Below are 57,671 nucleotides of genomic sequence, written 5' to 3' on the forward strand. Positions count from 1 at the left end.
GGCGAACAAAACAAACTCGGTACGTAATGACATGGTATCTCTCGCATCCCAGGGCATAAGCGACTCCATTAACGGGTTCTTATGCCTTAGTTGTAAGTGTCTACCATGTCCCCGAACAAGTGTTCACTATGTCCCCGGACTGTACACCCTCAAGGGAGAGGGGGTCGTCCGTGCTGGTATTATTTTGTGGGGATCCCTCTCCTTTCAGGGAGAGGGGATGTTTTCACTGCCATCCATACCGACGGCTATAGAACCCTTTCACCATCTGCGTCAGCACCATATAACCCACAAGGATCGCCACCAGCCATGGGAAGTAGCTCAGCGGCAGTGCCTGCAGCTGCAGGTAGCTCGCCAGCGGCGAGAACGGCAGCGCGATCCCAAGCGCCATCACAATCCCCGTCATCACAATCAGCGGCCATGCGGCACGGCTCTGGATGAACGGAATGCGGCGGGTGCGGATCATATGCACAATCAGCGTCTGCGACAGCAGCCCCACCACAAACCAGCCAGACTGGAACAGCGTCTGGTGTTCCGGGGTGTTAGCGTGGAAAACAAACCACATCAGGCAGAAGGTCAGAATGTCAAAGATGGAGCTGATCGGGCCAAAGAACAGCATAAAGCGCCCCAGATCGGCCGGGTTCCAGCGCTGTGGCTTCTGGATCTGTTCATCGTCCACGTTATCAAACGGGATCGCCACCTGAGACACATCGTACATCAGGTTCTGGATCAGCAGATGCAGCGGCAACATCGGCAGGAAGGGCAAAAATGCACTCGCCACCAGCACGCTGAAGACGTTACCGAAATTGGAGCTGGCGGTCATTTTGATGTACTTGAGCATATTCGCAAAAGTACGACGCCCTTCGATAACCCCTTCCTCCAGCACCATCAGGCTCTTTTCCAGCAGAATGATGTCCGCCGCTTCGCGGGCAATATCCACCGCACCATCAACAGAGATGCCAATATCCGCTGCTCGCAGGGCAGGCGCATCGTTGATGCCATCACCCATAAAGCCCACCACGTGGCCTTCACGACGTAGCAGGGTGACAATACGTTCTTTGTGCATTGGCGTCAGGCGGGCAAACAGCGTGGTGTGCTTCGCCAGTTTTGCCAGTTCGTCGTCGGACAGGTGCTCAATATCGCTCCCCACCACCACGTCACCCGCGTCCAGTCCCACTTCGTGGCACACTTTCGCCGCTACCAGTTCGCTGTCCCCGGTGAGGATTTTCACGGTAATCCCGCTCGCTTTCAGCGCTTTTAGCGCGGGTGCGGTGGTCTCTTTCGGCGGATCGAGGAAGGCGATGTAACCCTCGAGGATCAGATCGGATTCGTCGATACGCTGATAATCCCCCTCGCGGGCAGGCAGGAATTTACTCGCCACCGCCACCACGCGCAGCCCCTGACGGTTCAGGTTGTCAGTGACGCGCTTGATGCGGCGCAGCATGGTGTCGTCCAGCGGCACGATGTCACCGTTATAGCGCACCTGCGTTGACACATTCAGGATCTCCTGCAGCGCGCCTTTGCAGATCAGCTGATGGACATCCGCCTGCTCGCTCACCACCACCGACATACGGCGGCGCTCGAAGTCGAACGGGATCTCATCCACCTTCTGCCAGCGGCCGGAGAGCATGCGGGCAGACTCTTCATCCACCCCTTCCAGTACGGCGACGTCGAGCAGGTTTTTCAACCCGGTCTGGTAGTGGCTGTTGAGCCACGCGCTGTGCAGGACACGCTCGCTGGTTTTGCCGGAGATATCGGTGTGGTTCTCCAGCACGATTTTGTCCTGCGTCAGGGTGCCGGTTTTATCGGTGCAGAGAATGTCCATCGCGCCAAAGTTTTGAATGGCGTCGAGGTGTTTAACGATCACTTTCTGTTTAGAGAGCTTCACCGCCCCACGCGCCAGCGTAGAGGTCACAATCATCGGCAGCATTTCCGGCGTTAAGCCAACAGCCACGGAGAGTGCAAACAGCGCCGCTTCCCACCAGTCACCTTTGGTGTAGCCGTTGATCAGCAGTACGATCGGCGTCATCACCATCATAAAGCGAATCAGCAGCATGCTGACGCGACCAATCCCTTTCTGGAAGGCATTAGGTTCACTCTCCTGCTCGCTGACGCGTCCGGCAAGCTGACCAAACCAGGTGTTGCCCCCGGTAGCGGTAACTATCGCCTGCGCCGTACCGCTCACTACCGTGGTACCCATAAAGCACAGGGTGTCACATTCCAGCGGGTTCATCTGCTGTGGGTCGCGGGTTCGCGCCACCTTTTCAACGGGCAGAGATTCCCCGGTCAGGGAGGCCTGGGCAACGAACAGATCGCGTGCCTGAATGATGCGTAAATCCGCCGGGATCATATCCCCAGCGGCAAGCTTCACCAGATCGCCCGGCACCAGCTGGTCGATAGGCAGTTCCACCCAGGCGTTTTCGCCGAGATCATTAATCACGCGCGAGACGGTCGCGGTGTTGCTGACCATCGCTTTCAGGGCATCCGCTGCTTTGGTGGAACGGGCTTCCTGAATAAAGTTCAGCAACGTGGAGATCCCCACCATCAGGGCAATCACACCTGCGGCAAACAGATCTTCCGTGGCATAAGAGATGATGCCGAGCACGGTCAGCAGCAGGTTGAAGGGGTTGCGGTAGCAGAGCCACAGATGCACCCACCACGGAGACGGTTTTTGCGCCGGGATCTGGTTATCGCCATGCACGGCACGGATTTTTTCCACTTCGACCGCATTCAGCCCTTCCGGGTGTCCGCCAAAGGCGCGCCAGACTTCGTTTTCATCCATTGCTGCCACATTCAGGCAGCGCTCGGTCAGAGAAGCGGGGATCGCCGCGCCTGCCATGTTTTTGGCATTGGGCAGCGGGTCGCGCTGAACCAGGCGATGTGGCAGGTGGCGGCTTAACAGGGCCTGTAGTTGCCGGGTAATATTTTTCAACATAGTCATTCCTCCGCATCCGCAAACGCGGACGCAGCATTTCCTTCAGGCGTGGCAAGGCCGTACCTGGCAGGCACTTAATTTTTTAAGCAGGAACGCTGATGACGTTGCTGCCTCACACCGGTGAGACAGCAAAAGGCTGGCTTACCGGAAAGAACGTCTTCTCCCGTTCAGGAGAGGTGTGGGATCGGGATCCATGAAGCCTCCGGTAAGTAAAAAACAGGGTGTCGCCGCGCAGTATAAGGATTTAGGCGTACCCTTTGTGATGGTTCGGGCGGTATTATACTCCCCTGCAAATAAACCGAACGTAAACCAGACTTTGCCCATAGCGAAATCGTGCTCAGTCATTAGGCTCAATTAACCACTTTGTCGTTGTTACAGGGAATACAGCATGCAGAACCGCCTTACGATTAAAGACATCGCGCGTTTAAGCGGCGTGGGGAAATCCACCGTGTCGCGCGTGCTGAACAACGAAAGTGGCGTCAGCGAGCGTACGCGTGAGCGTGTTGAAGCGGTGATGAATCAGCACGGTTTTTCCCCTTCCCGCTCAGCGCGTGCCATGCGTGGACAGAGTGACAAGGTGGTGGCCATCATTGTTTCGCGTCTGGATTCGCTGTCGGAAAACCTCGCCGTACAGACCATGCTGCCCGCCTTCTATGAACAAGGCTACGATCCGATCATGATGGAGAGCCAGTTCTCTCCCCAACTGGTTGAAGAGCATCTGGGTATGCTTCAGCGACGCAACATTGACGGCGTGGTGCTGTTTGGTTTTACCGGCATTAAAGAGGAGATGCTGAAACCCTGGCAGCCTTCGCTGGTGCTGCTGGCGCGCGATGCCCACGGTTTTGCCTCCGTTTGCTATGACGACGAAGGCGCGATTATCACCCTGATGCAGCGACTGTTCGATAAAGGTCATCGCCACATTAGTTTCCTCGGCGTGCCGCACGCGGACGTCACTACCGGCAAACGTCGTCATGAGGCCTATCTGGCATTTTGCAAAAAGCACAACCTCTCTGCCGTGGCCTCCCTGCCTGGGCTGGGGATGAAACAGGGCTACGAGCAGGTCGCCAGCGTCCTGACACCACAGACCACCGCACTGGTATGTGCCACGGATACCCTGGCGCTGGGTGCGAGCAAATATTTGCAGGAACAGCGCATCGATGATCTGCAGGTCGCGAGTGTGGGCAGCACACCGCTGATGAAGTTCCTGCACCCGGAGATCATTACCGTCGATCCGGGCTATGCTGAGTCCGGCAGACAGGCCGCCACACAGTTGATCGAGCAAATCAACGGGCGAACTGAACCACGGCAGATCGTTATTCCCGTCCACCTCTCTTAACCCTCGTTAATCGGTTTATTGTGATCTTCGCCTGATTTCGGGAACGTTCCCATTTTCGCCGTCACGCTGAAGGAGTAGGCTTGCGCTCAGGTCATTACCCCCCTCAACATCTGTCATGAGGTTTCATGATGAGTAAAGTCAAACAAGCAGATATCGATCAGCTGATCGTCCTGGTCGGCGGGCGCGAAAATATCGCGACAGTCAGCCATTGTATTACCCGCCTGCGCTTCGTGCTGAACGATCCGGCCAAGGCTAACCCGAAAGCCATTGAGGAACTCTCCATGGTTAAAGGCTGCTTCACTAACGCCGGGCAATTCCAGGTCGTTATCGGTACCGAAGTGGGCGATTACTATCAGGCTCTGCTGGCGACTACCGGGCACTCTTCTGCCGATAAAGAGCAGGCAAAGAAAGCCGCGCGCCAGAACATGAAGTGGCATGAGCAGCTGATTTCCCACTTCGCGGAAATCTTCTTCCCACTGCTGCCAGCACTGATCAGCGGGGGCTTAATTTTAGGCTTCCGTAACGTCATCGGTGATGTGCCGATGAGCGACGGTAAAACCCTGGCGCAGATGTACCCGGCGCTGAAAACCGTTTATGACTTCCTGTGGCTGATTGGCGAAGCGATCTTCTTCTACCTGCCAGTCGGGATCTGCTGGTCCGCCGTGCGCAAAATGGGCGGTACGCCAATTTTGGGTATCGTACTGGGCGTCACACTGGTCTCTCCACAGTTAATGAACGCTTACTTACTTGGTCAGCAGTTGCCGGAGGTGTGGAACTTTGGTCTGTTTACCATCGCTAAAGTGGGCTATCAGGCGCAGGTCATTCCGGCGTTGCTGGCAGGTCTGGCGCTGGGCTTCATTGAGACTCGCTTAAAACGCATCGTCCCGGATTACCTATATCTGGTGGTGGTTCCGGTTTGCTCACTGATTATTGCCGTATTCCTGGCGCATGCCTTTATCGGTCCGTTTGGCCGCATGATCGGCGACGGCGTGGCCTTCGCGGTGCGTCACCTGATGACCGGTAGCTTCGCGCCGATTGGTGCTGCGCTGTTCGGTTTCCTGTACGCCCCGCTGGTGATCACCGGTGTACATCAGACCACGCTGGCCATTGATATGCAGATGATTCAGAGCCTCGGCGGCACGCCGGTCTGGCCGATTATCGCCCTGTCTAACATTGCGCAGGCGTCTGCGGTAACCGGCATCATCATCGTCAGCCGTAAACATAACGAGCGTGAAATCTCTGTTCCGGCTGCCATCTCCGCCTACCTCGGCGTCACCGAACCGGCGATGTACGGTATTAACCTGAAATACCGCTTCCCGATGCTCTGCGCGATGATCGGTTCCGGTCTGGCTGGGCTGGTGTGCGGTCTGAACGGCGTAATGGCGAACGGCATCGGTGTTGGCGGTCTGCCGGGCATTCTCTCCATCCAGCCCGCTTTCTGGCAGGTGTTTGCCCTGGCGATGGCCATCGCGATTATCGTCCCAATGGCGCTCACCACCGTGGTTTACCAGCGTAAGTTCCGTCAGGGCTCGCTGCAGATTGTTTAACTTTATCTTTCGGGGCGCAGTTGCGCCCCTTCGCATTTGCAGGAACGCATTATGAATACCCTTCCTCACTGGTGGCAGAACGGCGTCATCTATCAGATCTATCCAAAGAGTTTCCAGGACACCACTGGCAGCGGCACCGGTGATTTACGCGGCGTGACGCAGCGTCTGGACTACCTGAAAACCCTCGGTATCGACGCCATCTGGCTGACGCCGTTTTATATCTCCCCGCAGGTGGATAACGGCTACGACGTGGCGAATTACGCCGCCATCGATCCCGCCTACGGCACGCTGGATGATTTTGACGAACTGGTCGCCAGGGCGCATGAGCGCGGCATTCGCATCGTGCTGGATATGGTGTTTAACCATACGTCAACGCAGCATGCCTGGTTCCGCGAATCACTGAATAAAGAGAGCCCGTACCGCCAGTTTTATATCTGGCGCGACGGCACGCCGGAGCAGCTTCCCAACAACTGGCGCTCCAAGTTTGGCGGCAATGCCTGGCGCTGGCATGCCGAAAGCGAGCAGTATTACCTGCACCTCTTTGCCCCGGAGCAGGCGGATCTCAACTGGGAAAACCCTGAAGTGCGCGCCGAACTGAAAAAGGTGTGCGAGTTCTGGGCCGATCGCGGCGTGGACGGCTTACGTCTCGACGTGATTAACCTGATCTCAAAAGATCAGGATTTCCCGAATGACGAGACGGGTGATGGCCGCCGTTTCTACACAGATGGGCCGCGCATTCACGAATATCTGCGGGAGATGAGCCGCGACGTCTTTACGCCGCGCAATCTGATGACGGTGGGCGAGATGTCCTCGACCTCGCTGGAAAACTGCCAGCAGTACGCCTCTCTTGATGGCAGTGAATTGTCGATGACCTTTAACTTCCACCATCTGAAAGTGGATTATCCCGGCGGCGAAAAGTGGACGAAGGCGAAACCGGACTTCGTGGCACTCAAAACGCTCTTCCGTCACTGGCAGCAGGGCATGCACAACAAAGCCTGGAACGCGCTGTTCTGGTGTAACCACGACCAGCCGCGCATTGTGTCGCGCTTTGGTGACGAAGGGGAATACCGCGTTCAGGCTGCGAAGATGCTCGGCATGGTGCTGCACGGCATGCAGGGTACACCGTATATCTATCAGGGTGAAGAGCTGGGCATGACCAACCCGCACTTCAGCCGCATCACTGATTACCGTGACGTGGAAAGTCTGAATATGTTCGCCGAACTGCGGGCGGACGGGCGCGATCCGCAAGCGTTACTGGCGATTCTGGCGAGTAAATCACGCGATAACGGTCGCACGCCAATGCAGTGGGATGCTTCGCATAATGCGGGCTTTACCGAAGGTGAGCCGTGGATTGGTGTGTGCGACAACTACGAGACAGTTAACGCTCGTGCCGCGCTGGATGACCCGGATTCGGTGTTTTACACCTATCAGTCGTTGATTAGCCTGCGTAAAACCCTGCCGGTGCTGACGTGGGGTGATTATGAGGATCTGCTGCCTGAACACCCTTCTCTTTGGTGCTACCGTCGTCAGTGGCAGGGACAGACGCTGATTGTGGTGGCGAACCTCAGCGGCGAGAGCCAGACATGGGACGATGATATCCTGCACGGAGAATGGCAAAGGGTGATGAGCAATTACGCACAGCCGCTAACCACAATGCTTCGTCCCTTCGAAGCCGTCTGGTGGCTACAGAAATAAAAACGCGATGAGACGGCATTAAGGCCGTCTCTTTTTATTACCAGGTTTAACGATACGTTAAATGTACGACGATAACTTTTACAATCAATCGCGACCAAAATAAAAATAGCCTGCCAATTAAATAACCCCGGCAGGATATTATGAAAAACATCATTATTAAAGCAACATGTATTAGCGTATTATTCATCAGCGGTCAGGCGTGGTGTGGAAATACCTCTGTCGACCTTCGCTTTGGGCATAACACACGCTCCGATGTAAATGATTCACGTATTAAAGTCATGCATCAAGCCGATAACGGTTTTTATTTTTCCGTTGAAGCCGCGCAAAATCACAACGATACATTTTTTGGCGATACAGACCGATATAATCCTGATGACAAAGGATTAACAGAAGCTGCACAGGAAATTGAAACGCGCTGGCGTTTTGACCTGGGCAACGGCTATGCTGTCGCCCCCGGAATGGTGACGGTGTTTACTGCCAGCAATACGCATTACCGTCCCTTTATCCAGGGCTGGAAATCCTTTGATAATGGACTCAACCTGTCAGCACGTTATCGCTATAACACCGTCAACGACGCCCACAGCGACAAACAGTTAGATGGCAGTGGCTACACCCGTCGTGAATCACATCAGTTTGATCTGTGGTTTGCGTACAACATCGGCAAATTTGGTATGTCCTATAATCCGCGCTTCCGCTGGCAGGATAATGTGGATCAGGGCACTGGGGATGACACCTACTGGGAGCATACCCTTGCCTTCAACTACAAACTCGATGATGGTTGGACGCCCTACGTCGAACTGGTATCACTGGATAAAACCTACATCAATGATGACGGCAACCATGAAAATGACTACGCCGTTCGACTGGGCATTGTGAAAAAGCTATAACTCCCCTGACACCGTATCGTGCTGCAGCAGCCTGCAGCCGATACGGTCAACGGCGCTAAGTAGCTCCAGCTGGCCTTCTCGCTGGTAAAGCGAAATAGCATTCATATCAATCTCTAAAGGCCAGCACAGCGTGGACAGTGTCGCCAGCATGGAATGCCGGCGGGTAATGGCGACGACTTTAAGCCCCTTACGCAGCGCGTTGCGCGCCATTTCGATCAATGACTGCGTCTCACCCGATTTGCTGATCAGGACCAGCGTGCCTTTTGACACGCGCGTAAGCTGATGCATGTCGTTCAAAATCAGATGCGGAAGGCTCGCAAGCGAAAGAAAGCGGGACAGGTAATTGAGGCTGGTCAGCGATGCCCCGCGAGCATAGAGATAAATATGGCTGGAATGAATAAGTAAAGCCGACACATTCTCAACAATCCCTTCTCCCTCCTCGCATAAGACAGGCTGTAACGGTGCTGCCGTACAGTGATCGCGTAAAAAGCGATACCGCAGCTCGGTATAACTTTGATACCCCATTTTTTTACAGACACGATTAACAGAGGTTGTCGTGGTATAGGTATCGCGAGCGATCTCTTTAGCCGATATATTAGAAATATTTTGTGCGTGATATTGAATGTATTCAAATATCAAACGTTCGCTTCCCTGAAAAGAATTCATACCATCCATCCTTTAACAAAACACGGTAATACTATCAGTTTCCTCCCGCACATGCTGGAAGGCGCTTCACATATTATCTTTATGAGTATCATGGTACGTAATAAGTATTAGCAAACATTAATGGCTATTTTTGTTTCTCATTATACTGCCGCTATTTTCATAGCCAGGAATGATTACCATGACGAAACAAAAAATTGTTGCAGTCACTGCCTGTCCGACGGGAATTGCCCATACCTTTATGGCAGCAAATAAAATTACCGCGTGGGCGAAACAACACGACCTTGATGTGAAGGTCGAGACCCAGGGAAGTGATGGGGTTAAAAACCGACTCACTCCGCAGGATATCGCCAGCGCCAGTGCCGTAATCCTGGCAACCGATGTCCCCATCCAGGATGCGGAGCGTTTCGAAAACATTCCCCACCTCCAGACCCGTACTCAGGAACTGATTAAACATACTGACCGCTATTTGCGTCAGGCGCTGGCAATGGATAAAGCCACGACCCAAATCGCGTGTGACGCTGAAACCCAGCGCTCGGCATATCAAATTTTTATCGGTCATATTATGGCGGCCATCAGTTACATGTTGCCGGTTGTCGTTATGGGTGGGCTCATGATGGCGACTGCCAAGATTACCGGTCAGTTTATCGGCATCGAAAACTCGCCATTTAGCATGCTGGATAAACTTGGCTTTTTGACCATCAAGTTTATGTATCCGGTCTTCGCCATGTATCTGGCCTTCTCTATTGCGGGAAAACCGGCTCTGATACCGGGACTGATCGGCGGGATTATGTCGGACGAGGTATATAAACGTTTCTTTGATATCGAAAACTTTATGCCTTCGGGGTTTTTCGGCGCTATCGCTATCGGTTTTTTTGTGGGCTATCTCGTGCGCTGGCTCAATGACACCATTCACGTCAGGCAACAACTCACGACGATTAAAACCATGCTAATCGTTCCGCTCATCACCGGCATAACGCTGGTAATGGTGATGGAATACCTGATAAACCCTGTATTTGGTTCACTTAACCAGCTCATGGTGACCTTTTTTACCTCCGCAGGTGATACCGGGCGAGGGTTCTATTCGGCGATGATCGCTGCGGGTACGGCATTTGACCTGGGTGGGCCTATCAATAAAGCTGCGGGCTCGGTCGCGCTCGGACTTAACGGTGTAAGCGAAACGTTCGATTTAACCGCGCGTGAACTGGCAATTGTCATCCCGTCCATCGGCGTCGGCTTCGCCGCCTTGCTTAACGGTCGCTTTGGCCTTCCCGCCGTTTTTAGCAGTGAAGAGAAAACCGTCGGCAGTACCTCATTACTACTGGGCGTTATCGGTATCTCAGAGGGTGCCATTCCTTTCATTCTGAAAAACCCGCGCCTGATCCCTGTTTTTATGGTTGGCGCAGTCTCTGGCGCGTTACTGGCGATTGCCCTGGGCGTGAAGCAAACCCTTCCTCTGCCGGCGATATGGGGATGGCCGCTGGCGACTAACGTTACGGGCTATCTGTTAAGCGTGGTCGTGGGATCACTGATCTGCGCACTGGGCGTTCTCTATCTCAGCCCAAAGCATACGGACTAAGGACAGCGCCATGAGCCAAATCCATGTTATTGCCCATACACACTGGGATCAGGAGTGGTACTTCACCCATCAGGACAGCACCGTGCTGGCGGCCTATAACTTCGCAGAGGTCATTGCCACACTTGAGCAGGATCCGGCCTACAGCTGTTATCACCTTGATGGGCAAATGGCCGTCGTCGATGACTTCCTGGCGATAAACCCTGACTACGCGCCTCGCCTGCAAAAGCTGGTGCAAGAAAAACGATTGTTTGTCGGGCCATGGTATACCCAAACGGATACCTACAATGTTCACACCGAATCGATGATCCGCAACCTAAAGTACGGTATATCCACTGCACGGGCACTGGGGCACGCCATGCAGGTGGGCTATCTGCCGGATACCTTTGGTCACAATGCCCAAATGCCTGCCCTGCTGCGCGGCTGCAATATCGATAACATCGTTTTCTGGCGCGGCGTAAACCACGATGAACAGGCCGAAAAAAGCCAATTTCTCTGGCGCGCGCCTTCGGGTGCCACCGTTATTGCCTGCGCGATGACAATGGGGTATGGCGCGGCGAAAAACATGCGCCCAGAAATCGCCTGTTTAAAAGATAAAATCTATCCCATCGTCAATCTGATACGCGAACGGGCAGGTATTGCAGACCTGCTGCTGCCCTGCGGCGGTGATCAGGTGAATATTGATCCCACCCTCCCACACACCCTGCAGCAAGCGAGTGCGCATTCGCCCACTCGTGACCACTACCGGATCAGCTCCTTAGAGCAATATGTCGAAAGCCTGCGTCCCCTGAGCAGTGAGCTGGAAATCTGGGAAGGCGAGCTGAAATCACCACGCTATACCCGTATTCACAAAACCATTGGTTCGGTGCGCTACGACATCAAAAAGAAGAATTATGAGATTGAGCAGTTCCTTCTTCGCCAGCTCGAGCCGACCATTGCCCTTGCCAGACACCTCGGTATTGCCGTTAATCTTCCGCTGCTGGACAGCATCTGGAAAATGCTGCTGCGCTGCCACGCCCATGACTCCATAGGAGGCTGTAATAGCGATGCCACCAACCGGGACATTCTCCATCGCCTGGAGCAAACGGAGCAACGCTGCCATAGCCTGTGGAACCTGGTGGTAAAAGCGCTGGCGACGTCCTGCTGTGAGGAGAACGATCTCCTGATCGTTAACCCTCTGCCCACCGCCATGACCCGGGTCGTGAAGACCACACTCTATAGCCGCTCTGAAAATATCGCCCTTTCACATCAGGGCAAGTCATTATCGTTTGATGTTCTGGAGCGTGAAGTGCTTCCCGGTGGAAGCGTTATTTCACTCACCTCGGAAGGCGAAAACGAAACAGACCAGCCCCCGTACTATCGCTGGCAAATTGCCGTCGAGGTCCCGCAGTTGCCTCCTGTTGGCTATCTTTCGCTCAACGTTCAGGAAGGTACGCATTCTGACAAGCAGAACCCTGGCGAGGCAGAGCCGTCGATTGAAAACATGGCGTATCGACTCGTCCTGGACGCCGGAACGCTGGTACTTGAAGATAAACGCCATAACAGACGGATCACCGACCTTTTTTGCTTTGAAGACTGCGCAGATGCCGGGGACAGTTATGATTTCTCGCCTCTCGCGGGGGATAAACCGATTCGGTGTTCGAATTTCACATTAATTGATTGCATAAAAACGTCACTCATTGAACGGCTGTTCCTTGAGGCGGTTTTGCATCTACCGCCAGATTTAGCGTCACGCACGCAAGCCTCAGCTCAGGCACTTCCCATTCAAATGGTGTGTGAACTGCGTAAGGGCGACCCCAATCTGTATGTCGACATATCACTTGAAAACAACATTCGCGATCACCGTTTACGCTTACTGATTAACAGCGATATCGCCACTCAGCACTCTATCGCTTCCCAGCCTTTTTCACTCATCCATCGTCCGGTCGGACATGATGCAGAGCACTGGCAGGCGCGTTTCCGGGAGCTGCCGATTGATATTGAAACCAGCGAGGGCATCATCAGCATTGCGGAACCGGGAAAAGCGTTAGTGATAAACAGCCGGGGAATGAAAGAGTTTCAGGTTTGTGGCGGTCAGTTGGCCAGCATCGCGCTTACGCTGTTCAAATCGACGGGCGTTCTCGGGCGTAGCGATCTGGCATGGCGACCGGGCCGGGCTTCGGGTATTAACAATACGGTCGTCGATACGCCGGAGGCACAGTTACTTAAGTCGCTGCACTTTTCCTTTACGCTGGCGCTGGCCGACAACGCTTCGCATACCACCTTACGCCAGCTGGAAAACCTCGCGCTCGGGCAGCCTTTTACCTACCAACGGCAGACATTACACACTCTTGATAACCGCCTCGATCGTTTTGCCCTGAACTTCAACGCTCGTTCTCTTCCGGCGACTTTCTCATTGCTGGATCTACCGGCGCCTTTAATGCTGTCCGCGCTACCGCCTGCACGCGTCTTGAGTGGAACGGTTGTTCGTATCTTTAACGCCGGAACACAGCCTGTGCCCCTTCCTGCCAGCCTGATGACGCTGACTCAGATTAATTATCTGGAAGAACAGGTTTCACCTGTAACGCACATACAACCCTGCAGCACTTGCGATTTTCTCATAGAGATCTGATATGAACTTACCTGCTTTGACGCACCCCGACCTGGTGTTTATCAACCCCATAGCCCGTACGCCGGAATCGCTTATTCGACTAATGTCTGAAGCGCTCTACAGACGTCACGTTGTTGACGATGAGGCAGCCTTTATCCAGAGCGTGTTACACCGTGAGAGTGAAGGTCCAACCGCATTAGGTGAAGAGCTGGCCGTTCCGCACGGAAAATCCTCCGCCGTTCGGCAGGCAGCATTTTGCATAGCGCTTTTTGATGAGCCGGTGCAGTGGCCCGGCCTTGATGGCGATGAAGAGGTGAGGATTGTGTTCCTGTTGGCCATTCCTGAAGCAGAAGCGGGAACCACCCATATGCAACTGTTGACGGCACTCACCTCCTCCCTGACGGAAGAAACTCTCCGCGCAGACCTTCTTGCGGCTCGCACATCTGAAAAAGTGATCTCCGCATTGTGCGTCACTGAAGCATCCCCGGAAACGGGCAGCACACCAGCCAACAGACTGTTGATTCCGCTGCTGCTGGGCATTATCGCCGCCACTGCGTTTATCAATGCCGGATTGAGCTGGGCAAATTAAGGTTAACAGTAACAGGGCATTCGGTGCGGTTTGCGCTGAATGCCTGTTTTTGTTGAATAATTAATCAAATTTTTCATGCCTGTATTTACAATCGCTGAAGCGCCCGTCGTTTGTACTCTCGTCTTTTTACTTTGTTCTGAATCAAATAAAACGCAAACATGTTTGATGCAAATCACTATATGTAGAACTTAAAATGCACGCCGACCCCACATATTGTATTTATCGTCTACTATTCCAACAACACAACGGCGGCTCAGCTCTCCGGAATTGTGGATAACAAATGTCGGGAACGAGGGAAGTCACTCACCTGGCTGACAATACAGCCTCTGAATACTTCTCCACCTCTGTGGATAACCTGTTTTTAAAATGGAGTGATCATGACACCGCATGTGATGAAACGTGATGGCTGTAAAGTGCCGTTTAAATCAGAGCGCATTCAGGAAGCCATTCTGCGTGCAGCTAAAGCAGCGGGAGTCGATGACGCAGATTACTGCGCCACCGTAGCAGAAGTCGTTAGCAGCCAGATGAATGAACGCAGCCAGGTCGATATCAACGAGATCCAGACCGCGGTTGAGAACCAGCTGATGGCGGGCCCCTACAAGCAGTTAGCCCGTGCCTACATTGAATACCGTCACGATCGTGACGTTGAGCGTGAAAAGCGCGGCCGTCTGAACCAGGAGATCCGTGGCCTGGTCGAGCAGACCAACTCTGCCCTGCTCAATGAAAACGCCAATAAAGACAGCAAAGTGATCCCGACCCAGCGCGACCTGCTGGCCGGTATCGTTGCCAAACATTATGCCCGCCAGCACTTGCTGCCGCGCGATGTGGTATCGGCGCATGAGCGCGGTGAGATCCACTATCACGATCTCGACTACTCGCCATTCTTCCCGATGTTCAACTGCATGCTGATCGACCTGAAAGGCATGCTGACCCACGGTTTTAAAATGGGTAACGCTGAGATTGAACCGCCTAAATCCATCTCCACGGCCACGGCGGTCACGGCACAGATTATCGCTCAGGTCGCCAGCCATATTTACGGCGGCACCACCATTAACCGTATTGATGAAGTGCTGGCCCCGTTCGTGACAGCAAGCTTCAACAAACATCGTAAAACAGCCGAAGAGTGGCAGATCCCGGACGCGGACGGCTACGCACACTCGCGTACCGAGAAAGAGTGCTATGACGCGTTCCAGTCACTGGAGTATGAGGTGAACACCCTGCATACCGCCAACGGCCAGACACCGTTTGTCACCTTCGGTTTTGGTCTGGGCACCAGCTGGGAATCGCGTCTGATTCAGCAGTCCATTCTGCGTAACCGCATCTCCGGCCTCGGAAAGAACCGCAAAACGGCGGTGTTCCCGAAACTGGTGTTTGCGATCCGAGACGGTCTGAACCACAAGTTTGGCGATCCGAACTACGACATCAAACAGCTGGCGCTGGAGTGCGCGAGCAAACGCATGTATCCGGACATCCTGAACTACGATCAGGTCGTTAAAGTGACCGGTTCGTTCAAAACGCCAATGGGCTGCCGCAGCTTCCTCGGCGTGTATGAAGATGAAAACGGCGAGCAGATCCACGACGGGCGTAACAACCTGGGCGTCATCAGCCTGAACCTGCCGCGCATCGCGCTGGAAGCCAAAGGCAATGAGGCCGAATTCTGGAAATTGCTGGACGAGCGCCTGCAGCTGGCACGCAAAGCGTTGATGACCCGTATTGCGCGTCTGGAAGGGATCAAAGCCCGCGTGGCGCCAATCCTCTACATGGAAGGGGCCTGCGGCGTGCGTCTGAAAGCAGACGATGACGTGTCTGAGATCTTCAAAAATGGTCGCGCGTCGATTTCGCTGGGCTATATCGGCATTCACGAGACCATCAACGCATTGGCTGGCGACACGCATATGTATGACAGTGAAGCCCTGCGTGAGAAAGGTATCGCCATCGTTCAGCGCCTGCGCGACGCCGTTGATAAGTGGAAAGAGGAAACCGGTTATGGCTTCAGCCTGTACAGTACGCCGAGCGAGAACCTCTGCGACCGCTTCTGCCGTCTGGACACCGCCGAGTTCGGGATTGTGGAAGGGGTAACCGACAAAGGGTACTACACCAACAGCTTCCACCTCGACGTGGAGAAGAAGGTGAACCCGTACGACAAGATTGATTTCGAAGCGGCGTATCCGCCAATCGCCAGCGGCGGTTTCATCTGCTACGGCGAATACCCAAACATCCAGCACAACCTGAAAGCGCTGGAAGACGTGTGGGATTACAGCTACCAGCACGTGCCGTATTACGGGACCAATACGCCTATCGACGAGTGCTACGAGTGTGGTTTCACGGGTGAGTTTGAGTGCACCAGCAAAGGCTTCACCTGCCCGAAATGCGGCAACCACGATGCTGCTCGTGTCTCTGTGACCCGCCGCGTGTGCGGATACCTCGGTAGCCCGGATGCACGTCCGTTTAACGCAGGTAAGCAGGAAGAGGTGAAGCGCCGCGTTAAACATCTGGGGAATGGGCAGATCGGGTAAGTTCTTCGCAGGGTTCTCTCCCTCTCCCTATGGGAGAGGGCCTAAGGTTAACGCTATGAATTATCATCAATATTATCCCGTCGACATCGTCAACGGTCCCGGCACCCGCTGCACCCTGTTCGTTTCAGGCTGTGTTCATGAGTGCCCAGGCTGTTACAACAAAAGCACATGGCGCGTGAATTCTGGTATGCCTTTCACCACAGAGATGGAAGACAGGATCATTAACGATCTGAACGACACTCGCATCAACCGCCAGGGGATTTCACTCTCCGGTGGCGACCCGCTCCACCCGCAAAACGTGCCGGAAATCCTGAAGCTGGTGAAGCGCATTCGCCGCGAATGTGCGGGAAAAGATATCTGGGTCTGGACAGGCTATAAGCTGGATGAGCTGAATACCGCTCAGAGGGAAATAGTGGATCTGATTAACGTGCTGGTCGACGGCAAATTCGTGCAGGATTTAAAAGACCCGGCGCTGATCTGGCGCGGCAGCAGCAATCAGGTTGTGCATCATCTGCGGTGATCGTTAGAGCCGTTTGTTTGCATCATGATAAACGGCTGCTTTCTCTCTCTTACCGATAGCGATAACAAATACCGTTACAACGTTTTCCTGAACCTGATAGACCAAACGATAACCCTGGGATCTGAGTTTTATTTTGTAGCAATCCGGTAGACCATGCAGGCGGGCCGATTCGACCCTTGGGTTCACCAATACGTCCGCTAGTTTCTTCTTAAACTGGTCTTTTACAGTCTCCCCCAGCTTGCTCCATTCTTTTAACGCCCTCGGATCAAATGCCAGTTCATAAGTCATCCAGACTAACCTTAATTCCCTTTTGCGGATTAGCCAGCCGCTCCCGGACTGCCTGTATCAGTTCATCTTCATTGTCGCTAATGGTGACCGTTTTCACCGGCATACGTCCCGTCTCCGCGACGTACTGAAACAGTAATCGCACGGCTTCCGTTGGGGTGATATTGAGTTTTTCCAGCACGGCATAAGCCTCGTTTTTGAGTTTGTCATCCAGACGGACGTTCAGCGTGGCCATTATGCCTCCAGTAAAATCGAATATGTAATGCAGTTTAGCATTACATTCGCATTACATCGAATTCTGGATAACGCCTCTCAAAACCGGCTCAAACTCTCCATAGCCACTGCCTTAAACTCGGCAAAATCCCCGCAGCCACAGAGCCGTGACATCGCGCGTTCACGCAAGAAGGTCACGAAAATATCGTAGATCGCCATTGCTTCTTCATATTCGCTTTTGCTGATGGCGAGCAGGAAAATCACGTGCGCGGTTTCGTCGCCCCACGGGATGCCGTGCGGAGCCAGCACGGTATAGACCACCGTTTTTTGCGCCAGCAGGCCGAGAGAGTGCGGCAGCGCAATTCCCTCACCGAGCATTGTGCTGACGATGGCTTCACGCTCGACGACCGAATCCAGGAATTCCGCGCCAACAAAACCCTCGCTTTCAAGCTGTTCGCACAGCTCACGGAACAGCGTTTGCTGATCGATGGGCGTGTTAATAATGCGGAAATGGGCCGCGTCGAAATATTTATCCAGCATCCACGGGCGGGTACGGTCCACCAGCACCAGCTTGCCGATCTGTTCTAACTGATAATCGGTCGGGAATGGGGCGATCATCACCACCGGTTTGGACTTTTCACTGACGCGGGCGGTGGAGATCACAAAATCTTCGCTGATGGATTCCGCCAGTTCGTACTCTCGCAGAGTGAGCGTGCGCGTCACCTCAATCTGCGGGTATTTACGCTGGAGCACCGCCTCAATCATACGCACCATCGCATTCCCGGCGTCGCACACCAGCAGCACCCGCGGCTGTCGCTGGTAGCCAATGTTGTAGTGGCGTTCCAGCCCAACGCCAATATGTAATACCAGAAAACCAATCTCGTTTTCGCTGATCACATACGGTGTGTATTTGCCCCAGCTCGATACCGCCGCGAGGGTCATATCCCACGCCATCGGGTAGTGCTGCTTGATGTTTTCCAGCAGCGGATTGGGGATCATGATTTGGTACCGCACCCGGGTGATCATGGTTTTAATGTGTGTGAGCAGATCCGCGTGCAGTTGCTCGTCACTGAGCAGATTGTAGTTATAGTGAGTGTTGATATAACGCAGGATGTAATTAACCAGCGCTTCGTCGTCGTCAGCGTTGATCGCGCTGGGTGCAATCTCCTGGATCTGCCGCGCGGCGATGTGTACGCAAAGCCAGCTCTCTTCCGACGGCGAAAGCGTTTTGCCCGCCAGGTGCTGAATGGACACTGCGATATCTTTCGCGGCTTCACGCACGTTCTCTTCCACATCTTCAGCATGGAATTCCGGCAGTGGATAGCCTTCGCTGATACGACGTACCGATACCGCACAGTAGAGGCGCAGGAACAGCTCGCCTTCGTCGGTCAGGCGAATATGGTGGCGTGTTAGCGCATCATGCAGTACAGGCACCATCTGTTCTGCCACACCCGCATTGAGCGCCACGTCGGTCACCAGCGGGTTCAGACTGTCCTGCTGTGCCAGCTCCCAGAGCAAGTCCGTCAGGCAGGCACGGGTCGACATCTCACTGCCAAACAGCTTCATACCATGGCGCGGTCGGGTTTCCAGCGTCAGATTATAACGGTGGAACCACTCACGCACTTCCGCCATGTCGCTTTGCAGCGTGGCGCGGCTGACGAACCACTCGTCAGCCAGATCCTCAAGTTTGAGAGAAAATGCCGAGGTAAGAAAACGCACCACCAGATAATGCACGCGCTCCGGCCCGGTTCGGGGAATACGCAGCGCGCGCGGGTGGGAGGCCTGCAATTGCTCATAACGCTCGGCGTCATCAATTTTAAGCTGATAACCATTCCCCCGGCTCAGAATAAACTGCGCGCCGTGGCTCGCCAGCAGCGCGTTCAGGGCAGTGATATCAGCACGGACGGTTCGCGTGGAAACCGACAGCCGCTGCGCCAGTTCATCCTGCGGCAGCGTCTCGTTTTGCAACAGATCGAAAAGTTGCGCTAAACGTTGATTCGGAAATCGCACGTCGTTGTCCTCTTACGGCTTAGGGTGAAATGACCATCTGGGATGGGCTACCGACCGGCGTATAGTCTGGCTCAAAGCTGAGCTTGCCGTCCTGCGCCACGCGGAAACGGGTAATGTTGTCGCTGCGTTGATTCATGACGTACAGCCAGCGCCCCTGTTTATCGAGCGTCAGGGTGCGCGGGTAGTCGCCACGCGTCCAGACATCATCCTGATGCGTCAGCGTGCCTTCCGCTGTTACGGTAAAGTGCCCGATGCTGTTATGCAAACGGTTAGCCACATACAGTTGCTTACCATCCGCACTTAACACCAGACCAGCAGCAAAACTGGTGCCTTTGTAACCTTTCGGCAGGGCGGAGAGCGTTTTGCCCTCTTTAAGGGTGCCGTTTGCATCAAGAGTATAGTGAGTCAGCGTAGACGCCTCTTCGTTAATCAACCACAGGGCATCGCCTTTTGGCGTAAAGACAAAGTGGCGCGGCCCTGCCCCTTTCGAGGAGGCGTTGATAAACGGTGGATCGTTCGGCGTCAGCTTTCCCGTTTGATCGTCAAAGCGATACTGATAGATGCGATCCAGCCCCAGATCGGTTGAAAATACGTATTTTCCGCTCGGATCGGCGGCGATCATGTGTGCATGAGGGCCGTTATGATCGCTGATAGCGAAACTGCCCTCCGCAGCGGCTTCCGGCTTCGCCGCACCCGGTTCACCCTGATCCTGATGTCTGTCCGTGGCATCACCCAGGCTGCCATCGGCTTTGACCGGCAGAACGGCAATCGATCCGCTGACGTAGTTTGCCACCAGCAGATGGCGACCGTTCGGCGTCAGCGAAAGGTAAACCGGCCCTGTGCCACCGGAAGCCACCTGATTGAGCTCACTCAGCTCACCGTTGTCATTCACCCGCAGCGCCTGCACCACGCCCTGCTCCACTTCACTCGCCAGATAGAGCGTTTTGCCATCATGTGAGACGGTAAGCTGTGCAGCATTCGGCAACGTGCTGACCAGCGTTTTCTTCGCCAGCGCGCCGCTTTGCGGATCGACGGTAAAACGGTACAGCCCTTCACCGTTAGGGTTATAGGTTCCCACCCAGGCGTAATGAGTCTGGGCAACGGCGGAAGTAGCAAGCAGAGAGAGTGAAGCGACAAGCAGATTACGGGTGTGCATGGTGGCTCCTGTTCATTATCCCCTCTCCCCACAGGGAGAGGGTTAGGGTGAGGGACTACTTAACTAACTTTTTCGTCATCGCAAGCAACGTACGCACATCTTCCGGGCGCGTGTCGCCGCTGGCTTTGTCGATAATCGAGCTGTAGATATGCGGGATGATTTTGCTCACGCCCGCGTCCAGGGCGATCTGCAGGATCTCTTCGTAATTTTCCAGATCGATACCGCCGGTTGGCTCCAGCCAGAAGTCGTGGCGGGCACAGGCTTCTGCCACCGCTTTGTATTCGTCACGACACTTCAGGCCACCCATTGGGAAATATTTAATGGAGCTACCGCCAAAATCTTTCAGCAGAGCAATTGCCGTTTCCACCGGAACGATACCGTCCGGTGCCGCGCTGCTCAGCGGACCGGTAGAGATTTTCACCATGCCTACGGTTCCGGTTGGAGAAACCAGACCGTTGACCACGGAGTCGTTTTGTCCCAGCAGCGCGCGGCTGGTTGCGACGCCAGTAAAGACCTGGTTCACGTGCTGCGGCTGCACCTGGCGGGAGATTTCACTCACCATCGCCGACTGATTCGGATCGCCCGCCCCCAGGCCAACGGACAGCGCGTTATCAATAAGCTGAGCGTATTCACGCATATCAGCAACGGCGCTTGCCACATCCGGGTAATTTTTGGAGAGCACGCCCACCAGCACATGACCTTCTGCCGCTTCATAAATGGCGCTGGCATTGGCTTTAGAGCCCGCCAGTACGTTCAGGCAAACGCGGTCACGGTAAAAGTTGGGGGTCAGTTTCATGCGTTTTTCTCCTGTCCTAATACTTCACTAATGCGGCGGTAAACAATGTTCAGCTGGTCAGCATTCACGCTGCGCACGTCCGCTTCGATAATCCCTTCGTTGGCCTTGTAGCCACGGAAGTAAATAGCGTACTCACCCTGTTTCAGGGCATTCACCAGCTCGCCGGTGCCGATGCCGGTAATGGCTTCGTCGAACTTAATCTCAGTGCGCGCGATATCACGACCAGCACTGTCCCAGACCACGCGTGCCGTCACGCCATTCAGGGTATTGAGAGCTTCAATAAATGGCGTCATTTTCGCCACCATCTCAGCACCGCTCTCTTTGGTTGCCGTCAGGTAGTGTTCGATGGCGCAGGTCAAACCCAGAATGCCCTCTTTACCGACCTTCATCGCACGGCCAATACCCGCCGTCTGGCGCTTCACCCACTCAACGTACTGGGTTTTGCCAATCACCAGGCCGCTGGTTGGCCCTTCGATCGCCTTCGCGCCGCTGTAAATCACCAGGTCCGCACCGGAACGGTAGTAAACGTGCAGATCTTCTTCTGCCGCCGCATCCACAATCAGCGGCAGGGCGTGTTTACGCGCCACAACCGCCGCCTGCTCGACGCTGAGCATGCTTTTCTGCACGCAGTGGTGAGATTTGATGTAGAGGATCGCCGCCGTGCGCGGAGTAATCGCCGCCGCCAGCTGCTCGGCTGAGCATTCGTTGGCATAGCCCGCTTCCACCAGCTTACCGCCGCCCAGTGCGACCATGGTGCCCACCGGCGCGCCAAAGTTCACGTTGTGGCCTTTCGGTAGCACAATCTCGTTGTTCTCAATCGGGGTAACGTGCAGGTTTTCCAGCAACCAGTCGCTGTCTTTTACCAGCACTGCCGCCACGGACTGGGCAATCCCTGCAGACGCGCAGGAAACCACTGTCGCGCCTTCTACATCCAGCAGTTTCGCGATGTATTCACCGGTTTTGTTGACCAGATCCTTCATCTCGAAATAGTGATTCATGCCGTCCATCGCCGCCTGCACCACTTCCGGGCGCGGCGTGGAGACACCCAACGCCGTCATGCGGCCAGAGGTGTTGATGACTTGCTTTAAGTGGTATTTCTCATAAATCGAAGGCATGTTCCGTGCTCCCTTGTTCTGTCATGTAGCCCTTGCCCGCGCGGATCGCGGCAAGCGGCACCAAAATGTGTTCAGCCTGCAGGCTGTCGTTTTCGGCATCGGTTAATACCGTTGGCTGGCGCTTAATGGTGAACAGCGTCAGGTCGGCGTCGAGCCCGGGCTCGATACGCCCTTTGCGCGACAGGTGCAAGCTGTCGGCGGCGTTCGCGGTCACGCAGTCAATCACCTGCGGCAGTGACATACCGATGGCGAGGAATTTCGACATCACGCTCGCCAGTGACCCTACCGGGCCATTAATGCGGTTACGGCAGTAGATATCCGAGCTGATGGTGTGCGGCAGAATGCCCATCGCGATGGCGCGTTTTGCCACTTCAAAGCTAAAGCTCGCCGTGCCGTGGCCGACATCCAACCGCACGCCGCGCTTCAGGGCGGAAGTGATGGAAGCACGCAGCTCACCGGAAGGCGTCAGAATACGGTTGGGTTTGCCGTTGTAGCAGTGGGTAATGATGTCGCCGGAACTCAGCAGTTCGGCAATTTCATCCAGGTTCGGCGGGTTGTTGCCAATGTGCACCATCAGCGGCAGGGCGCCATTCTCTTTCTGGATTTCTTTGGCGCGTTCCAGCGGCGTAATACCGTTTTCACCTACCACACTGCTACTCATACGCGCTTTCAGACCGACGATGAAATCCGGGTGGCGTTTTACCGCCTGCTTCACGGCATCCGCGTCAATATTCGCCATGTTGGCCAGTTCGTTCTGGGCTATCAGCCCCACCCGGGAGATGTTCAGCAGGGCAAACACCTCGGTTGAGGCTTTGCGGGTGATTTCGTAAAAATCGTCCACGTCGTCCGCACCAGTACTGCCCGCATCCACCACGGAGGTGACGCCAGTAGCAATACCTACGCTATCTGGTTCATCGTGATAAATCGGGGAGTTCGGGTAACAGTGAACGTGGGAGTCAATCCAGCCCGCGCTGACGAACACATCGCCGTTCAACTCAACCGTTTTACAGGCAGGGGCAGTAATCTCGCCCAACACCGCGATTTTCCCGTCCTGAATGGCGATATCGGTCAGGGTATCGTCGGCAAGGCGCGCACGGCGCAGGAGTAAATCAAACATGAGGATCTCCTGATAAGACGGGCGCCGGAGCACCCGTGGGTATTAAAGGGCGACCGGGAACAGCCAGCCCAAAATCATTGCGCCGAGGATGGCGCCTCCGGTAATCGGTTTCTGCCAGATGTAGAACAGCAGCGCGCCCACCAGCGAACCGACGCCGATAGGAATGGAGGCGGTCATGGCACTGAGGATAATCAACGGCCCGAGGAAGCGGCCGGAAGCGTTACCCGCGCCCATCATCACGTCCGCACCGTAGGTGGAGTTGCTCTGATTGATGGTGAACTTACGCGCCAGAATGATGACGTAGCCAATCGCCAGACCAATCACCAGGCCGGTGATCAGCGCGGCAATAAAGTTGGTCACCGGGAACATGATGCCCGCGCCCAGCAGCAGCGCCGGGACACCGAGGCCCACGCCGGTCTGGATCGCCCCGCCGATATCGAGAATACCGACCAGAGACCCTTCGATAATACGGGCGAACAGGAAGCTCGCACCGAACGCTGCCACCGCTCCGTACACGCCGGTATCAATCCCTGCTTTCAGCATCGCCACGAAGGCCACTTCGTTAAACGCGCCAATGCCGTAGAGGTAGTACATGTGCGTCCCGGCGAACACACCGGAGGAGAGCAAGCCAACGAAGATCGGGAACGACCAGTCGGCATACCAAAAACCTTTATTCTGTTCCATGTAGAGGCTCCTGTTATTTACCGCTGAGCGAGTTGTGGATCATGTCGAGCCAGTTCGGCACGGTCAGATGGAAGGATTCGATCATCTTCATGTCGAAGCCGCGGAAGAAGCCGCTCAGCACGAAGAGCAGGACGATAGCCGCCATCATTACTTTGGTGACATGGTTCCAGCCGCTCTCTTCGACGCCTTTACCGATCAGGATCCCCAGTACCAGGCCCGGTACGGCGTTCCCCATAATCAGCTGCGCCGCGCCGCCGAAAATGGTGGCCCAGAAGCCCGACTTTTTGCCCGCATCGATAGCCGCCAGCCAGAAGATCACCGGCATCACGGTATTCACCAGCAGGTTTGCCGCCGGTACCAGTACCTTCACGGCAGTGACCTGAAGTGCCGCTGGCACGGAGGAAGCGGTAAGGTTAAGGAAGGTCACGACGATCATACCGATCACGCCGCAGGCAATCGCCATTTTGCGTGGGTCGTGCAGCGTTTCGCCGACGTTACGGTTTTTGATCATCAGTGCAGCAGCACCCCAGTTCGGGATGATGCGGTGGTCAACGTCCTGTGTGAAGGCACCTGCGGCGACGGAAGAGGCCCAGGCGTTAAAGAAGAAACCTAACCCAAAGGAGAAGTGAGAAGCCGGATCCCCTTCGCAGGAGTTCAGTTCCCCCAACGTACGAAACGCGCCCATCCCCTGTGTGGTAGGCGCATGAAACATGCGTGCAGCCCCGGCACCCACACCGACGCCAACCAGGCCGCCAATGATGAGCGATTTTATTAATATAATTAAGAACATCAGTCTGCCCTTTTATGAATAATCAGCGTTGCGTGACGAAATCCACCTGATCGAGATTGATGGCAGTCACGTTGACGGTCACATCCAGCTCCACGCTGTAGGTGCGTCTTTCCCGGCGCAAAAAGAAGAACAGAAACGCTTCTTTACGCACCGCTTCTTGCGCCTGAACGACCTGCACATCCTGTGGCTCAATACGCAGTAAGATATGCGGTGACGCTTTCATCACCGCGGCCTGAACGTGGTTGAGCGCGTCGGCAAAGGCGCGCGCTTTGGCGTCGCCTTTCCCCTTCACTCTCACCGTGGTCGTGAATTGTTCTTTCATGCTTATGCGCCGTATTTCTTCTGCCACGCCTGCACCAGACGTTCACCCAGCTCTTCTTTATCCATAAAGCCAAAGCCCAGCACGTTGCAGCCTTCGTTGATGGCGGTCACGCCCTCTTCCACGGAACGCATCCCGTATTTGGCTTTGTAGCCATATTTGGTCTGGGCGGTGATAGCACCCGCGCCGCCGCTGCCGCAGAAGGAGATGCCGAAGGTGGCGTTTTCCGTTTTCATGACGTCGCCGAGTTTCATGTCTGCCGCCATACCCGGTACGACAACCGCGCGTCCACCTGCTTTCTCAACACCTGCAGCCACTTTCTGACCTTTACCCAGGCGATCGCCAATCACGACTGTAATCTGTTCCATGTATTGCTCCTTAAAGGTTGTCTTTTGCGACTTCAAAGTGAACGGAGAGCAGCCAGGCTTCTTCATCAGGAAGATTGCCAAACTGCGCGACCACTTCACGGGCGAGCCGCATTGAATCCGGTGAAATTTCGTCAAACAGTTCCGCTTCAACCTCCGGTAATGGCTCGCCGGTCACCGACCGGTGCGCCATTGCGCGAACGTGGGAGGTCAGCATCTGTTCCTGTACTGCGTTGGGGATGATGTTGTGCCGGGCCAGCAGGGCATAAACCTGCTGCAGCATGGTGTTAGCGAGCTGCTCTGTTTGCTTCGCCTGATCCCCAACGTCGTTCATTACCGCTCCGTTAATCACTCGTCTTACCCCGTTAATGGCTCTGGAATAAAACTAACGTTGGGGGGGAATTGTTTGTAGCGAGTTGTTTTCCACTTCGAAGTGGAAAGGCGAGCCGCAGCAGTGATCTGTGCCACATAAATGCGGTGAATTTGGATAAACAGCTTTATTTGCGTGATGAATATCACGCTATTAAGCGGTGATAAACAGGTTAGCGGAGTGGAAAAGTTTCCGAGCAGGCTCGTAGAAATGTGACGTGGATAAGGTTTTGTTATGGGGATTCGCTAGAGTGGCGGCGGGTGCTTGAGACTGACCGTCTCAGGCATGGGACGGAAAGTGGAAAGCCCCAACCTGAATTTAAATCAGGACGGGGCTGTAAACGACACGTCGGACCGTGGAGTTCGCTACCTCGCCCGCTTTTAAAGCAAGGAGGCATCCATGAAACGCAGAAACCCAAGTATCGGGGTTTTGATGATTATTTCTTTGACAATAATCATCTTAACGCTGGTGACGAGGAAAACACTGTGGCACCCAATTAACGATACTTTTTGTGATACGTGTTGCGTGTAATCACAAACTGCTCAGCAGCAGCCTGGGCCTCTTTCACTTTGCCTTCGTTGGCAAGTTTCAGCGCACCGTCGATTTGCCCTACCAGCACATCAAAGCCGTGACGGTAGTCTTTCATTTCTGCGCTATCCGCCGCTTTGCTTTCCAGCTTCGGTGGCGTCGCTTTTTGCGCGTCCAGCGCCGCTTCACGCATTTTGGTCAGTGCGTCTTTCATTTCCACCGCATTGTCCGTTTTCTGCACCACCTTCAGGTTTTGACCGAGGATGCCCATGTCTTCTTCAAGATCGGCAGCAAACGCAGAAGAGCCAATAACCAGCGTTGAAGCCGCGACGATCGCTAACAGATGTTTACGCATTGCTCACTTCCTTTTTTATTATTAAAACGCCTTTACGGGTATTACTGGCCGGCGATTTTCATTTCCGGCAGAAGTACAGAACCACACTGTATATTGCTACGTGTTTCAATATCGTTACCGACCGTAACAATATTGCGCCACATATCTTTCAGGTTACCGGCGATGGTAATTTCGCTTACCGGATACTGGATTTCGCCGTTTTCCACCCAGAAGCCCGCCGCACCGCGAGAGTAATCCCCGGTAATACCACTTACGCCCTGGCCCATCAGTTCGGTCACCACCAGACCGGTGCCCATCTCTTTGAGCATCTGCTCAAAGTTGAGGCCCTGTCCGGCGATACGCCAGTTATGGATACCACCCGCATGACCGGTGCTTTTCAGCCCCAGCTTGCGCGCGGAGTAGTTGGTCAGCAGCCACTGAGTCAGCACACCGTCTTTAATGATGTCGCGACGTTCCGTGCGCACGCCTTCGCTGTCGAACGGTGTGGAGGCCAGCCCTTTCAGCAAATGCGGGTGCTCTTCGATGGTCAGCCATTCCGGCAGGATCTGCTTGCCCAGCGAGTCGAGCAGGAAGGTTGATTTACGGTACACAGAGCCACCAGCAATGGCTCCTACCAGATGACCAAACAGGCCGGTCGCCACTTCATTGGCAAAAATCACCGGGGCTTTCATGGTGGAGAGTTTGCGCGGTGACAGGCGTGACAGCGTGCGTTCGGCACACTCTTTACCCACCCACTCCGGAGACTGCAAATCCCCCAGCGCGCGGCCAATGGTATAGGCGTAGTCACGCTCCATGTCACCATTCTCTTCGGCGATGACACAGCTGGAGAGTGAATGACGGGTTGAGCAGTAGCCCTGCAGCATGCCATGGCTGTTGCCGAACACTTTAATGCCGTAGTGGCTGTTGAAACTGCCACCTTCGGTATTGGTGATGCGTTTATCCGCCTGCAAAGAAGCCTGTTCAGCACGCGCTGCCAGCTCGATCGCCTCGTCCGGGGTGACCTCTGCCGGGTGGAAAAGATCGAGATCCGGGGCGTCAAACGCCAGCAGATCTTTATCAGCAACGCCAGCGTAAGGATCCGGGGAGGTATAACGGGCGATATCCAGCGCCGCCTGCACCGTACGGGCAATCGCATCCGGGCTGAGATCAGTCGAGGAGGCGCTGCCTTTGCGATTCTGGTGGTACACCGTGATGCCAAGCGCGCCATCACTGTTGAATTCTACATTCTCCACTTCGCCATAGCGGGTGCTCACGCTAATGCCGGTGGTTTTGCTGACCGCCACTTCGGCGCCATCTGATTTACCTGAAGCGAGCGTCAGCGCGGTGGAGACGGCTTCTTCCAGAATCTTACGCTGCGCTTCAACTTGTGAGGTTACTTTCATCGCAAATGCCATACTGTAAGAGAGAGTTAACTGAAGTCTAACAGAGAACCGTTTTTCAGTGCGCGTCTTAACTGGTAACATTAGCCTCTTTTTTTAAGGAGCCTGACATGACTAAGCAGCCCGAAGACTGGCTCGACGACGTTCCCGGTGATGACATCGAAGACGAAGATGATGAGATCATCTGGGTCAGTAAAAGTGAAATTAAACGTGACGCCGAAGAGTTAAAACAGCTTGGCGCGGAAATGGTGGAACTGGGTAAAAACGCGCTGGATAAGATCCCGCTCGACCAGGATCTGCGTGATGCCATTGAACTGGCACAGAAAATCAAAAAAGAAGGCCGTCGTCGCCAGCTTCAGCTTATCGGCAAAATGCTGCGTCAGCGCGACGTTGACCCGATCCGCCAGGCGCTGGACAAGCTGAAAAACCGCCATAACCAGCAGGTTGCACTGTTCCATAAGCTGGAGCAGATCCGCGACCGTCTGATTGAACAGGGTGATGACGCCGTACCGGAAGTACTGAACCTGTGGCCGGATGCCGACCGTCAGCAGCTGCGTTCATTGATCCGCAATGCGAAGAAAGAGAAAGAAGGGAATAAGCCGCCGAAGTCCGCGCGCCTGATTTTCCAGTATCTGCGCGAACTGTCAGAGAACGAAGAGTAATCCACTCTCCCCATAGGGGCGAGGAAGAAAAGAATGTAGGCCCGGTAAGCGCTAGCGCCACCGGGCTCTTTTTTACTCTGCGGCCTCGGCTTTCTTCGCCAGACCATCAAGCAGCTTCTGGTGGATGCCACCAAAACCACCGTTGCTCATTACCAGAATGTGGTCTCCCGGTTGTGCGGCTTTCACCACCATATCCGCAAGCACATCCACATCTGCACTCCAGTGCGCAGGCTGAATACAGGCATCAGCCACTTCCGCTACCTGCCATGGAATATGCTGCGGCTGCAGCAGGAAGACCTCATCGGCACGGCCTAACGATGGCGCGAGATCGTCTTTGCAGATGCCCATTTTCATGGTGTTCGAGCGCGGCTCCAGCACAGCCAGAATGCGCGCGGTACCGCCCACTTTGCCGCGTAAGGCCGCAAGCGTTGCCAGAATGGCGGTTGGGTGATGTGCGAAATCGTCGTACACCGTGACACCATTGGCCTCACCGCGCAGTTCAAGACGACGACGGGCGTTGATAAACGAACCCAGCGCATTGGCCGCATCCGCAGGCAGCACGCCCACATGGCGTGCAGCAGCAATCGCCATCAGGCCGTTGTGCATGTTGTGTTCGCCCACCAGGCCCCACTTCACCTCGCCCACTTTTTCACCGTCGAGCAGGACTTCCCACTCGGAGGCATCGACGTTGAGTTTTTTCGCCTGCCAGTGGCCCTGTTCGCCCACCAGCTCCTGTTCGCTCCAGCAGCCCATCGCCATGGTCTGCTTCAGGTTGATGTCGTTTTCCGGCAGGATGATGCGTCCCTGGCCCGGAACAATGCGCACCAGGTGGTGGAACTGTTTCTGAATCGCTTTCAGATCGTCAAAAATATCCGCGTGATCGAACTCAAGGTTGTTGAGGATCAGTGTGCGCGGGCAGTAATGTACAAACTTGGAACGCTTATCGAAGAACGCGCAGTCATACTCGTCAGCCTCGATCACAAAGAACGGGCTGTCACCCAGTCGTGCAGAAACATCGAAATTACCCGGCACACCACCAATCACGAAGCCCGGCTTGTAGCCACAGGCTTCGAGGATCCAGGTCGCCATACCGGCAGTCGTGGTTTTGCCGTGCGTTCCGGCAACAGCAACCACCCAGCGGTCACGCAGGACGAAATCATGCAGCCATTGTGGGCCGGACATGAACGGAATATTGCGTTCCAGCACCGCCTCAACACACGGATTCCCACGCGTCATGGCGTTACCAATGATCACCAGATCCGGTTCAGGATCCAGCTGGCTGGCATCGTAGCCCTGAATCAAAGAGATGCCCTGTTTCTCCAGAAGTGTGCTCATTGGCGGATACACATTGGCGTCCGAACCTGTCACTTCATGGCCCAGCGAGCGCGCCAGCATTGCCAGTCCGCCCATGAAAGTGCCACAAATCCCCAATATATGAATGCGCATACGTCACTATCCTTCTTCAATGTGGCGCACATTTTACTCACATGTTAGCGGCTGTGAAATGCATTTCAGGTAAATCCGTATGCTGCTGGCGCGATTCACCACTGCGATACTATTTGAATATTTGTTAAGATTGTTGGGCTTTAGTCGTTTTAGTGAACATACAATCGCTCTACTCACAAAGATGCAGGGAAAGTGTTATGAAAACGTTAGGTGAATTTATTGTCGAAAAGCAGCACGAGTTTTCTCATGCTACGGGTGAACTCACTGCTTTGCTGTCGGCAATAAAGCTGGGCGCTAAGATCATCCATCGTGATATCAACAAGGCCGGTCTGGTCGATATCCTGGGTGCCAGCGGTGCCGAGAACGTTCAGGGCGAGGTTCAACAGAAACTCGATCTGTTCGCAAATGAAAAACTGAAAGCTGCACTGCGCGCGCGCGACATCGTTGCGGGTATCGCCTCCGAAGAAGAAGATGAAATTGTTGTTTTCGACGGGTGTGAACACGCTAAATACGTTGTTCTGATGGATCCGCTGGACGGCTCCTCTAACATCGACGTTAACGTTTCTGTCGGTACCATTTTCTCCATCTACCGTCGTGTCACGCCTGTTGGCACGCCGGTGACTGAAGAAGATTTTCTGCAGCCAGGCGTGAATCAGGTTGCTGCCGGTTACGTCGTGTATGGCTCCTCCACCATGCTGGTGTATACCACCGGGTGTGGGGTTCACGCCTTTACGTACGATCCTTCACTGGGCGTTTTCTGTCTGAGCCAGGAACGCATGCGCTTCCCGGAGAAGGGTAACACCTACTCCATCAACGAAGGAAACTACATCCGATTCCCGAACGGCGTGAAGAAGTACATCAAATTCTGCCAGGAAGAAGATAAAGCCACTCAGCGCCCTTACACCTCCCGCTATATCGGCTCTCTGGTCGCGGATTTCCACCGCAATCTGCTGAAAGGCGGTATCTACCTCTACCCAAGCACTGCAAGCCACCCGGACGGGAAACTGCGCCTGCTGTACGAATGCAACCCGATGGCGTTCCTGGCCGAACAGGCTGGCGGCAAGGCGAGCGACGGTAAAGAGCGTATTCTGGAAATCGTGCCAGAAAGCCTTCACCAGCGCCGTTCGTTCTTCGTCGGCAACAACCATATGGTTGAAGACGTTGAACGTTTTATTCGTGAGTATCCGGACGCGTAATACCTTTCTTCAGGGGAGCCCATCTGGCTCCCCTGGTCATTTATATATTTAACCGTATAAGTGTTTATAAAAAACACGCTTTAATATTCATCACTGCTCCTGCATTATTTCCATAACAGTTTGGCAAATATTTCGTGGAGCAAAATCGCAATGAAAAATTATTCCCGTGCTAATACCGGCATTGATTTAAATCTTATCCCGGTATTTATTGAAGTTGTCCGCTGCGGCAGCATGGCGAAAGCCTCTTTGCGCCTGGAGATGTCCCGTCCTGCGGTCAGTCTGGCGTTGAAGCGCTTTAATCAACTGTTTGATGAGCCGCTATTTTTCCGCAAAGGTTTATATCTTGAGCCGACAGAAAATGCGTTAGCCTTAACCAGCGCACTGGAAATGTTAGTGGGTAATATTCACGATAATATTGCTGAAGTAAATTCAGGGAAGAATAAAACCCCGGCACATCATACACCGGGGCTGGATAATATTATGCTGCAGTCTGAGCCGACAGTTTGAATGATGACATGGCTTCCATCAACTGGCGCGACTGCTCCTCAAGGGAGCGGGTCGCGGCGGAAGATTGTTGTACCAGCGCTGCATTCTGCTGCGCGGTCTCATCCATCTGATTCACCGCTATATTCACCTGCTCAATACCACGACTCTGCTCCTGGGATGCAGTTGCAATTTCGCGCATCAGTTTCGTCATGCGCAGCACTTCGGTTGCGATCTCATCCATGGTTTCGCCAGCCTGCTGGGCCAGTTCGCTGCCCTCGCTGACATGGGTCTGGGAATCACTGATAAGCGCTCGGATCTCTTTCGCTGCATCGGCACTGCGGCTGGCAAGGTTTCGCACTTCGCCCGCGACGACGGCAAATCCGCGTCCTTGCTCACCCGCGCGCGCCGCTTCCACGGAGGCGTTCAACGCCAGGATATTGGTCTGGAAGGCAATGCCGTCGATAACACTGAGAATGTCCGCGATACGTGCCGAACTGCCGGAGATATCACGCATTTTTTCAATCACGTAGCAGACCATTTCGCTGCCGTGATCGGCCGTATCCGACACTGATTTCGCCAGCTGGTGAGCCTGCTCGGCATTATCGGCGTTGAGTTTCACCGTAGCGGTGATCTGTTCCATGCTGGCGGCGGTCTGCTCCAGCGACGTGGCAGTCGATTCCGTACGCTCAGCAAGATCCCTGTTCCCCGCCGTCAGCTCACGGCTGCCGGTATCAATTTGCGAGCTGGCATCACGTACCCGCAAAACCGAGTTCATCAGCGAATGGCGCATCTCTTCGATTGCCGCATTCAGGCGATTAAATTCCTGGCTTGCCGGTGGATTCAGCGTGTGGGTTAAATCGCCTGCCGCCACATTCTCCAGTTGAGCAATCGAGGTCGAGAGCGGTTTGAGCAACATGTGGCGCAGTACCAACCAGGCCAGCACAATAATGCCTGCCGTCAGCAGTGCCGCCACTACGATCAGGATCAGAACCCGATTTTTGCTGGACTGCACGGCACTCACTTCCGCTTTGCCCCGCGCTTCACTCCATTTCTGGAAGGCCTGCATATCGTTATCAAATTGGGAGGCCACCGGAATCAGCTTGTTTTCCAGTAGGTCGTAATAGCTGTCCGCGCTCTGTTCGTTCAGCGCTTTCAGCATCGGGTTGATGCCTTGCTGGTTATACGTCGCCAGGCTGGCCGCCACTTTATCGAGCAGTTGTTGCCCTTGCTCGTCGGCCACACCGCCGTCGATCACGCCTTTCAACGTTTTCTGGGCCAGGACAACTTCCTGATTGATATTTTTTACCGATTTGGCCGCATCATCCAGCATGCCGATTTCCATCATTCGGACGGCCTGACCCGCTTCATTGCGGGCGCGGAGGATCAGCGTATAGCCGGAATTAAGCTGCACCATCTGTTCACCCTGAAGGTGGTTGATGCGCTGTAGTGAAGAAGAACTCTGTGTGAGGGCATAAATGCCAATACCGCTGACAATCAGCAGCAGAAGGGTCATAACGGCCAGTAAAGAGAGCAAGCCGGTACGAATCGATAGCGTTTTAAGCATGATATTATTTCCGGTAGCGAGATATTTCTGGGCATAAAAAAAGAGTATCGGCCGCTACCGGAAAATGTTTAGACTTTAAGCAAATTCAGCGTGTTATCGCTCTGTTACTGATGTGTTTACGCGTGTAACCGTCGAGCTTTGACGATTCTCCCAGAGCACTGTCAGACCACGCTGCAGGGCGATAAAAATAAACAGCAAAATGCCGATGGCAATCTTGGTCCACCAGGAGCTGAGCGTGCCGTCAAAGTTAATGTAGGTTTGTATAAGGCCCTGGATTGCCACGCCAAACAGCGTCCCCAGTACCGTCCCCACACCACCACTGAGCAACGTTCCACCGATCACCACCGAGGCGATGGCATCCAGTTCCACCCCTACGCCTGCCAGGGCATAACCCGCCTGGGTATAAACAGAGAAGACGATACCCGCCAGCGTTGCCAGCCCGGTTGAGAGCATATAGATGCGAATGGTCGTGCTGCGGGTGGAGATCCCCATCAGGTTTGCCGACGTGGCGTTGCCGCCAATGGCATAAACCTGATTGCCAAACCGGGTACGATGGGCAAGGAAGATCCCAATGACCACGACGCCCAGCATCAGTAACCCCATCGCGCTCAAACGTCCACCGCCGGGTATTTTCCACGCCAGGCTGGAGAGCGTGTCGTACACCGGATGGTTAATCGGAATTGATTCTTCCGATACCAGATAACTCACGCCGCGAAGGAAGAACATCCCGGCGAGGGTAATAATAAAAGCGGGGATTTTCAGCGCATCGATCAGTAGCCCCATAAAGGCACCAAACGCGCACCCCATCACCAGCACCATCGGGAAAGCCACCAGCGGTGAGATCCCCCAGAAACCGATCGCCTTCGCAAGAAACACGCCGGTGAATGCGATCACCGAACCAACGGAGAGGTCGATCCCACCGGAAAGGATCACAAAGGTCATCCCGACGGCGATAATGCCTAAAAAAGCGTTATCGGTCAGGATATTGCAAATCACACGCGTGGAGGCAAACCCCGGGAACTGGGTCAGACAGTAGAGATAGCCCAGCACAAACACGCCCAGCGTGATCATTAACGGTAAATTACGTTTTATCATGGCCACGGATCCCCTTAATGATGCTGACAAAGCGCGGCGACTGGACGATCAGCACACAGAGCACGACCACCGCTTTCACCACCTGGTTGAGCTCCGGCTGGAAACCAGAGAGCAGGATCCCGGTGTTCATCCCCTGAATAATCAGCGCGCCAATCACCGAGAGCAGCAGGTTAAAGCGCCCGCCCATCAGCGATCCGCCGCCGATCACCACCGCCAGGATCGCATCCAGCTCCAGCCAGAGTCCTGCGTTGTTGGCATCGGCTCCACGAATATCTGCCGCGACGATCACCCCGGCTATGGCGGCGCATATGCCGCTCAGCACATAGGTCAGCATCACCATCAACCGGGTATTGACCCCGGCGTTGCGCGCGGCACGAATGTTGATCCCGACGGCCTCAATGAACATGCCCAGTGCCGTTTTGCGGGTAAAGAGCCAGAACACTACCAGCGTCACCAGGGCAATGATCACCGGAGTCGGGAAGAACAGCAGTTTGCCGCTGCCAAGCCACGCCAGGCCCGGAGAGTTAAAGGTGACGATCTGCCCGGATGTGATCAGTTGCGCCACACCGCGCCCGGCGACCATTAAAATCAGGGTGGCGACAAACGGCTGGATCTTGAGGACTGCCACCAGAATACCGTTCCACAGCCCGGCGAGTACGCCAGTGCCTAAGGCGGCAAGCAGCACCACCGGCAGGCTGTGCCCGGCCACGGTCATTGAGGCTGCCGTAGCCCCGGCGATAGCCATCACCGCGCCGACGGAGAGGTCAATCCCGCCAGTGGCAATGACCAGCGTCATACCAATCGCCAGCAGCGCCACCGGCGCCGCACGGTTCAAAATATCGATCGGGCTGCCAAACAGACGGCCATCCTGGACAATAATCTGGAAGAAATGCGGCGCGACAAGGCTGTCCACCAACAGTACCACCAGCAGTGCCGCAATTTGCGGTGTGCCAGTTGGCCAGTTGAAGCGGCGCTTTGACCCCCCTGTTTGCGAAAGCGAACGAGACATCACAATTCACTCCTTACGCCGCGATGGCATTCATGATCGCCGGAACGGACAGTTTATCCAGCGGGATCTCTGCCACCTGTTTACGATCGCGCATGATGATAACGCGATCGGCATACCCCACCAGCTCCTCCAGCTCAGACGATATGACCAGCAGCGCCAGGCCGTCCGCACACAGCGTTTCAATAAGCCGGATGATTTCAGCGTGCGCGCCGACGTCAATCCCGCGCGTGGGTTCATCAAGGATCAGGAACTGGGGTTTGGTCAGCAGCCAGCGCGAAAGCAGCACCTTCTGCTGGTTCCCCCCGGAGAGAAATTCAATAGGCTGTTCCGCGCTCGGAGTACGGATACCCAGTTGGCGAATAAAACGCTCGGCAATGGCGTTTTGCTCCTTGCGCGGGATTGGCCTCAGCCAGCCTCGCTGTGCCTGTAACGCCAGAATGATATTCTCCCGCACCGAAGCGGCGGCAATGATGCCATCCGTTTTCCGGTCTTCCGGACAGAAGCCAACGCCCAGACACGAGGCCTGATGCGGCGATCGCAGCGTTTGCGGTTTGCCTTTGATTAATGCGGTGCCACTGTCTGCTGGCTTAATCCCGAAGATGACTTCGGCGGTTTCTGTACGTCCCGAGCCTAACAATCCGGCCAGACCTACAATTTCGCCAGGACGAACCTCCAGGTTAAACGGTGAAATAGTCCCTTTTTTGCCGAAATCACTGAAAGCCGCGACAGGTTTTTCACTCAGCAACGTGCGGCCGGCGCGCTGTAGAGCATTGGTCTCCAGCTCGCGCCCGAGCATCATTTTGACCAGTTCAATCTGGGGTAATTCACGAGTTTCCCGACAGCCGACAAAACTGCCGTTACGCAGTACCGTAATGCGATCGCTCACTTCATACACCTGGTCGAGGAAATGAGTCACGAAGATCAGGCTCACGCCCTGATCGCGCAGCTGGCGCATCAGGGTAAAGAGCATTTCCACTTCCTGGGTATCGAGACTGGCGGTGGGCTCATCGAGGATCAGTACTTTCGCGGAGAGATCGATAGCGCGACAAATCGCGACGATCTGCTGCATGGCAACAGAAAAGCGGTTCAGCGGCTCGCGAACGTCAAGAGAAAAGCCGTAGGATTCCATCAGCTTTGTCGCCCGCACCTCCATCTCCTTGCGGCGCAGCAGACCAAAGCGTCGTGGTTCACGGCCAATAAACAGATTATCCGCCACCGACATATTCGGCAGCAGGTTCACTTCCTGATAGACCGTCCCGATCCCAAGTTGCTGGGCGTGAGCGGTATTTTTTGGCGAAATGGCATTGCCTTCCAGCCAGATAGTGCCGCGATCGGCATGATAGACGCCAGTCAGGGCTTTAATCAGCGTCGACTTCCCTGCCCCGTTCTCACCCAGCAGCGCCATAATCTCACCGCGCCGCAGGCTGAAATCAACGTTATCCAGCGCTTTTACGCCAGGAAAGTATTTACTCAAGCCCTCTGTGCGGAGGATTTCCTGATGTTGTTCCGAGTTCATATTTACGCCTCCGGCACAAATCGTAGGCCGGGTAAGCGTAGCGCTACCCGGCAATTACACTGGATCAGTAGCCCATATTTTTCTTCTTCTCTAACTCTTCTTTTGCTGTGTCAGGAAGGTAGAGTGTGGATTTGGTGATGGTCAGTTTTTCAGGCATCGTGCCGTCTTTCTTGAATTTCTCCAGCGCATCGAATGCCGGACCCGCCATGTTCGGCGTGAGCTCCACGCTGGCGTTCGCTTCGCCGTCCATCATCGCCTTGTAGATGTCAGGCACACCGTCGATTGAGCCGGTGAGGATATCTTTGCCCGGCTTCAGGCCCGCTTCTTTAATGGCCTGAATTGCGCCGATCACCATGTCATCGTTGTGGGCGTAAACCATGCAGATGTTCTTGCCGTTGTTTTCAGCCTTGATAAAGCTCTCCATGACCTCTTTGCCTTTACTGCGCGTAAAGTCACCGGACTGAGAGCGGATAATCTTGATGTTTGGTGCTTTAGCGATAGCCTCAGCAAACCCTTTCTTACGGTCAATGGCCACGCTCGCGCCGACGGTGCCCTGTAACTCAACGACGTTACACGGCTTGCCATCCACCTGTTTCACCAGCCAGTCACCAATCAACTGTCCTTCAAGAATGTTGTTAGCGGTGACGGTGGTCATATAGAGCGATTTGTCTTTGACATCAATGGAACGATCGAGCAGGAAAACCGGGATCTCAGCGTCTTTCGCTTCCTTCAGGACAGGCTCCCAGCCCGTCGCAACGACAGGCGCAATAAAGATGGCATCAACGCCCTGGGCGATAAACGAACGCACGGCTTTGATTTGGTTTTCCTGCTTTTGCTGACCATCGGCGATTTTCAGGGTGATACCACGTTTCTGGGCCTCGCTTTTTGCAACGTTGGTTTCTGCTGCTCGCCAGCCGGATTCAGAGCCGACTTGCGAAAAACCTACGGTTAAAGGGGCGGCCATCGCCATAGACGACATGGCTGCCGAAACTGCTGTGACCAGGAGTAAGCGCTTCCACATATGAACGTCCTCGTAGGGGGATTATTGTTGGTGAAAAGATGTTCTGCGAAATGACTATAGCCAATGAAATATGTAACGAATTGCGTTACATCACACTTCGGAAAAGTGAATAAAACGTTAATCACAAGTTTGTAATCGCTTTCATTTCGCCATGAAAAATGCAGCTGAGTTTATGGATTTTTCTGTCATGGAATCGGTCTGAAAAGTGGGGTTAGCGGTGAGAGAAGGCGAAAACAGGCGGAGACATTCAGCGCGAGTTGGCTATAATACCTGCCACTTGTTTACCATCCATTTTAAAGGACACCGACATGAGCTTACTCAACGTCCCTGCGGGTAAAGAACTGCCAGAAGACATCTACGTAGTTATCGAAATCCCGGCTAACGCAGATCCTATCAAATACGAAATCGACAAAGACACTGGTGCGCTGTTCGTTGACCGCTTTATGTCTACCGCGATGTTCTACCCATGCAACTACGGTTACATCAACAACACCCTGTCTCTGGACGGAGATCCGGTTGACGTGCTGGTCCCAACGCCATACCCACTGCAGCCAGGCTCAGTCATTCGCTGCCGTCCAGTTGGCGTGCTGAAAATGACCGACGAAGCCGGTGAAGATGCGAAACTGGTTGCGGTACCGCACACCAAGCTGAGCAAAGAGTACGATCACATTAAAGATGTGAACGACCTGCCAGAACTGCTGAAAGCGCAGATCAGCCACTTCTTCGAGCACTACAAAGACCTCGAAAAAGGCAAGTGGGTTAAGGTTGACGGCTGGGACAACGCTGAAGCGGCGAAAGCAGAAATCATCGCCTCTTTCGAACGCGCTGCTAAGAAGTAATTCTTACTGCCTGTCGATAAAGCCCCGCTGGCCGGGGCTTTTTTTTGCCATTGAAAAACCAGAACACTCCTGACCGTCGCGATCGTGAGCGTGATACATGCTAAGTTTCTTTCTTCAAAGCATAAAGATGGGCTACATAAAAGCATTTGACTGTTACGGTAAAGACAGCAAATGGCAGTATCTCTGCATCATGGCATTCCAGCTTACCTGGTTTTTGTGTTACTTATGGATCCCTTATCGAAGCGATTATGCGATTCTGCTGTTTTTATTGTTTTTCCTGCCCGTCATTTCAAGCAATACGCGATGCATAAACTACTATGGTCGTTCACGCGCTTTATGTTTGTTATGGCTTATTGCCCCGTACATCATGCTGTTCGTTCCTCTGTTTTTAACCCGACGCCGGGATGCAGAAGAGAGTTGAAGGAACAAAAAACAACGCCACCTTTCGGTGGCGTTGTCGTTTTTCAGTACTGGTCTCTGTCTAACCAGTTACCGCTTACAATCCGCGTTAACCCTTCAACCGGACGCTGGTAGACATACATCCACGCGCTTCCGTACGGTGTCTGGATCAACTGGCGCGCGTATTCACCGCCCCTGGTGCGCAAGGCATCAAGTTCGGCAAGTGTCGCGTTATCAATACGATAGACTTCACCCTGTACTGTTCCTTCGCCGGGAACCGCGCCTGGATAGTGGCCCAGGCTGTACAACTGGTAGTTCTCGATATTGTAATTCCCCAGCAGCAGGGCATTGGTCATCCAGTGACTGTTGCCTTGCTTGGTTCGTAAACTGCCGTAGACAAATATTCGCATTGCTAAAACTCAAACTGATAGAGCAGATCAAGTGCCTGGTCTACGCCGGACACTGCTTCCAGATATAGCTTAGGCATCAGGCGATAGCGTAACGTGAGTGTTGCCAGTGAGTCAAAGATCCCCACACCATATTTTACCTGCAGACCCGGCAGTACATAGCCGCTGACCACCACCTGCGAGGAGTCACCCACGCCCTGGGTGTCCAGCGCCAGATTGCTTACGCCGAACGTCTCGCCGATTTTACCCACAACCTGCCCACTTTGTGCAACCCCCAGACCCACTAACATTGAGGTCATCGCCGCACTGTCGCTCTGACCGCTGTCCAGACCTTGTCCGCGCAACAGGTAAGAAAGAGCTTCCTGTTGTGACATCGCCGGGTCAGAGAAGATTTCCGCCTTCGGTTCGTCGGCGGAACCGGTGACGCGTACACCCGCGATGACGTCGTTTTCCGTCGCTTCCGGGTTACGAATCGCTTCGATATTCAACAGAGGTTGATCCGGTGGACCGGAGAACAACAGTTCACCTTTACGCACAATTAAATCCTGACCATAGGCATGGAAACGCCCTTCAGGAATATTAATCTGCCCGTTCAGGCCCAACCCTTGTTTATCCTGCGCCACCTTCAGGTCACCCGTAAGCCTCGCCTTCAGCCCAAACGCATCCAACCGCACGTTATTCCCCACGTGCACGATGAGGTTACTATTGATCGGTATGCCAGCGCTCTTCTGTTCGACAGGTTTCAGATTATCACTGAGCATAACTTCATCACTTGAAACACCCACCGCACTTTCCGGTACGTCGTGAACCACAATGCGAGCCCACGGCACATCGACGCGTCCGTCAAGTGTGAAGAGGCTTGGCGTGGCTTCAAAGACTACATCAGGTGAAACATCAAGGCGTACCATTGGCGGAACGGTGATGCGTACCTTACTGCCTTTCGCGGCAATACGGGCGCGCCAGTTATCGAGCTGGCTCCAGTCTGCGTCACCGCTCAGGTTGATTTGCCCTTGCTGAGTCAATACCGAGCCGCTCAGTGTTGAACTCATACCGTTGAAGTTCATCGCGATCTGGCTCGGCTGCATATCAAACGGCATAAAGTTACCGTCGATATCCACACCGCTGAGCCGCATCTGACCGAACAGCTGCGGGCTCTGTGCGCTGCCAGCCAGGCGCAAATTAGCATCCAGCATGCCTGCCGCTTTTTCCCCGCGGTCGAAAATCGGGTTCACCATCGCAAGGTTGAAGTTACGGATGTTGACGTTACCGCCAAGATTACGTCGTCCTTGCGGATCGGAAATCTGTACTTGTCCATCAAACTGACCGTTGTTGGTCAGACGGATAAGCCATCCCAGCTCTGCACGGTTGTTATGCAGATCCGCACTCAGGTTCAGGGTGTCGAAGGCTACCGGCAGCGGCGCATCATTCACCTGTTGCGTCACCTTCACGTTACGACCCGAAAGCGTGACGCTACCCTGTGGCAGCCCTTCTTTTGTGGTATCCCAGGCAACATCGGCCTTCCCGCTAAAGACGCCGCTGGCCTGCGTGGTATCTGGCATAAACGGCTTCAGCATCGCCAGGTCAAAGCGATTGAGGTTGATCTGCGCACGCCCTTCCGCCCCTGCATCAATGGTCTGAGGTACACACAACTCAGCATTTGGGTTGGTCCAGCAGTGTGGTCCGATGCTGATCTTTTGTTCCGCGTTACGGTAGTCCAGCGCAATAGAGCGTGACAACGCCAACGGCCCGACCGGAGTGTTGAAGCGGGTGTTATCAAGCAGACCTTTCCAGCGTTCCTCTTTACGGTCAAAGCTTCCTGTCAGGTGAAGCTGCCCGGAGACCGGCTCACCCTGCACACGCAACTGGAGGTCGTGCTGCTTTTCGTTGCCTTTCGCTTCCAGCGTCACCAGATTGATGTTCACGTCCGGCTGAGCGATACGCTCCACGCGCAGATTCAGATTACCGCCGATCTGATCGGTGGATTTCACATCCCCTTCCACGCGAACGCGGGCAACACTTAGCTCCTGCCAGCGCAGGTTATTGGCGGTGATATCCGCCAGCAGCTGCGGCGCGTCTACCGTGCCACGCACTTTCACTAACCCTTTCGCCGTGCCACCCAGACCCGGCAGAGCATTATCCAGATTCGGCGCGTCGATGGTGGCATCCAGATTGAGCTCTTTCACCCCCAACTCACCTTTGATATCTGCCGTGTTGCGACCCAGCGCCACGTGCAGCCCAGGGATCATCCACTGCAGGTAGCTGTTGCCTTTGACCGAGCCCTCAACGTTAACCTTATTCTGTTTAACGTTACCGGTGAGCTTAATTTCCGGCACGTCCATCTGCCACGTGCCGCCGTACAGACTGCCACGGGTTTTGATCAGGCCATCCAGCTTAGACGGCCAGTCCGGTACCTCTTTGGCGGTGTTAATGCCCGTCAGCTTAAGCTCGCCGCGCCAGCTGATCGCCTGCTGCCAGTCGAGCAGCGCGGTCAGCTCGGTTTTGCCTTCCAGTGCCGCGACGGTCAGTTTGTCGAGATTAACCTGCTGTTCATTGCCTTTTGCATCCAGCGTGATGTTCGCGGGCGGTACGCCCTGCCCCTTCACCGCGGTACGGAATGAGAGCGTGTAATCGGTCATTTTGCCGCTCAGTTTCAGCTTCAGGTCATCGGCCTGGAACTGTTTTTCACCGGTGAACGGCCAGTAAAGCTGTTTACTGGCAATTTCAACATTGAGCGGTAAACCCGCTTCTGCCAGTTGAGTTTGCGCCCGCAGGACCATATCTACCGGGCCGGAAAGATTCACACCGACGTCCAATTTATCGCGTAGCGCACCGCCCACTTTGACCTTCACTTTTTCGCCTTTCAGCGGGTCAATATTCAGGGCGCTGTTGAGCGTGATGTCCACTGGCCAGTTGTCGCGCAGCAGGGCGTTACCTGAAGCATTCACCGAGCCCTGGTTGGTGTCGATATCCAGCGCGTCGAGCTTCATATTGCCGTCAATACTGCTGACTTTAAGCAGCATGTTATAGACCGTCAGATCAGTATCGCCGGTCAGGCGCAACTGCTCGCCTTTGAACTCCTCAATGTTGAGATTCAGCGGCAGATGAACATCGGTCATTTCCGGCAGGACGGGTTTCGAGAAGAGGTCTTTCAGCGTTTCACCCAGCGGCTTCTCTTCCGGCTGTGGATTCTGGATCTTCGGCTCGACGATCTCTTCCTGCGCCACGTCGGCCACTTTCGGCAGTGCGATCAGTAATCCCTGCAGGGACGTCGGCGTCAGGGTGAGGTTTTTCTCCTGCCAGCGCAGGCCGGAGGTGAAATCCATCACGGATACGGTGGTGTCGTCGATGTTGATATTGACGTTATCGAGCGCCACCCGATAGAGCGCGATCGGATACGGCGTGGAGAGATTCAGCGGACCGCTCTCTTCTTCCTCGACCGGCGCAGACTTCGGCATTTTCTTTGAATCTATCGCTACGTTAACATCTTTTAGCGACAGATCGTTGACACATAGCTTGCTGTCCCGCAGACAGCCCAGCTTCACCGCAAGGTGGAACTCCCCGGCGTTGACCGCCACGCTAGGTTGCTCATAGCGAATGTTCTTCAGACGCAGATCGCGCCAGCCGCCTGTCACCTGACCAATTTCAAGTCCCGGCACCCAGCGGTTAGCGGCGTTAAACAGCAGGTGCAGCCCGGTTGTCGTTCCCACCAGAAACGCCACCGTACCGAGCAGCAGTACGATAAAAATCAGCACCCCGAGGCTTATCTTCTTCCATAAACTCATAATTCAGGCCCCAGACCGATGTAAAACTGTAAACCATGCTCTTCTTTGTCGCCCACAGGTACGGCGAAATCGAGCTTGATGGGCCCGACGGGTGACTGCCAGCGTACGCCCACGCCCGCGCCGGTTTTAAAATCGCTGCGGCGGATATCGCTCACCGCTTCGCCACTGTCGACAAACATCGCTCCCCACCATTTACCGCTGACGTTGTATTGATACTCCAGCGAGCCGGTGGCCAGTTTCGACGCACCGATCAGCTTGCCGCTGTCATCTTTTGGTGCAATGGATTTGTATTTATAACCGCGAATGCTACGGTCGCCACCGGCGAAGAAACGCAGATCCGGTGGGACTTTGTCGAAGTCGCCGGTTTCAATCCAGCCGAGGTTGCCGCGCATCACAAAGCGGTGTTTGTCATACAACGTACGGATCCAGACGTTTTGTGCCTGAATCACCGAGAAGTCGACATCGGAACCCCACATGGTGTTGGAGTAATCAATGGAATAACGCTGGGAATCGCCCCAGTCAGGCATCAGGCCGCCGCGTGAGCGGGTACGGCTGATCATCACCCCCGGATAGAGCAACATCGTGGTGTTGGTGACGTTGGCCTGAGTAAAGTGGTCGAGACTCCAGCGCAGGTTAATGGCACGCTGCCAGCCGCTGGAGAGATCCCAGTAGCGTGACAGGGCAAGGGTGGTGGAATCTGACTTAGTATCGTTCAGGTCGGTGCGCTTAAAGCCCCCCTGAACCAGGTAATATTGCTCCAGCGGGTTTTTCAGCAAGGGCATTTTATAGCTGAAATCGAGCTGCTGTTCCGGGGCGGAGATACTCGCGCTGGTCGTCAGGCTGTGGCCGTACGAGTTCATCCACGGCTTTTTCCATGTGGCCTTCACGCGCGGACCGACATCCGTCGAATAACCCACACCGGTCTCAATGGTGTTCTCGATCCGTGGCGAGACGACGCCATGCAATGGCAACACTTTAGTTTTGCGCGACTTATCAAATTCCGGCGCGACAACCACGGAATTAAACCATCCGGTGGCTGAAAGACGACGGTTCAGTTCCGCCAGGTCGCTCGACTTGTAGTAATCCCCTTTTTTGAAGGGCACGAGATTTTGCAGATATTCTTCACGGATTTGCGAACCTTCGAAGGTTACATCACCAAAACGATAGCGCTCCCCACTGTCGTAATCGATATCCCAGAAGGCCTGGTGTCTGTCCAGCGCAATACCAAGCTGACTTTTGTTGAACTGGCTGTCAAAGTAGCCCTTACGAAGGGAAACGCTCGTCAGCTCTTTTTTGAAATGATCGTAGTCACCGTGATTGAGTACGGTACCGATTTTCGGCCGCGTACTGAGCAGATCCAGGTAATCCCGGTCTGTGCGTGCCCCACCGCGCAGAATGACGTCAGTGCCGCCAATCAGTACCGGCTCACCCGGCGAAACGCGGGCAATAAGCACCTGGCGCCCCTTCTTTGGCGGCGGGCGGAGATCGAAATCAATGGTAGGTTCGTAATAACCCAGCGCTTTCAGCCCTTCGCGGATGGCGTCATCCACGCGCGCGCGAAAACGGCGGTCCGGCGTCACCTCATCACTCTGGATGGTCGACAACTGCGCACGCACGTTTTTTTCCAGCGCCCCGGATAACCCTTCAACCTGCAAACGAACGTTCGCCGCACTGGCAATCCCGCTTGTTAGTAGCAAACTGACCAAACATAACTGGCGGATTTTTGTCACGTTTTCTCCTGAATATCCCTGTTTCCACCCTGGAAGCAAATGAAGTGCCGCTCCGCGGCAAAATACGGCCTGTTGGCCAAAAACCCGAATAGCGGGTTGAAAATGGGTGCAACACCCAAATATTTCTTATGATTAAATCTAGACTCATTCAGCGCATTTATTGTGTTCAATTAAACGCTTCGTGACAACCTTAACTGAAACATCGCACCCCGGGAGGCCCCATCGTGAGTTTATTCGACAAAAAGCATCTGGTTTCACAAGCAGATGCATTACCGGGACGCAACACCCCTATGCCTGTGGCAACCTTACACGCCGTAAACAACCACTCAATGACCAACGTTCCTGATGGAATGGAAATCGCCCTGTTCGCGATGGGTTGCTTCTGGGGTGTTGAACGTCTGTTCTGGCAACTGCCTGGCGTTTACAGCACGGCAGCCGGTTATACTGGCGGTTACACGCCAAATCCAACCTACCGAGAAGTGTGCTCTGGCGAAACCGGCCATGCGGAAGCCGTTCGTGTGGTGTATGACCCTGCGGTGATTAGCTACGAGCAACTTCTCCACGTGTTCTGGGAAAACCACGACCCGGCGCAGGGCATGCGTCAGGGTAACGACCACGGCACACAATATCGCTCGGCCATTTATCCGCTCACACCTGAGCAGGATGCCGCCGCGCGCGCCAGCCTTGAGCGTTTCCAGCAAGCCATGCGTGACGCTGGCGATACGCGCGAGGTGACGACGGAAATTACCACTGCAAAACCGTTCTACTATGCCGAGGACGATCACCAGCAGTATCTGCATAAAAATCCGTACGGCTATTGTGGTATTGGGGGCATTGGCGTCTGCCTCCCACCGCAGGCAGAATAGTCGCTTAAATCTGGCAGAAATGGATTTCGCCGGGTTTGAAAATCATCACTTTTTCTGCCAAAACGTGACCGCTGGCAGGTTTACACTCCTTTTTAGAGATCTTCCGACATACTGATTATGTCCTGTGAGGAGATCACCATGCGTAAAGCCCGATTCACCGAACACCAGATCATTGCCGTTCTGAAGTCCGTCGACGCCGGACGTACCGTTAAGGATGTCTGCCGTGAAGCCGGTATCTCTGAAGCCAGCTATTACAACTGGAAAGCGAAGTTTGGCGGTATGGAAGCCTCTGATATCAAAAAGATGAAAGACCTGGAGGATGAAAACCGTCGCCTCAAACAGATGTTTGCTGATCTCAGCCTTGAATGCCGGGCACTTAAAGACGTCATCGAAAAAAAGCTTTAAAACCAGCGATAAAGCGTGAGCTCGTCGGTTACCTAACTGCGCAATTTACCATGAGCATTCGCCAGGCCTGTAGGATGTTATCGCTGAGCAGGACGGTCTATTTTTACCAGCCCGATACCCGGCGCGATGAACCGGTGATCCAGGTGCTGACTGAGCTGGCAGAGCGCTACCCGCGATACGGCTTTAAGAAGCTATTCCAGCTGCTGCGCAGGCAGGGCAACACCTGGAACCATAAACGCGTTCACCGGATTTACTGCCTGCTGAAACTGAATTTTCGTCGCAGGGGAAAACAGCGGTTACCCGCGCGTAACCCGGCGCCACTGGCTACGCCGGAAGCGCTTAACCAGAGCTGGTCCATCGATTTTATGCATGATGCGCTGGTCTGCGGCAGACGCTTCCGGACCTTTAATGTGGTTGATGACTTTAACCGCGAGGCCCTCGCAATAGAAATCGATCTGAATATCCCGGCACAGCGGGTGGTCAGGGTGCTGGACAGAATCGCGGCAAACCGGGGTTATCCACTGAAACTGCGGATGGACAACGGACCAGAACTGGTCTCACTGACGCTGGCACAGTGGGCTGAAGAGCATGGAGTGATGCTGGAATTTATCAAACCGGGAAAACCAACGCAGAATGCCTTTATCGAACGGTTTAACCGGACGTACCGGACAGAAATCCTGGATTTTTACCTGTTCAGAACGCTGAATGAAGCGCGGGAAATCACAGGCCGCTGGCTGATGGAATACAACAGCGAGCGGCCTCATGAATCCCTGAATAACCTGACACCGGAGGAGTACCAGCTGATGGCCGAAAAACCGGGAACCTCAAAAAGTGCGTGGAACTAAAACGGGTGTGCTTACAGTGTCAATTTACAGAAAGAGTACTTACTTGACTGTTTCAAGTATTTCCTTTAATAAATCGCTGAAGTTATAAAATGTTCCAAATACCTTTTCCGCACCAACATTACCTCTAATCTGAAATACATTTTTCACGAGATCATATGTGAAAAAAGAAATACCATCCTGACCAATAACAACGCATCCAGATAAGTCAGGGCTAACATATATGTCGTTATTTCTAAAGTTGTCGTTATACAGAAAAATATTATTAATGGGTATATCATCCTCTTCAAGTTGAAGAGAGAAACTATAAAGTATTACCCCGTCAAACTCAAAGCCATCCATCTTTCTCAGAAAGTAATAATAGTCTGGTTGTTTTTTCAAAAAAGACACAATGTCATTATTTATATCCTCAAGAACAACTGGTAAATCAGTTTTTGAAGAATTAACTTTCATCATTGATTCCAAGAAATTAGTATTGACTGGTGGGTTGACCCTGTACCCACAGTCTACCATTAGCTTAGAAAGTTCATTTACCATCATGTCAATATCTGTCTCCATCATATTATGCTCACTTTGGATAGATTGTGCCTTGAGGTTTAACCCACGGGGAGCAGGTCATAAACATTCTTCTTTGATTTTTTCTATGACCTGATTACTCATATCATACCTATGCACCGATTTATTCAGAAGAGGCAAAGCGGCATGCATAAAGCCGCTTACATATGGATTTACAAGGAAAGTACTTACTTGACTGTTTCAAGTATTTCTTTTAAGAAATCGCTGAAGTTATCAAATGTTCCAAATACACTTTCCGTAGAGACATTATCCCTAATCTCAAACAGATTGAATTTAGTATCATAGGTGAATAATGATATGCTATTTTCACCAATGACTAATCTTTCTGCAAGGTCAGGATCTATAAAATCATCATTATCTCTATAGAAATCATTCATTACAAATAGATTTTTAACTAATGGTTCAGGGATAGACAAACTGAATAGAGTAAGACCGTCATATTCAAATCCGTCCATATACTCTAAGAATGTGATGTAGTCGGGTTGGTTGGAAAATAAAACACAAAGTTCATCTGCTAAATTTTCTAACATTGGTGTTGTAGTTGAATCAGGTTTTCTGTTCAAAATACTGTTAAGAAATGATTTCCCAATTGGGTCTTGAACTGGATACTCCCACTTAATCATTTCACTTTTCAGTTCTGCAAGAATGTTTTCTATTTTCATTTTCTTGATTCCATAAAGTTATTTAAGTGGGTAAATTGAACCAGTAGGTATTGCCCACGGTGTTACTCTACTTTCCCCTGGTACTAAATTTTTAGCTGCTGATCTCTGCATGTTTGTAAAAATCTTATGAAATGGTTCCTTTTCGATTAACACTAAGTTATTAAAAGAATTAGTACCACCATCATCTAATGGAAGTTTGTGGTGAACATCCCATCCATCTGGAGACTTCCCACTATTCATCCTAAGTAACTGTGATGGTGAAAATATATTAACTGCATCAGGAGTAGCAGCAATTTCTTTAACAAATTTCTTTCTTACTGTGCTATCGAATTCTTTTCTTAATAATGCTGCTTCTGCTGGATTTCTTTTAGTATAATTAATATCGGTAACTGTAATTCCATTAACAAATCTGGATTCACCTCTGAGTTTCCCCAGATAGCTTGTCATTTCATCATATAATTGTGGGTTAGGTCGTTTCGCTAATAGAATTGATGCCGCCGCAATAGCTGTACCTGCTGTTTGTTCATTCAGTACTTGATCATATCCCTTTACAGCGTCTCCACCTAACTGCTCTGCTGTTTTCCTGAAGCCCTCAACGTTACCATTGTAAACACCGCCAGCAGCCAGTAAACGCCCTGCGGCCTTGCTGTTAATCGTCTGGTATGTCGGTTCAGAAACCGGAGTCGATGTGCCACCGAAGGAAGATAATGCAAACGAAGTTGGGCGGGGCTTTCCTGTATCGTAGTACCTGCATCCTACAGAACTCCTGTACTCTCTCAGGATCTGTTCAGCACCATTCATTTCAAATGCATGGTAATTCTTACAGATAAGCTGGCCTTCTTCATCGATATAGAACAGCTCTCCAGGAGAAGCATAATGATTTAACATCACGACTTCACCTCTGAAGACAAGATACCTCATACGTCTTTCAGTATTGAATCCATTGGAATGATTATTCTGATACGCATAACTACGTGAATATGACGGGCGAGGCCTTAGTCCTTCAACGTGATAATGATCACGGTATCTGTCATCAAACTCATACTCCTGTCTGATGTAATCCCATGTGACAGAAGGACGTGCTATCAGTTCATACTTTTCTGGTTCAAGGTTATCCCTTGACAGGTAGAACAGGTTAAAACCCGGTAAACTAAAACTCATAACCACCTCCCTATGGTAATGGTCTGTGCAGTTTATAACCACATAACTTTGAGAACAAATGATTGTTTCTCTACACTGATTATCATAAAAAAGACCGCTTTAGCGACCCCTTTTTGACTTAGTATTCACTGAGAACGGTCAAGTACCATATACGCTGGCTCACATATACTGCCTCGTTCCTGTTGCCAGTAATAATCCAGATCTGCAACCCAGTCATTCAGCCCTGAAACCACACGTTTGATCTGTAATCGTAGTCCTACAGTGTCTTTATAGGACAGACCTGATTTAACAATGTATTTATACTTAACCCCCGCCTTCCTCTTCAAATGATCTCAGATATGGCGTCATTTGTTCCTGAATTTCCTTGTATGCAAACAACCTGGTTATTAAAAGAAAATGGTTTCTCTGTTTTTCCATCAGGCACAGCAGCTGTTCTGTCTAAGAAACGGACATTTCGCTGTACAAAGATTGGATAAAGACCCGGTAAAGATTGCATGAAAACCCTCTTCAAATGAGAATTATTACTATCAACTCCCAAACACAACACTAAGCGGGGCCCAAACGCCAAAACGTGACCGCTGGCAGGTTTACACTCCTTTACGCTATACTACCCGCTGAAATAATCAGCTCAACGCTACGAGCTGACGTTCTACGTGTTTTCACACAAATGGTATCAACTTCCCTTCCGAGGATCTGGCGAGAAGCCGGATAAACTATGTTAAACAGTATTTTAGTAATACTTTGTCTTATTGCTGTCAGTGCATTTTTCTCAATATCTGAGATCTCGCTGGCTGCGTCCCGTAAAATCAAACTCAAACTGCTTGCCGATGAAGGCAACATCAACGCCTCACGCATTCTGAAGATGCAGGAAAACCCCGGTACGTTTTTCACCGTGGTGCAGATTGGCCTGAACGCGGTCGCGATTCTGGGTGGTATCGTGGGTGATGCGGCATTCTCGCCGGCGTTTTATAGCCTCTTTATTCAGTACATGTCCGCCGAACTCGCCGAGCAGTTGAGCTTTATTCTCTCCTTCTCGCTGGTGACAGGCCTATTCATCCTCTTCGCTGATCTGACCCCGAAACGCATCGGTATGATTGCGCCAGAAGCTGTGGCTTTGCGTATCATCAACCCGATGCGCTTCTGCCTGTTTGTTTTCCGCCCGCTGGTATGGTTCTTCAACGGTCTGGCGAACGTGATTTTCCGTATCTTTAAGCTGCCAATGGTGCGCAAAGACGACATCACCTCCGACGATATCTATGCCGTTGTGGAAGCGGGAGCGCTGGCCGGGGTGCTGCGTAAGCAGGAACACGAGCTGATCGAGAACGTATTCGAACTGGAATCCCGTACTGTTCCGTCTTCCATGACGGGCCGTGAAAGCATTATCTGGTTCGATTTACATGAAGATGAGCAGAGTCTGAAGAACAAAGTGGCGGAGCATCCTCACTCCAAGTTCCTCGTCTGTAATGAAGATATCGACCACATCATCGGTTATGTCGACTCCAAAGACCTGCTGAACCGCGTGCTGGCGAACCAGAGTCTGGCGCTCAACAGCGGCGTGCAGATCCGCAATACCCTGATTGTGCCGGATACACTTACACTCTCAGAAGCGCTGGAAAGTTTCAAAACCGCGGGTGAAGACTTCGCCGTTATCATGAACGAATACGCGCTGGTCGTGGGCATCATCACCCTGAACGACGTGATGACCACCCTGATGGGCGACCTGGTTGGCCAGGGTCTGGAAGAGCAAATTGTGGCGCGTGACGAGAATTCATGGCTTATCGACGGTGCAACACCGATTGACGACGTCATGCGCGTGCTGGATATCGACGAGTTCCCGCAGTCCGGTAATTACGAGACCATCGGTGGCTTTATGATGTTTATGCTGCGCAAAATACCGAAACGTACCGACTCCGTGAAGTTCTCTGGCTACAAGTTTGAGGTGGTGGATATTGATAACTACCGCATCGACCAGTTGCTGGTGACGCGTATCGACAACAAACCGACCGTACTGGTACCGAAGCTACCGGATGTGGAAGAGAAGGTGTCAGCGTAAAATTCCTGCCCCCACAAACATCAACGGCTCCCATCGGGAGCCGTTTTTTTAACTACTGCATAGCACGCTGGTTAAGCCATCTCAGTTTGCAGACGCAAAACCTGACGGTTGACTTCGGACATCACAGACAAGTGCTGCTTATCCTTCACTTTTGGGACAAGGATCTTGCCCTTATCAAACTCAAAAGCGCCAACATCCTTGATATACAACCGTCCACGGAACAGGATCTTCACGTACTTCGCCACCTGAAGCGGGTTGTAGCGTTGGAAAATTTTCATTCTTGTATCTCCTGCGAATCATACGCTCTTGCGGCGCCACAATCGGCCCGACTGTCCTGAGCGCAAATTTAATGCCTATTGACTATAGACCAGAACAACCTTGATACCCAGTATGCATAAGTTTATTTACCGTTTGATTACAATTATTCAGAATAATCTTTGCAAAGCGTGACCAAGGGCAGTATAAGCCGTCGTTTTTTCATGGATATGTGCGTTAACCCGCAAACTGGCACCGCAATTGCGGGAAAACCACATTGATCGCACTTATGATTAAAAGCGTAAGACCAAGTGGTCGGATCACCTGCAAACAATAAGGAAACGCCATGACCCTACGTAATATCCTTGCAGCAGCTTGCCTGCTGCTGCCTATGTGGGCTTGCGCTCACAACATTGAAAAAGGACAACGTGTACCGCCAGTCGGCATTGCTGACCGGGGAGAATTGATTCTCGACAATGATAAGTTTAGCTACAAACCCTGGAATAGCGCGCAGCTCGCAGGCAAAGTGAGAGTTGTACAACATATTGCCGGTCGTACATCCGCAAAAGAGAAAAATGCCAACCTGGTGGAAGCGATCAAGGCCGCAAAATTCCCTCACGACCGCTATCAGACCACCACAATTGTGAACACCGATGACGCTATTCCTGGCTCCGGTATGTTTGTCCGTTCAAGCCTTGAGAGCAATAAAAAGCTCTACCCGTGGTCGCAGTTTATCGTCGACAGTAACGGCGTGACGCGTCAGGCCTGGCAGCTGGAAGAAGAGAGCTCCGCGATTATCGTGCTGAATAAAGATGGTCGGGTACAGTGGGTGAAAGACGGGGCGTTAACCCAGGAAGAGGTGCAGCAGGTTGTTGCCCTGCTGCACAAGTTGCTGGCTCAATAAATCGAGACGCGGAAGCCGGGGTTAAGGAAGGATTCGCGCGGGGTGTAGTCCAGCGGCTTACCCTGCCAGTCATGGACATGTGCCCCGGCGGCCGCAGCAACGGCATGTCCGGCGGCGGTATCCCAGACGTTGGTTGGTCCAAAGCGAGGGTACAGCTGCGCATGCCCCTCCGCCACCAGGCAGAATTTCAGTGATGAGCCAATTGAGGTGGTCTGGTGTTCACCCAACTGCTGCAGATACTCTTGCAGTTCGCTGTCGCTGTGAGAGCGACTAATTACCACCAGCGGCGGGCGGGCATCGCGTACCTGAATCTGCTTTCGCACACCGCACTCTTCCTTCCAGGCCTTACCTTCTGCGGCGCTGTACATTACTTTCATCACCGGCGCATAGACCACGCCGAGCACCGCTTTACCCTTCTCAATCAGCGCGATGTTAACGGTGAATTCACCGTTGCGCTTGATGAACTCTTTAGTACCGTCCAGCGGATCGACAAGCCAGTAACGCTGCCAGTGCTGACGTTCGTCCCAGCTCTGCGGTGCCTCTTCTGACAATACAGGGATCTCCGGCGTTAAGGCCTGCAAACCTTGCAGGATCACCTTATGCGCCGCGATATCCGCTGCCGTGACCGGAGAGTCGTCCGCTTTACTGACGACCTCCATGGGTTTTACACCGTCATACACCTGCATGATGGCGTCCCCCGCATCCCGTGCGAGCTGACAAATTTTATCTAACATTCTCCACCTCTTTGTTAACGCAGTGAGGTTAACTCTTTGTTTTAGTTATATCGTAATGTGAACAATTCCGCTATCTGTGAAGTAATTCCGGTTTCAGTACGCATTTTTCTGTCAGGATTCACATTTCTGTAAGCAACAAGCTATAGATACATACTCTTTTGTGGCCTGGATCGAAAAAAGGACTCCTCTGATGATTAAGTTTAGCGCAACGCTCCTGGCGACGCTGATTGCAGCGAGCGTGCAGGCAGCGATAGTAGATCTGCGTATTCTGGAAACGACCGATCTGCACAGCAACATGATGGACTTCGATTACTACAAAGATACCCCTACGGAAAAATTCGGACTGGTCCGCACGGCCAGTTTGATTAACGCCGCCCGCGAAGAAGTGAAAAACAGCGTACTGGTCGACAACGGCGATCTCATTCAGGGGAGTCCGCTTGGCGATTACATGGCGACAAAGGGGCTGAAAAAAGGCGAGATCCATCCTGTTTATAAAGCGATGAACACGCTGGACTATACCGTCGGCAACCTGGGAAACCACGAATTTAACTACGGGTTGAAATACCTGCATGATGCACTGGCAGGGGCCAAGTTCCCGTACGTTAACGCCAATATCATCGACGTTAAGACCCAAAAGCCGCTGTTTACCCCTTACCTGATTAAAGAGACCGAGGTTGTCGACAAGGACGGTAAAAAACAGACGCTGAAAATCGGCTATATCGGCTTTGTGCCGCCACAAATCATGACATGGGATAAGGCGAACCTCAGCGGTAAAGTGACCGTTAATGACATCACCGAGACCGCACGCAAATATGTGCCAGAGATGCGCGAGAAAGGGGCCGATTTAGTGGTCGTTGTTGCACACTCAGGTCTTTCAGCCGATCCATACCAGGCGATGGCGGAGAACTCGGTTTACTACCTGAGTGAAGTACCGGGCGTCGACGCGATCCTCTTCGGCCATGCTCACGCGGTCTTCCCCGGTAAAGATTTCGCCAGCATCAAAGGGGCTGACATCGAAAAAGGGACGCTCAATGGCGTACCGTCGGTTATGCCAGGAATGTGGGGTGACCACCTCGGCGTCGTCGATCTGGTGCTGAATAATGACAGTGGGCAGTGGAAAGTGACTCAGTCCAAAGCCGAAGCGCGTCCGATTTACGACGCAACAACCAAAAAATCACTGGCTGCTGAAGATAAGAAACTGGTCAACATGCTGAAGCACGATCACGACGCCACGCGCGAGTTTGTCAGTAAGCCGATCGGCAAATCCGCTGACAATATGTACAGCTTCCTGGCGCTGGTTCAGGACGATCCGACCGTCCAGGTCGTCAACATGGCACAGAAAGCCTATGCTGAGCACTTTGTTCAGGGCGATCCGGATCTGGCAAAATTGCCGGTGCTGTCTGCCGCCGCACCGTTCAAAGTGGGTGGGCGTAAGAACGACCCAGCCAGCTATGTTGAAGTCGAAAAAGGCCAGCTGACCTTCCGTAACGCCGCCGACCTCTATCTCTACCCGAACACCCTGGTGGTGGTTAAAGCAACAGGCAAAGAGGTGAAAGAGTGGCTGGAGTGTTCCGCCGGGCAGTTCAATCAAATTGATCCACACAGCAGTAAACCGCAATCGTTGATTAACTGGGACGGATTCCGTACCTATAACTTCGACGTGATCGACGGCGTGAATTATCAGATTGATGTCACTCAACCTGCAAAATATGACGGCGAGTGTCAGGCCATTAACCCGCAGGCGGAGCGCATCAAAAACCTGACCTTCAATGGTAAGCCGCTTGATCCTGAGGCGACCTTCCTTGTGGTCACCAATAACTACCGCGCCTACGGCGGTAAGTTTGCCGGAACGGGCGACAGCCATATCGCCTTTGCCTCACCGGATGAAAACCGCTCAGTACTGGCCGCATGGATCAGCGCAGAATCGAAAAAAACTGGTGAAATTCACCCTGCGGTGGATAACAACTGGCGCCTGGCACCGATTCACAGCGATACGAAGCTGGACATCCGCTTTGAAACATCACCGTCCGATAAGGCGGCAACGTTCATTAAGGATAAGGCGCAGTACCCGATGAAGAAGGTGGCGACGGACGATATCGGGTTCGCGATTTATCAGGTGGATTTGAGCAGGTAAAAACAAAACGGCAACACACGTTGTTCCCTCTCCCACTGGGAGGGGGACAGGGTGAAGGCATCAGGCCGCGCGATCGTCCCGGTTCGCCATCACCTTCGGCGTATTCACCTCAATCCAGTCCGCCAGCGCGGCGACTTTCTCGCTGACCTCAATACCTAACGACGTCAGACTATACTCTACGTGCGGCGGCACAACCGGATACGAAACGCGATCAACAAACCCGTCCTGCTCCAGTGCCTGAAGCGACTGCGCCAGCATTTTCTCGCTCACGCCGCCCATCTTGCGGCGCAGATCGCTAAAGCGATGCGTGCCATCACGTAACGCCACCAGGATCAGCACGCCCCAACGGCTTGTAACATGCTTTAACACCTCGCGCGATGGGCACTGTATGGCAAACAGGTTTCCGTCTCGTAACAGTTCACTGAGTGTTGACGTCATTTTCATACTTACCTTTTTGTACGTACTTACTAAAAGTTAGTGCCAGTGATAGTGTGCCACAACACAAGACAAACACGAAGGAGTTCTCTCATGATCGCAATTACCGGTGCTACCGGCCAGCTTGGCCAACTCGTTATTGAACACCTGCTTAAAACTGTTCCGGCCAGTCAGATTGTGGCCATTGTGCGTAATCCGGCAAAAGCCGGGGCACTCAGCCAGCAAGGTATTGTTGTGCGTCAGGCAGATTATACTGACCAGGCAGCGTTTACCACGGCGCTGAACGGCGTGGATAAACTCCTGCTGATCTCATCCAGCGAAGTGGGTCAACGCGCCGCGCAGCATCAGAACGTCATTAACGCCGCTAAAGCGGCGGGCGTGAAATTTATCGCCTACACCAGCCTGCTGCATGCGGATAAATCGCCGCTCGGCCTGCACGTTGAACACGTTGACACTGAAAAAGCGCTGGCGGCGTCCGGCATTCCTTATGCCCTGCTGCGCAACGGCTGGTATACCGAAAACTATCTGGCGAGCGCACCGCCTGCTCTGGAGCATGGCGTGTTTATTGGCGCTGCGGGTGACGGCAAAATTGCCTCTGCCACACGTGCGGATTACGCTGCTGCGGCAGCAAAAGTCATCGCTGAAGAAGGTCATGCTGGCAAGATTTACGAACTGGCGGGTGACAATAGCTGGACACTGAGTGATCTGGCTGCAGAACTCAGCAAGCAAAGCGGCAAGAACGTGACGTATCAGAACCTGAGTGAAGCGGACTTTGCCGCCGCATTGAAGGGAGTTGGCCTTCCGGCCGGGCTGGCGGATATGCTGGCGGACTCCGACGTGGGTGCATCCAAAGGCGGCCTGTTCGATGACAGCCATACCCTGAGCAAACTGATCGATCGCCCAACCACTTCACTGGCAGACAGCGTCAGCGCTATCCTGTAATTGTTACAAACTGGTTATTTTTTGTGGCATCCCCTCGGGTCATCTTTGATAATGGAAAGATGACCCGTGAGGAGATTCAACGTGCAAGGTGTACCGGAACAGTTTTTTGATGAGAGAGACAGTGCGCGCTTTCGCCATCTGGCGGAACTGCCGGGCCTTGAACTTTATCACGCGCATATTTCTGAATACGCCTTTGAGCCTCACACCCACGAAGCCT

General features: G+C 53.3%; 52 protein-coding genes and 1 pseudogene (1 of these 53 running past the window's edge). 21 read left to right on the forward strand and 32 right to left on the reverse strand.

Annotation, left to right across the window (positions count from 1 at the left end; genetic code table 11):
- Positions 1–223: 223 nt before the first annotated feature.
- Positions 224–2,932, reverse strand: a complete 2,709-nt coding sequence (gene mgtA, locus HED65_RS17870; RefSeq protein ID WP_114979586.1) for a magnesium-translocating P-type ATPase — start codon at positions 2,930–2,932, stop codon at positions 224–226.
- Positions 2,933–3,320: 388 nt separating this feature from the next.
- On the opposite strand from mgtA, the gene treR reads away from it, so the two are divergent.
- The 4 genes from treR to HED65_RS17890 all read left to right on the forward strand — a co-directional run bounded on the left by treR (position 3,321) and on the right by HED65_RS17890 (position 8,397).
- Positions 3,321–4,268 (forward strand): trehalose operon repressor TreR, encoded by a 948-nt coding sequence (treR, locus tag HED65_RS17875; RefSeq protein ID WP_114979587.1) that lies wholly within the window; start codon positions 3,321–3,323, stop codon positions 4,266–4,268.
- Between the two features lie 128 nt (positions 4,269–4,396).
- Positions 4,397–5,815, forward strand: a complete 1,419-nt coding sequence (gene treB, locus HED65_RS17880) for a PTS trehalose transporter subunit IIBC (RefSeq protein ID WP_189338752.1) — start codon at positions 4,397–4,399, stop codon at positions 5,813–5,815.
- Positions 5,816–5,866: 51 nt separating this feature from the next.
- Positions 5,867–7,510: an alpha,alpha-phosphotrehalase gene (treC, locus tag HED65_RS17885; RefSeq protein WP_114979589.1), complete on the forward strand. Its 1,644-nt coding sequence runs from the start codon at positions 5,867–5,869 to the stop codon at positions 7,508–7,510.
- A 140-nt stretch (positions 7,511–7,650) separates the two neighbouring features.
- Positions 7,651–8,397 carry an oligogalacturonate-specific porin KdgM family protein gene (locus HED65_RS17890; protein ID WP_114979590.1) on the forward strand — a complete coding sequence of 249 codons (747 nt, stop codon included), beginning with the start codon at positions 7,651–7,653 and terminating at the stop codon, positions 8,395–8,397.
- On the opposite strand, the gene HED65_RS17895 is transcribed toward HED65_RS17890, so the two are convergent.
- Positions 8,392–9,063, reverse strand: a complete 672-nt coding sequence (locus HED65_RS17895; protein WP_114979591.1) for a MurR/RpiR family transcriptional regulator — start codon at positions 9,061–9,063, stop codon at positions 8,392–8,394. The genes HED65_RS17890 and HED65_RS17895 overlap by 6 nt on opposite strands.
- A 178-nt stretch (positions 9,064–9,241) precedes the next feature.
- On the opposite strand from HED65_RS17895, the gene HED65_RS17900 reads away from it, so the two are divergent.
- The 5 genes from HED65_RS17900 to nrdG all read left to right on the forward strand — a co-directional run bounded on the left by HED65_RS17900 (position 9,242) and on the right by nrdG (position 16,851).
- Positions 9,242–10,639, forward strand: a complete 1,398-nt coding sequence (locus HED65_RS17900) for a PTS fructose transporter subunit IIC (RefSeq protein WP_114979592.1) — start codon at positions 9,242–9,244, stop codon at positions 10,637–10,639.
- A gap of 10 nt (positions 10,640–10,649) precedes the next feature.
- A complete protein-coding gene (locus HED65_RS17905) occupies positions 10,650–13,247 on the forward strand; it encodes a glycoside hydrolase family 38 N-terminal domain-containing protein (protein WP_114979593.1) in 2,598 nt (865 codons plus the stop codon).
- Between the two features lies 1 nt (position 13,248).
- Positions 13,249–13,815: a fructose PTS transporter subunit IIA gene (locus HED65_RS17910; protein ID WP_114979594.1), complete on the forward strand. Its 567-nt coding sequence runs from the start codon at positions 13,249–13,251 to the stop codon at positions 13,813–13,815.
- Positions 13,816–14,192: 377 nt separating this feature from the next.
- Positions 14,193–16,331 (forward strand): anaerobic ribonucleoside-triphosphate reductase, encoded by a 2,139-nt coding sequence (gene nrdD / locus HED65_RS17915; RefSeq protein WP_114979595.1) that lies wholly within the window; start codon positions 14,193–14,195, stop codon positions 16,329–16,331.
- Positions 16,332–16,386: 55 nt separating this feature from the next.
- The gene (nrdG, locus tag HED65_RS17920) at positions 16,387–16,851 is read left to right on the forward strand and encodes an anaerobic ribonucleoside-triphosphate reductase-activating protein (RefSeq protein ID WP_114979596.1); all 465 of its coding nucleotides are present in this window, start codon (positions 16,387–16,389) and stop codon (positions 16,849–16,851) included.
- 3 nt (positions 16,852–16,854) lie between these two features.
- On the opposite strand, the gene HED65_RS17925 is transcribed toward nrdG, so the two are convergent.
- From HED65_RS17925 to HED65_RS17980, 12 genes are all read right to left on the reverse strand, one after another.
- Complete coding sequence (locus HED65_RS17925) at positions 16,855–17,139, reverse strand: type II toxin-antitoxin system RelE family toxin (protein WP_028016494.1); 285 nt, start codon at positions 17,137–17,139, stop codon at positions 16,855–16,857.
- A complete protein-coding gene (locus HED65_RS17930) occupies positions 17,129–17,371 on the reverse strand; it encodes a type II toxin-antitoxin system RelB/DinJ family antitoxin (RefSeq protein ID WP_114979597.1) in 243 nt (80 codons plus the stop codon). The genes HED65_RS17925 and HED65_RS17930 overlap by 11 nt, the downstream gene beginning before the upstream one ends.
- Positions 17,372–17,448: 77 nt before the next feature.
- The gene (locus HED65_RS17935; protein ID WP_114979598.1) at positions 17,449–19,359 is read right to left on the reverse strand and encodes a BglG family transcription antiterminator; all 1,911 of its coding nucleotides are present in this window, start codon (positions 19,357–19,359) and stop codon (positions 17,449–17,451) included.
- 19 nt (positions 19,360–19,378) lie between these two features.
- Complete coding sequence (locus HED65_RS17940; RefSeq protein WP_114979599.1) at positions 19,379–20,515, reverse strand: lactonase family protein; 1,137 nt, start codon at positions 20,513–20,515, stop codon at positions 19,379–19,381.
- Positions 20,516–20,570: 55 nt separating this feature from the next.
- Positions 20,571–21,311: a 2-dehydro-3-deoxy-phosphogluconate aldolase gene (gene dagF / locus HED65_RS17945; protein ID WP_028016490.1), complete on the reverse strand. Its 741-nt coding sequence runs from the start codon at positions 21,309–21,311 to the stop codon at positions 20,571–20,573.
- Complete coding sequence (locus tag HED65_RS17950) at positions 21,308–22,426, reverse strand: DgaE family pyridoxal phosphate-dependent ammonia lyase (protein ID WP_114979600.1); 1,119 nt, start codon at positions 22,424–22,426, stop codon at positions 21,308–21,310. Before HED65_RS17950 ends, dagF begins: the two co-directional genes overlap by 4 nt.
- Positions 22,410–23,543 carry an amidohydrolase/deacetylase family metallohydrolase gene (locus tag HED65_RS17955; RefSeq protein ID WP_114979601.1) on the reverse strand — a complete coding sequence of 378 codons (1,134 nt, stop codon included), beginning with the start codon at positions 23,541–23,543 and terminating at the stop codon, positions 22,410–22,412. The genes HED65_RS17950 and HED65_RS17955 overlap by 17 nt, the downstream gene beginning before the upstream one ends.
- 42 nt (positions 23,544–23,585) lie before the next feature.
- Positions 23,586–24,227, reverse strand: a complete 642-nt coding sequence (locus HED65_RS17960; protein ID WP_015572508.1) for a DUF4310 family protein — start codon at positions 24,225–24,227, stop codon at positions 23,586–23,588.
- A gap of 13 nt (positions 24,228–24,240) precedes the next feature.
- On the reverse strand, positions 24,241–25,017 hold the full coding sequence (locus HED65_RS17965) for a DUF4311 domain-containing protein (RefSeq protein ID WP_008501408.1): 777 nt from the start codon (positions 25,015–25,017) through the stop codon (positions 24,241–24,243).
- A 22-nt stretch (positions 25,018–25,039) separates the two neighbouring features.
- Positions 25,040–25,339, reverse strand: a complete 300-nt coding sequence (locus HED65_RS17970; RefSeq protein ID WP_006810338.1) for a DUF4312 family protein — start codon at positions 25,337–25,339, stop codon at positions 25,040–25,042.
- 2 nt (positions 25,340–25,341) lie between these two features.
- The gene (locus HED65_RS17975; protein WP_114979602.1) at positions 25,342–25,704 is read right to left on the reverse strand and encodes a glycine-rich SFCGS family protein; all 363 of its coding nucleotides are present in this window, start codon (positions 25,702–25,704) and stop codon (positions 25,342–25,344) included.
- Positions 25,705–25,714: 10 nt separating this feature from the next.
- Positions 25,715–26,053 carry a glycine dehydrogenase gene (locus HED65_RS17980; protein WP_114979603.1) on the reverse strand — a complete coding sequence of 113 codons (339 nt, stop codon included), beginning with the start codon at positions 26,051–26,053 and terminating at the stop codon, positions 25,715–25,717.
- Positions 26,054–26,470: 417 nt separating this feature from the next.
- Between HED65_RS17980 and HED65_RS23045 the strand changes: the two genes are divergently transcribed.
- On the forward strand, positions 26,471–26,602 hold the full coding sequence (locus HED65_RS23045) for a Hok/Gef family protein (protein WP_411266783.1): 132 nt from the start codon (positions 26,471–26,473) through the stop codon (positions 26,600–26,602).
- On the opposite strand, the gene cybC is transcribed toward HED65_RS23045, so the two are convergent.
- Positions 26,568–26,954 carry a cytochrome b562 gene (gene cybC, locus HED65_RS17985; RefSeq protein WP_114979604.1) on the reverse strand — a complete coding sequence of 129 codons (387 nt, stop codon included), beginning with the start codon at positions 26,952–26,954 and terminating at the stop codon, positions 26,568–26,570. The two genes, HED65_RS23045 and cybC, sit on opposite strands and share 35 nt — an antisense overlap.
- 41 nt (positions 26,955–26,995) lie before the next feature.
- Complete coding sequence (gene pmbA, locus HED65_RS17990; RefSeq protein ID WP_114979605.1) at positions 26,996–28,348, reverse strand: metalloprotease PmbA; 1,353 nt, start codon at positions 28,346–28,348, stop codon at positions 26,996–26,998.
- Between the two features lie 95 nt (positions 28,349–28,443).
- Here pmbA and yjgA point away from each other — a divergent pair, with 95 nt between their 5' ends.
- Positions 28,444–28,995: a ribosome biogenesis factor YjgA gene (gene yjgA, locus HED65_RS17995; protein ID WP_008501414.1), complete on the forward strand. Its 552-nt coding sequence runs from the start codon at positions 28,444–28,446 to the stop codon at positions 28,993–28,995.
- Between the two features lie 72 nt (positions 28,996–29,067).
- Here yjgA and mpl read toward each other — a convergent pair whose 3' ends face one another.
- Entirely contained in the window at positions 29,068–30,441 is a 1,374-nt protein-coding gene (gene mpl, locus HED65_RS18000) for a UDP-N-acetylmuramate:L-alanyl-gamma-D-glutamyl-meso-diaminopimelate ligase (RefSeq protein ID WP_114979606.1), read from the reverse strand.
- A gap of 197 nt (positions 30,442–30,638) precedes the next feature.
- Between mpl and fbp the strand changes: the two genes are divergently transcribed.
- Positions 30,639–31,637 (forward strand): class 1 fructose-bisphosphatase, encoded by a 999-nt coding sequence (gene fbp, locus HED65_RS18005; protein WP_114979607.1) that lies wholly within the window; start codon positions 30,639–30,641, stop codon positions 31,635–31,637.
- Positions 31,638–31,787: 150 nt separating this feature from the next.
- Entirely contained in the window at positions 31,788–32,144 is a 357-nt protein-coding gene (locus HED65_RS18010; RefSeq protein ID WP_114979608.1) for a helix-turn-helix domain-containing protein, read from the forward strand.
- On the opposite strand, the gene HED65_RS18015 is transcribed toward HED65_RS18010, so the two are convergent.
- The 5 genes from HED65_RS18015 to ytfQ form a co-directional block, all read right to left on the reverse strand.
- Positions 32,116–33,687, reverse strand: coding sequence for a methyl-accepting chemotaxis protein (locus HED65_RS18015; protein WP_114979609.1), 1,572 nt, complete (start codon positions 33,685–33,687; stop codon positions 32,116–32,118). The two genes, HED65_RS18010 and HED65_RS18015, sit on opposite strands and share 29 nt — an antisense overlap.
- A gap of 93 nt (positions 33,688–33,780) precedes the next feature.
- Entirely contained in the window at positions 33,781–34,782 is a 1,002-nt protein-coding gene (yjfF, locus tag HED65_RS18020; protein WP_114979610.1) for a galactofuranose ABC transporter, permease protein YjfF, read from the reverse strand.
- Entirely contained in the window at positions 34,769–35,794 is a 1,026-nt protein-coding gene (gene ytfT / locus HED65_RS18025; protein WP_168112407.1) for a galactofuranose ABC transporter, ATP-binding protein YtfT, read from the reverse strand. Before ytfT ends, yjfF begins: the two co-directional genes overlap by 14 nt.
- Positions 35,795–35,804: 10 nt before the next feature.
- Entirely contained in the window at positions 35,805–37,307 is a 1,503-nt protein-coding gene (gene ytfR, locus HED65_RS18030; protein ID WP_114979612.1) for a galactofuranose ABC transporter, ATP-binding protein YtfR, read from the reverse strand.
- 64 nt (positions 37,308–37,371) lie between these two features.
- Positions 37,372–38,328: a galactofuranose ABC transporter substrate-binding protein YtfQ gene (gene ytfQ / locus HED65_RS18035; protein ID WP_014068659.1), complete on the reverse strand. Its 957-nt coding sequence runs from the start codon at positions 38,326–38,328 to the stop codon at positions 37,372–37,374.
- A 308-nt stretch (positions 38,329–38,636) separates the two neighbouring features.
- Here ytfQ and ppa point away from each other — a divergent pair, with 308 nt between their 5' ends.
- On the forward strand, positions 38,637–39,167 hold the full coding sequence (ppa, locus tag HED65_RS18040) for an inorganic diphosphatase (protein ID WP_020684412.1): 531 nt from the start codon (positions 38,637–38,639) through the stop codon (positions 39,165–39,167).
- A 464-nt stretch (positions 39,168–39,631) separates the two neighbouring features.
- On the opposite strand, the gene HED65_RS18045 is transcribed toward ppa, so the two are convergent.
- Genes HED65_RS18045 through tamA form a run of 3 tightly spaced genes read right to left on the reverse strand, consistent with a single transcriptional unit; the run spans position 39,632 to position 45,485 of the window.
- On the reverse strand, positions 39,632–39,976 hold the full coding sequence (locus tag HED65_RS18045) for a gamma-glutamylcyclotransferase family protein (RefSeq protein WP_014830431.1): 345 nt from the start codon (positions 39,974–39,976) through the stop codon (positions 39,632–39,634).
- 2 nt (positions 39,977–39,978) lie between these two features.
- A complete protein-coding gene (gene tamB / locus HED65_RS18050) occupies positions 39,979–43,755 on the reverse strand; it encodes an autotransporter assembly complex protein TamB (RefSeq protein WP_114979614.1) in 3,777 nt (1,258 codons plus the stop codon).
- On the reverse strand, positions 43,752–45,485 hold the full coding sequence (tamA, locus tag HED65_RS18055) for an autotransporter assembly complex protein TamA (protein ID WP_114979615.1): 1,734 nt from the start codon (positions 45,483–45,485) through the stop codon (positions 43,752–43,754). Before tamA ends, tamB begins: the two co-directional genes overlap by 4 nt.
- A 224-nt stretch (positions 45,486–45,709) precedes the next feature.
- Here tamA and msrA point away from each other — a divergent pair, with 224 nt between their 5' ends.
- Entirely contained in the window at positions 45,710–46,351 is a 642-nt protein-coding gene (gene msrA, locus HED65_RS18060; protein WP_114979616.1) for a peptide-methionine (S)-S-oxide reductase MsrA, read from the forward strand.
- A 138-nt stretch (positions 46,352–46,489) separates the two neighbouring features.
- Positions 46,490–47,601, forward strand: a protein-coding gene (locus HED65_RS18065; protein ID WP_114979617.1) for an IS3 family transposase whose coding sequence is annotated in 2 segments (ribosomal slippage) — positions 46,490–46,751 and positions 46,751–47,601 — 1,113 coding nt in all. Because the reading frame shifts where the segments join, the coding sequence is not laid out codon by codon here.
- Positions 47,602–47,640: 39 nt separating this feature from the next.
- Here HED65_RS18065 and HED65_RS18070 read toward each other — a convergent pair.
- The 4 genes and pseudogenes from HED65_RS18070 to HED65_RS22940 all read right to left on the reverse strand — a co-directional run bounded on the left by HED65_RS18070 (position 47,641) and on the right by HED65_RS22940 (position 50,466).
- Positions 47,641–48,159 (reverse strand): YrhA family protein, encoded by a 519-nt coding sequence (locus HED65_RS18070; protein WP_114979618.1) that lies wholly within the window; start codon positions 48,157–48,159, stop codon positions 47,641–47,643.
- Positions 48,160–48,341: 182 nt separating this feature from the next.
- The gene (locus HED65_RS18075) at positions 48,342–48,836 is read right to left on the reverse strand and encodes a YrhA family protein (RefSeq protein ID WP_114979619.1); all 495 of its coding nucleotides are present in this window, start codon (positions 48,834–48,836) and stop codon (positions 48,342–48,344) included.
- A gap of 18 nt (positions 48,837–48,854) precedes the next feature.
- Entirely contained in the window at positions 48,855–49,997 is a 1,143-nt protein-coding gene (locus HED65_RS18080; RefSeq protein WP_147279806.1) for an HNH endonuclease signature motif containing protein, read from the reverse strand.
- Between the two features lie 125 nt (positions 49,998–50,122).
- Positions 50,123–50,466, reverse strand: a pseudogene (locus HED65_RS22940) (hypothetical protein).
- A 246-nt stretch (positions 50,467–50,712) separates the two neighbouring features.
- Here HED65_RS22940 and paeA point away from each other — a divergent pair.
- The gene (paeA, locus tag HED65_RS18085) at positions 50,713–52,050 is read left to right on the forward strand and encodes a polyamine export protein PaeA (protein ID WP_114979621.1); all 1,338 of its coding nucleotides are present in this window, start codon (positions 50,713–50,715) and stop codon (positions 52,048–52,050) included.
- 71 nt (positions 52,051–52,121) lie between these two features.
- On the opposite strand, the gene HED65_RS18090 is transcribed toward paeA, so the two are convergent.
- On the reverse strand, positions 52,122–52,328 hold the full coding sequence (locus HED65_RS18090) for a DUF1107 domain-containing protein (RefSeq protein WP_028016471.1): 207 nt from the start codon (positions 52,326–52,328) through the stop codon (positions 52,122–52,124).
- A gap of 323 nt (positions 52,329–52,651) precedes the next feature.
- On the opposite strand from HED65_RS18090, the gene HED65_RS18095 reads away from it, so the two are divergent.
- Positions 52,652–53,209: a YtfJ family protein gene (locus HED65_RS18095; protein WP_114979622.1), complete on the forward strand. Its 558-nt coding sequence runs from the start codon at positions 52,652–52,654 to the stop codon at positions 53,207–53,209.
- On the opposite strand, the gene cysQ is transcribed toward HED65_RS18095, so the two are convergent.
- Entirely contained in the window at positions 53,203–53,943 is a 741-nt protein-coding gene (gene cysQ / locus HED65_RS18100; protein ID WP_114979623.1) for a 3'(2'),5'-bisphosphate nucleotidase CysQ, read from the reverse strand. The genes HED65_RS18095 and cysQ overlap by 7 nt on opposite strands.
- A 190-nt stretch (positions 53,944–54,133) precedes the next feature.
- Here cysQ and cpdB point away from each other — a divergent pair, with 190 nt between their 5' ends.
- Entirely contained in the window at positions 54,134–56,077 is a 1,944-nt protein-coding gene (gene cpdB / locus HED65_RS18105; RefSeq protein ID WP_114979624.1) for a 2',3'-cyclic-nucleotide 2'-phosphodiesterase, read from the forward strand.
- Positions 56,078–56,137: 60 nt separating this feature from the next.
- On the opposite strand, the gene HED65_RS18110 is transcribed toward cpdB, so the two are convergent.
- A complete protein-coding gene (locus HED65_RS18110) occupies positions 56,138–56,521 on the reverse strand; it encodes a winged helix-turn-helix transcriptional regulator (protein ID WP_411266784.1) in 384 nt (127 codons plus the stop codon).
- Between the two features lie 84 nt (positions 56,522–56,605).
- Between HED65_RS18110 and HED65_RS18115 the strand changes: the two genes are divergently transcribed.
- Together HED65_RS18115 and HED65_RS18120 are read left to right on the forward strand one after the other, a co-directional pair.
- Positions 56,606–57,454, forward strand: a complete 849-nt coding sequence (locus tag HED65_RS18115) for an SDR family oxidoreductase (protein WP_114979625.1) — start codon at positions 56,606–56,608, stop codon at positions 57,452–57,454.
- Positions 57,455–57,535: 81 nt separating this feature from the next.
- Positions 57,536–57,671, forward strand: the 5' portion of a protein-coding gene (locus HED65_RS18120; protein ID WP_114979626.1) for an AraC family transcriptional regulator. 689 nt of this gene lie beyond the right edge of the window; the window shows 136 of its 825 coding nt (coding positions 1–136); its start codon is at positions 57,536–57,538; its stop codon lies beyond the right edge, outside the window.

It is taken from the genome of Pantoea sp. LS15, assembly GCF_012241585.1.
GTDB lineage: Bacteria > Pseudomonadota > Gammaproteobacteria > Enterobacterales > Enterobacteriaceae > Enterobacter.

Bases quoted from the DNA above. Each gene is read 5' to 3' on its own strand.
- mgtA (WP_114979586.1), bottom strand. From the start codon at position 2,932: ATGTTGAAAAATATTACCCGGCAACTACAGGCCCTGTTAAGCCGCCAC.
- treR (WP_114979587.1), top strand. From the start codon at position 3,321: ATGCAGAACCGCCTTACGATTAAAGACATCGCGCGTTTAAGCGGCGTG.
- treB (WP_189338752.1), top strand. From the start codon at position 4,397: ATGAGTAAAGTCAAACAAGCAGATATCGATCAGCTGATCGTCCTGGTC.
- treC (WP_114979589.1), top strand. From the start codon at position 5,867: ATGAATACCCTTCCTCACTGGTGGCAGAACGGCGTCATCTATCAGATC.
- HED65_RS17890 (WP_114979590.1), top strand. From the start codon at position 7,651: ATGAAAAACATCATTATTAAAGCAACATGTATTAGCGTATTATTCATC.
- HED65_RS17895 (WP_114979591.1), bottom strand. From the start codon at position 9,063: ATGAATTCTTTTCAGGGAAGCGAACGTTTGATATTTGAATACATTCAA.
- HED65_RS17900 (WP_114979592.1), top strand. From the start codon at position 9,242: ATGACGAAACAAAAAATTGTTGCAGTCACTGCCTGTCCGACGGGAATT.
- HED65_RS17905 (WP_114979593.1), top strand. From the start codon at position 10,650: ATGAGCCAAATCCATGTTATTGCCCATACACACTGGGATCAGGAGTGG.
- HED65_RS17910 (WP_114979594.1), top strand. From the start codon at position 13,249: ATGAACTTACCTGCTTTGACGCACCCCGACCTGGTGTTTATCAACCCC.
- nrdD (WP_114979595.1), top strand. From the start codon at position 14,193: ATGACACCGCATGTGATGAAACGTGATGGCTGTAAAGTGCCGTTTAAA.
- nrdG (WP_114979596.1), top strand. From the start codon at position 16,387: ATGAATTATCATCAATATTATCCCGTCGACATCGTCAACGGTCCCGGC.
- HED65_RS17925 (WP_028016494.1), bottom strand. From the start codon at position 17,139: ATGACTTATGAACTGGCATTTGATCCGAGGGCGTTAAAAGAATGGAGC.
- HED65_RS17930 (WP_114979597.1), bottom strand. From the start codon at position 17,371: ATGGCCACGCTGAACGTCCGTCTGGATGACAAACTCAAAAACGAGGCT.
- HED65_RS17940 (WP_114979599.1), bottom strand. From the start codon at position 20,515: ATGCACACCCGTAATCTGCTTGTCGCTTCACTCTCTCTGCTTGCTACT.
- dagF (WP_028016490.1), bottom strand. From the start codon at position 21,311: ATGAAACTGACCCCCAACTTTTACCGTGACCGCGTTTGCCTGAACGTA.
- HED65_RS17950 (WP_114979600.1), bottom strand. From the start codon at position 22,426: ATGCCTTCGATTTATGAGAAATACCACTTAAAGCAAGTCATCAACACC.
- HED65_RS17955 (WP_114979601.1), bottom strand. From the start codon at position 23,543: ATGTTTGATTTACTCCTGCGCCGTGCGCGCCTTGCCGACGATACCCTG.
- HED65_RS17960 (WP_015572508.1), bottom strand. From the start codon at position 24,227: ATGGAACAGAATAAAGGTTTTTGGTATGCCGACTGGTCGTTCCCGATC.
- HED65_RS17965 (WP_008501408.1), bottom strand. From the start codon at position 25,017: ATGTTCTTAATTATATTAATAAAATCGCTCATCATTGGCGGCCTGGTT.
- HED65_RS17970 (WP_006810338.1), bottom strand. From the start codon at position 25,339: ATGAAAGAACAATTCACGACCACGGTGAGAGTGAAGGGGAAAGGCGAC.
- HED65_RS17975 (WP_114979602.1), bottom strand. From the start codon at position 25,704: ATGGAACAGATTACAGTCGTGATTGGCGATCGCCTGGGTAAAGGTCAG.
- HED65_RS23045 (WP_411266783.1), top strand. From the start codon at position 26,471: ATGAAACGCAGAAACCCAAGTATCGGGGTTTTGATGATTATTTCTTTG.
- cybC (WP_114979604.1), bottom strand. From the start codon at position 26,954: ATGCGTAAACATCTGTTAGCGATCGTCGCGGCTTCAACGCTGGTTATT.
- pmbA (WP_114979605.1), bottom strand. From the start codon at position 28,348: ATGGCATTTGCGATGAAAGTAACCTCACAAGTTGAAGCGCAGCGTAAG.
- yjgA (WP_008501414.1), top strand. From the start codon at position 28,444: ATGACTAAGCAGCCCGAAGACTGGCTCGACGACGTTCCCGGTGATGAC.
- mpl (WP_114979606.1), bottom strand. From the start codon at position 30,441: ATGCGCATTCATATATTGGGGATTTGTGGCACTTTCATGGGCGGACTG.
- fbp (WP_114979607.1), top strand. From the start codon at position 30,639: ATGAAAACGTTAGGTGAATTTATTGTCGAAAAGCAGCACGAGTTTTCT.
- HED65_RS18010 (WP_114979608.1), top strand. From the start codon at position 31,788: ATGAAAAATTATTCCCGTGCTAATACCGGCATTGATTTAAATCTTATC.
- HED65_RS18015 (WP_114979609.1), bottom strand. From the start codon at position 33,687: ATGCTTAAAACGCTATCGATTCGTACCGGCTTGCTCTCTTTACTGGCC.
- yjfF (WP_114979610.1), bottom strand. From the start codon at position 34,782: ATGATAAAACGTAATTTACCGTTAATGATCACGCTGGGCGTGTTTGTG.
- ytfR (WP_114979612.1), bottom strand. From the start codon at position 37,307: ATGAACTCGGAACAACATCAGGAAATCCTCCGCACAGAGGGCTTGAGT.
- ytfQ (WP_014068659.1), bottom strand. From the start codon at position 38,328: ATGTGGAAGCGCTTACTCCTGGTCACAGCAGTTTCGGCAGCCATGTCG.
- ppa (WP_020684412.1), top strand. From the start codon at position 38,637: ATGAGCTTACTCAACGTCCCTGCGGGTAAAGAACTGCCAGAAGACATC.
- HED65_RS18045 (WP_014830431.1), bottom strand. From the start codon at position 39,976: ATGCGAATATTTGTCTACGGCAGTTTACGAACCAAGCAAGGCAACAGT.
- tamB (WP_114979614.1), bottom strand. From the start codon at position 43,755: ATGAGTTTATGGAAGAAGATAAGCCTCGGGGTGCTGATTTTTATCGTA.
- HED65_RS18070 (WP_114979618.1), bottom strand. From the start codon at position 48,159: ATGATGGAGACAGATATTGACATGATGGTAAATGAACTTTCTAAGCTA.
- HED65_RS18075 (WP_114979619.1), bottom strand. From the start codon at position 48,836: ATGAAAATAGAAAACATTCTTGCAGAACTGAAAAGTGAAATGATTAAG.
- HED65_RS18080 (WP_147279806.1), bottom strand. From the start codon at position 49,997: ATGAGTTTTAGTTTACCGGGTTTTAACCTGTTCTACCTGTCAAGGGAT.
- paeA (WP_114979621.1), top strand. From the start codon at position 50,713: ATGTTAAACAGTATTTTAGTAATACTTTGTCTTATTGCTGTCAGTGCA.
- HED65_RS18090 (WP_028016471.1), bottom strand. From the start codon at position 52,328: ATGAAAATTTTCCAACGCTACAACCCGCTTCAGGTGGCGAAGTACGTG.
- HED65_RS18095 (WP_114979622.1), top strand. From the start codon at position 52,652: ATGACCCTACGTAATATCCTTGCAGCAGCTTGCCTGCTGCTGCCTATG.
- cysQ (WP_114979623.1), bottom strand. From the start codon at position 53,943: ATGTTAGATAAAATTTGTCAGCTCGCACGGGATGCGGGGGACGCCATC.
- cpdB (WP_114979624.1), top strand. From the start codon at position 54,134: ATGATTAAGTTTAGCGCAACGCTCCTGGCGACGCTGATTGCAGCGAGC.
- HED65_RS18110 (WP_411266784.1), bottom strand. From the start codon at position 56,521: ATGAAAATGACGTCAACACTCAGTGAACTGTTACGAGACGGAAACCTG.
- HED65_RS18115 (WP_114979625.1), top strand. From the start codon at position 56,606: ATGATCGCAATTACCGGTGCTACCGGCCAGCTTGGCCAACTCGTTATT.